Source organism: Streptomyces adustus, assembly GCF_009377175.1.
Lineage (GTDB): Bacteria > Actinomycetota > Actinomycetes > Streptomycetales > Streptomycetaceae > Streptomyces > Streptomyces adustus.
The window spans coordinates 1-57,076 of the sequence record NZ_VJZD01000019.1 but is presented as its reverse complement, the minus strand read 5'-3'; the positions used below and the strand labels follow the sequence as shown (position 1 = coordinate 57,076).

51 protein-coding genes and 2 pseudogenes (1 of these 53 cut by a window edge) are annotated in these 57,076 nt (G+C 69.4%); 33 read left to right on the top strand and 20 right to left on the bottom strand.

Translation table 11 applies throughout. The annotated features are described in order from the left end of the window. On the top strand, positions 1–60 hold the end of the coding sequence (locus tag FNH09_RS07305; protein ID WP_152885935.1) for a nuclear transport factor 2 family protein. Its footprint begins 345 nt before the window's first position; only the last 60 of its 405 coding nucleotides appear in the window; the start codon falls outside the window, past its left edge; it ends in the stop codon at positions 58–60. Position 61: 1 nt separating this feature from the next. Continuing rightward, positions 62–1,087 (top strand): alcohol dehydrogenase catalytic domain-containing protein, encoded by a 1,026-nt coding sequence (locus FNH09_RS07300; RefSeq protein ID WP_152885934.1) that lies wholly within the window; start codon positions 62–64, stop codon positions 1,085–1,087. A 152-nt stretch (positions 1,088–1,239) separates the two neighbouring features. Here the strand turns inward: FNH09_RS07300 and FNH09_RS07295 are convergent, their stop codons facing one another. The 4 genes from FNH09_RS07295 to FNH09_RS07280 form a co-directional block, all read right to left on the bottom strand. Further along, on the bottom strand, positions 1,240–2,442 hold the full coding sequence (locus FNH09_RS07295; protein ID WP_152885933.1) for a cytochrome P450: 1,203 nt from the start codon (positions 2,440–2,442) through the stop codon (positions 1,240–1,242). A 39-nt stretch (positions 2,443–2,481) separates the two neighbouring features. Next, positions 2,482–3,876 carry an NAD(P)/FAD-dependent oxidoreductase gene (locus tag FNH09_RS07290; RefSeq protein ID WP_152885932.1) on the bottom strand — a complete coding sequence of 465 codons (1,395 nt, stop codon included), beginning with the start codon at positions 3,874–3,876 and terminating at the stop codon, positions 2,482–2,484. Continuing rightward, the gene (locus FNH09_RS07285; protein WP_152885931.1) at positions 3,866–4,093 is read right to left on the bottom strand and encodes a ferredoxin; all 228 of its coding nucleotides are present in this window, start codon (positions 4,091–4,093) and stop codon (positions 3,866–3,868) included. Before FNH09_RS07285 ends, FNH09_RS07290 begins: the two co-directional genes overlap by 11 nt. 261 nt (positions 4,094–4,354) lie before the next feature. Continuing rightward, complete coding sequence (locus FNH09_RS07280; RefSeq protein ID WP_162468223.1) at positions 4,355–5,236, bottom strand: alpha/beta fold hydrolase; 882 nt, start codon at positions 5,234–5,236, stop codon at positions 4,355–4,357. Between the two features lie 163 nt (positions 5,237–5,399). On the opposite strand from FNH09_RS07280, the gene FNH09_RS07275 reads away from it, so the two are divergent. Beyond that, positions 5,400–7,424, top strand: a complete 2,025-nt coding sequence (locus FNH09_RS07275; RefSeq protein WP_162468222.1) for a BTAD domain-containing putative transcriptional regulator — start codon at positions 5,400–5,402, stop codon at positions 7,422–7,424. A 338-nt stretch (positions 7,425–7,762) separates the two neighbouring features. Further along, positions 7,763–8,872 (top strand): NAD(P)/FAD-dependent oxidoreductase, encoded by a 1,110-nt coding sequence (locus FNH09_RS07270; protein WP_338017502.1) that lies wholly within the window; start codon positions 7,763–7,765, stop codon positions 8,870–8,872. Between the two features lie 340 nt (positions 8,873–9,212). Here FNH09_RS07270 and FNH09_RS07265 read toward each other — a convergent pair whose 3' ends face one another. The 3 genes from FNH09_RS07265 to FNH09_RS07255 all read right to left on the bottom strand — a co-directional run bounded on the left by FNH09_RS07265 (position 9,213) and on the right by FNH09_RS07255 (position 11,680). After that, positions 9,213–9,962, bottom strand: coding sequence for a maleylpyruvate isomerase family mycothiol-dependent enzyme (locus FNH09_RS07265; protein ID WP_338017501.1), 750 nt, complete (start codon positions 9,960–9,962; stop codon positions 9,213–9,215). Positions 9,963–10,080: 118 nt separating this feature from the next. Further along, entirely contained in the window at positions 10,081–10,380 is a 300-nt protein-coding gene (locus FNH09_RS07260) for a hypothetical protein (RefSeq protein ID WP_152885929.1), read from the bottom strand. 256 nt (positions 10,381–10,636) lie between these two features. After that, positions 10,637–11,680, bottom strand: a complete 1,044-nt coding sequence (locus FNH09_RS07255; RefSeq protein ID WP_162468230.1) for an alpha/beta fold hydrolase — start codon at positions 11,678–11,680, stop codon at positions 10,637–10,639. Positions 11,681–12,306: 626 nt separating this feature from the next. Here FNH09_RS07255 and FNH09_RS07250 point away from each other — a divergent pair. Then, positions 12,307–13,320, top strand: coding sequence for a PP2C family protein-serine/threonine phosphatase (locus FNH09_RS07250; RefSeq protein WP_338017500.1), 1,014 nt, complete (start codon positions 12,307–12,309; stop codon positions 13,318–13,320). Positions 13,321–13,508: 188 nt separating this feature from the next. On the opposite strand, the gene FNH09_RS07245 is transcribed toward FNH09_RS07250, so the two are convergent. Then, positions 13,509–14,288: an SDR family NAD(P)-dependent oxidoreductase gene (locus FNH09_RS07245; RefSeq protein ID WP_152885927.1), complete on the bottom strand. Its 780-nt coding sequence runs from the start codon at positions 14,286–14,288 to the stop codon at positions 13,509–13,511. A 2-nt stretch (positions 14,289–14,290) separates the two neighbouring features. Between FNH09_RS07245 and FNH09_RS46635 the strand changes: the two genes are divergently transcribed. The 3 genes from FNH09_RS46635 to FNH09_RS07230 all read left to right on the top strand — a co-directional run bounded on the left by FNH09_RS46635 (position 14,291) and on the right by FNH09_RS07230 (position 18,156). Next, positions 14,291–14,428: a hypothetical protein gene (locus FNH09_RS46635; protein WP_156110806.1), complete on the top strand. Its 138-nt coding sequence runs from the start codon at positions 14,291–14,293 to the stop codon at positions 14,426–14,428. 280 nt (positions 14,429–14,708) lie between these two features. Next, complete coding sequence (locus FNH09_RS07240; protein ID WP_152885926.1) at positions 14,709–15,539, top strand: helix-turn-helix transcriptional regulator; 831 nt, start codon at positions 14,709–14,711, stop codon at positions 15,537–15,539. Positions 15,540–15,750: 211 nt separating this feature from the next. Continuing rightward, the gene (locus FNH09_RS07230) at positions 15,751–18,156 is read left to right on the top strand and encodes an ADP-ribosyltransferase domain-containing protein (protein ID WP_238426508.1); all 2,406 of its coding nucleotides are present in this window, start codon (positions 15,751–15,753) and stop codon (positions 18,154–18,156) included. 180 nt (positions 18,157–18,336) lie between these two features. Here the strand turns inward: FNH09_RS07230 and FNH09_RS07225 are convergent, their stop codons facing one another. From FNH09_RS07225 to FNH09_RS07215, 3 genes are all read right to left on the bottom strand, one after another. Continuing rightward, the gene (locus tag FNH09_RS07225) at positions 18,337–18,831 is read right to left on the bottom strand and encodes a cupin domain-containing protein (RefSeq protein WP_152885925.1); all 495 of its coding nucleotides are present in this window, start codon (positions 18,829–18,831) and stop codon (positions 18,337–18,339) included. A gap of 227 nt (positions 18,832–19,058) precedes the next feature. Next, positions 19,059–19,532, bottom strand: coding sequence for a carboxymuconolactone decarboxylase family protein (locus FNH09_RS07220; RefSeq protein ID WP_162468228.1), 474 nt, complete (start codon positions 19,530–19,532; stop codon positions 19,059–19,061). 379 nt (positions 19,533–19,911) lie between these two features. Then, on the bottom strand, positions 19,912–20,811 hold the full coding sequence (locus tag FNH09_RS07215) for an RNA polymerase sigma-70 factor (RefSeq protein WP_152885923.1): 900 nt from the start codon (positions 20,809–20,811) through the stop codon (positions 19,912–19,914). Positions 20,812–21,088: 277 nt separating this feature from the next. Between FNH09_RS07215 and FNH09_RS07210 the strand changes: the two genes are divergently transcribed. The 12 genes and pseudogenes from FNH09_RS07210 to FNH09_RS47005 all read left to right on the top strand — a co-directional run bounded on the left by FNH09_RS07210 (position 21,089) and on the right by FNH09_RS47005 (position 35,788). Then, entirely contained in the window at positions 21,089–22,819 is a 1,731-nt protein-coding gene (locus FNH09_RS07210; protein WP_338017499.1) for an L-aspartate oxidase, read from the top strand. Positions 22,820–22,853: 34 nt separating this feature from the next. Beyond that, a pseudogene (locus FNH09_RS07205) lies at positions 22,854–23,093 on the top strand (NmrA family transcriptional regulator); the annotation flags it as partial. A 198-nt stretch (positions 23,094–23,291) separates the two neighbouring features. Next, complete coding sequence (locus FNH09_RS07200; RefSeq protein WP_152885922.1) at positions 23,292–23,762, top strand: carboxymuconolactone decarboxylase family protein; 471 nt, start codon at positions 23,292–23,294, stop codon at positions 23,760–23,762. Between the two features lie 395 nt (positions 23,763–24,157). After that, positions 24,158–24,796, top strand: a complete 639-nt coding sequence (locus tag FNH09_RS07195; RefSeq protein WP_152885921.1) for a sigma-70 family RNA polymerase sigma factor family protein — start codon at positions 24,158–24,160, stop codon at positions 24,794–24,796. 559 nt (positions 24,797–25,355) lie between these two features. After that, positions 25,356–25,793, top strand: a complete 438-nt coding sequence (locus tag FNH09_RS07190) for a cupin domain-containing protein (RefSeq protein ID WP_152885920.1) — start codon at positions 25,356–25,358, stop codon at positions 25,791–25,793. Positions 25,794–26,486: 693 nt separating this feature from the next. Then, entirely contained in the window at positions 26,487–28,286 is a 1,800-nt protein-coding gene (locus FNH09_RS07185) for an adenylyl cyclase (RefSeq protein WP_152885919.1), read from the top strand. Between the two features lie 336 nt (positions 28,287–28,622). After that, positions 28,623–29,174 carry a YciI family protein gene (locus FNH09_RS07180; RefSeq protein WP_152885918.1) on the top strand — a complete coding sequence of 184 codons (552 nt, stop codon included), beginning with the start codon at positions 28,623–28,625 and terminating at the stop codon, positions 29,172–29,174. After that, positions 29,171–29,620 carry a hypothetical protein gene (locus tag FNH09_RS07175; protein ID WP_238426507.1) on the top strand — a complete coding sequence of 150 codons (450 nt, stop codon included), beginning with the start codon at positions 29,171–29,173 and terminating at the stop codon, positions 29,618–29,620. The genes FNH09_RS07180 and FNH09_RS07175 overlap by 4 nt, the downstream gene beginning before the upstream one ends. Before the next feature lie 295 nt (positions 29,621–29,915). Further along, a complete protein-coding gene (locus tag FNH09_RS07170) occupies positions 29,916–33,902 on the top strand; it encodes a CHAT domain-containing tetratricopeptide repeat protein (protein WP_152885917.1) in 3,987 nt (1,328 codons plus the stop codon). 24 nt (positions 33,903–33,926) lie between these two features. Continuing rightward, positions 33,927–34,322: a hypothetical protein gene (locus tag FNH09_RS07165; RefSeq protein WP_152885916.1), complete on the top strand. Its 396-nt coding sequence runs from the start codon at positions 33,927–33,929 to the stop codon at positions 34,320–34,322. Continuing rightward, positions 34,319–35,212, top strand: coding sequence for a hypothetical protein (locus FNH09_RS07160; protein WP_152885915.1), 894 nt, complete (start codon positions 34,319–34,321; stop codon positions 35,210–35,212). Before FNH09_RS07165 ends, FNH09_RS07160 begins: the two co-directional genes overlap by 4 nt. A gap of 249 nt (positions 35,213–35,461) precedes the next feature. Then, positions 35,462–35,788, top strand: coding sequence for a hypothetical protein (locus FNH09_RS47005; protein WP_156110805.1), 327 nt, complete (start codon positions 35,462–35,464; stop codon positions 35,786–35,788). Between the two features lie 182 nt (positions 35,789–35,970). Here the strand turns inward: FNH09_RS47005 and FNH09_RS48245 are convergent, their stop codons facing one another. The 3 genes from FNH09_RS48245 to FNH09_RS07145 form a co-directional block, all read right to left on the bottom strand. After that, a complete protein-coding gene (locus FNH09_RS48245) occupies positions 35,971–36,117 on the bottom strand; it encodes a hypothetical protein (protein WP_156110804.1) in 147 nt (48 codons plus the stop codon). 526 nt (positions 36,118–36,643) lie between these two features. Beyond that, positions 36,644–37,183, bottom strand: a complete 540-nt coding sequence (locus tag FNH09_RS07150; RefSeq protein ID WP_152885913.1) for a hypothetical protein — start codon at positions 37,181–37,183, stop codon at positions 36,644–36,646. A 436-nt stretch (positions 37,184–37,619) separates the two neighbouring features. Next, positions 37,620–38,609: a zinc-dependent alcohol dehydrogenase family protein gene (locus tag FNH09_RS07145; RefSeq protein WP_152885912.1), complete on the bottom strand. Its 990-nt coding sequence runs from the start codon at positions 38,607–38,609 to the stop codon at positions 37,620–37,622. 87 nt (positions 38,610–38,696) lie between these two features. Between FNH09_RS07145 and FNH09_RS07140 the strand changes: the two genes are divergently transcribed. Then, on the top strand, positions 38,697–39,071 hold the full coding sequence (locus FNH09_RS07140) for a winged helix-turn-helix transcriptional regulator (RefSeq protein WP_152885911.1): 375 nt from the start codon (positions 38,697–38,699) through the stop codon (positions 39,069–39,071). Positions 39,072–39,190: 119 nt separating this feature from the next. On the opposite strand, the gene FNH09_RS07135 is transcribed toward FNH09_RS07140, so the two are convergent. From FNH09_RS07135 to FNH09_RS07115, 4 genes are all read right to left on the bottom strand, one after another. Next, entirely contained in the window at positions 39,191–42,415 is a 3,225-nt protein-coding gene (locus FNH09_RS07135) for a TIM-barrel domain-containing protein (RefSeq protein WP_238426513.1), read from the bottom strand. Between the two features lie 347 nt (positions 42,416–42,762). After that, complete coding sequence (locus FNH09_RS48240) at positions 42,763–43,455, bottom strand: hypothetical protein (protein ID WP_338017498.1); 693 nt, start codon at positions 43,453–43,455, stop codon at positions 42,763–42,765. 123 nt (positions 43,456–43,578) lie between these two features. Further along, a complete protein-coding gene (locus FNH09_RS07120; RefSeq protein WP_162468219.1) occupies positions 43,579–44,388 on the bottom strand; it encodes a DUF2785 domain-containing protein in 810 nt (269 codons plus the stop codon). 92 nt (positions 44,389–44,480) lie between these two features. Next, positions 44,481–45,146 carry a TetR/AcrR family transcriptional regulator C-terminal domain-containing protein gene (locus tag FNH09_RS07115; RefSeq protein WP_152885909.1) on the bottom strand — a complete coding sequence of 222 codons (666 nt, stop codon included), beginning with the start codon at positions 45,144–45,146 and terminating at the stop codon, positions 44,481–44,483. 129 nt (positions 45,147–45,275) lie between these two features. Here FNH09_RS07115 and FNH09_RS07110 point away from each other — a divergent pair, with 129 nt between their 5' ends. The 4 genes from FNH09_RS07110 to FNH09_RS07095 all read left to right on the top strand — a co-directional run bounded on the left by FNH09_RS07110 (position 45,276) and on the right by FNH09_RS07095 (position 48,942). Beyond that, entirely contained in the window at positions 45,276–46,316 is a 1,041-nt protein-coding gene (locus FNH09_RS07110) for a threonine/serine dehydratase (RefSeq protein ID WP_152885908.1), read from the top strand. 291 nt (positions 46,317–46,607) lie between these two features. Further along, the gene (locus tag FNH09_RS07105) at positions 46,608–48,017 is read left to right on the top strand and encodes a nucleobase:cation symporter-2 family protein (protein WP_338017497.1); all 1,410 of its coding nucleotides are present in this window, start codon (positions 46,608–46,610) and stop codon (positions 48,015–48,017) included. A gap of 78 nt (positions 48,018–48,095) precedes the next feature. Continuing rightward, positions 48,096–48,488, top strand: a complete 393-nt coding sequence (locus tag FNH09_RS07100) for an Lrp/AsnC ligand binding domain-containing protein (protein WP_162468218.1) — start codon at positions 48,096–48,098, stop codon at positions 48,486–48,488. Between the two features lie 58 nt (positions 48,489–48,546). Then, positions 48,547–48,942 (top strand): hypothetical protein, encoded by a 396-nt coding sequence (locus FNH09_RS07095; protein WP_162468217.1) that lies wholly within the window; start codon positions 48,547–48,549, stop codon positions 48,940–48,942. Positions 48,943–49,026: 84 nt separating this feature from the next. Here the strand turns inward: FNH09_RS07095 and FNH09_RS07090 are convergent, their stop codons facing one another. Beyond that, the gene (locus FNH09_RS07090; RefSeq protein ID WP_152885906.1) at positions 49,027–49,986 is read right to left on the bottom strand and encodes a 5'-nucleotidase; all 960 of its coding nucleotides are present in this window, start codon (positions 49,984–49,986) and stop codon (positions 49,027–49,029) included. 226 nt (positions 49,987–50,212) lie between these two features. Between FNH09_RS07090 and FNH09_RS07085 the strand changes: the two genes are divergently transcribed. From FNH09_RS07085 to FNH09_RS07060, 6 genes are all read left to right on the top strand, one after another. Continuing rightward, complete coding sequence (locus FNH09_RS07085) at positions 50,213–51,022, top strand: ABC transporter ATP-binding protein (RefSeq protein WP_152885905.1); 810 nt, start codon at positions 50,213–50,215, stop codon at positions 51,020–51,022. Then, positions 51,019–51,780, top strand: a complete 762-nt coding sequence (locus tag FNH09_RS07080; protein ID WP_152885904.1) for an ABC transporter permease — start codon at positions 51,019–51,021, stop codon at positions 51,778–51,780. Before FNH09_RS07085 ends, FNH09_RS07080 begins: the two co-directional genes overlap by 4 nt. 15 nt (positions 51,781–51,795) lie before the next feature. Then, on the top strand, positions 51,796–52,587 hold the full coding sequence (locus FNH09_RS07075) for a helix-turn-helix domain-containing protein (protein WP_152885903.1): 792 nt from the start codon (positions 51,796–51,798) through the stop codon (positions 52,585–52,587). A gap of 103 nt (positions 52,588–52,690) precedes the next feature. Beyond that, complete coding sequence (locus FNH09_RS07070) at positions 52,691–53,335, top strand: hypothetical protein (RefSeq protein ID WP_152885902.1); 645 nt, start codon at positions 52,691–52,693, stop codon at positions 53,333–53,335. Positions 53,336–53,395: 60 nt separating this feature from the next. Continuing rightward, the gene (locus tag FNH09_RS07065) at positions 53,396–54,067 is read left to right on the top strand and encodes a hypothetical protein (protein WP_152885901.1); all 672 of its coding nucleotides are present in this window, start codon (positions 53,396–53,398) and stop codon (positions 54,065–54,067) included. A 72-nt stretch (positions 54,068–54,139) separates the two neighbouring features. Continuing rightward, positions 54,140–54,799, top strand: coding sequence for a methyltransferase domain-containing protein (locus FNH09_RS07060; protein ID WP_162468216.1), 660 nt, complete (start codon positions 54,140–54,142; stop codon positions 54,797–54,799). 56 nt (positions 54,800–54,855) lie between these two features. Here FNH09_RS07060 and FNH09_RS07055 read toward each other — a convergent pair whose 3' ends face one another. Next, a complete protein-coding gene (locus FNH09_RS07055) occupies positions 54,856–55,461 on the bottom strand; it encodes a CGNR zinc finger domain-containing protein (protein ID WP_152885900.1) in 606 nt (201 codons plus the stop codon). Between the two features lie 220 nt (positions 55,462–55,681). Between FNH09_RS07055 and FNH09_RS07050 the strand changes: the two genes are divergently transcribed. Together FNH09_RS07050 and FNH09_RS07045 are read left to right on the top strand one after the other, a co-directional pair. Then, entirely contained in the window at positions 55,682–56,851 is a 1,170-nt protein-coding gene (locus tag FNH09_RS07050) for an MFS transporter (protein ID WP_152885899.1), read from the top strand. A gap of 11 nt (positions 56,852–56,862) precedes the next feature. After that, a pseudogene (locus tag FNH09_RS07045) lies at positions 56,863–57,076 on the top strand (hypothetical protein); the annotation flags it as partial.

Genomic DNA, 57,076 nt, shown 5'->3' with positions numbered 1-57,076 from the left:
CGCGAACAGTCCCTGAGCCATCTGCCGATGTACGGCGACCACTTCCCCGAGGAGCGCTGAGATGAGTGCGTATCGAGTCGCGCAGGTCACCACCCCGAACGGCACGTTCGAAATCGCCGAGCGAGAGACGTCGCAGCTGGGACCCCGCCAGGTCAGGATCGCCGTGGAGGCGTGCGGCGTCTGCCACAGCGATGCGATCTTCGTGAGCAACGGGCTGCCGGGCCTGTCGTTCCCCGAGGTGCCCGGGCACGAGATCGCCGGCCGCATCGAGGAACTGGGCGCAGCCGCTCAGGACCAGGGATGGCAGGTCGGCGACCGGGTCGCGGTCGGCTGGTTCGGCGGGAGCTGCGGGCACTGCAAGCCCTGCCGTGAGGGTGATTTCATCGTGTGCCGGAGCCTTCAGGTCCCGGGATGGACGTACGACGGGGGATTCGCCGAGAAGGTCGTCGCGCCCGTGGACGCGCTCGCCCGGATCCCCGACGCGCTGTCGGCGGTCGACGCGGGGCCGATGGCCTGCGCGGGCGTGACGGTCTTCAACGGGCTCCGGCGCAGCGCCGCGCGGCCGGGAGATCTGGTCGCGGTGCTCGGCCTCGGTGGCCTGGGACACCTGGGCGTGCAGTACGCGGCCGCGATGGGCTTCGAGACCGTGGGAATCGCGCGCGGCGCCGAGAAGGCCGACTTCGCCAAGCAGCTCGGCGCCCACCACTACATCGACAGCACCTCCGGCACTCCGACCGCCGAGGCGCTTCAGTCCCTCGGCGGCGCCAGGGTCGTCCTGGCCACCGCGGGCAACTCCGAGGCGATCACCTCCGCCGTGTCCGGCCTGGCCCCCCGGGGTGAGCTCGTGGTCATCGGAGCCGACACCGAGCCGCTCGGGGTCACCCCGGCCCAGCTCCTGCTGAGCGGCTACGTCGTCCGGGGCCACCCGTCCGGCACCTCACAGGACGTGGAGGACACCATGGCCTTCAGCGCCCTGCACAACATCCGCCCGATGACCGAGACCGTGCCGCTGGACCGCGCGGACGAGGCTTACCGGAAGATGCTCGCCGGCAAGGCCCGCTTCCGGATGGTCCTCACCGTCGGCTGACGCCCGGACCGACTCCTCACGGCCGCGGCCTTCCCGATCGGGCGGTGGAGCACGCCCGATCGGGACATGAGGGGCTGAAATCGAAGACGATGGCACCTTCAAGCAGCCGCGTCAGCCAAGCAGCCGCGTGAGCCGTGCCACGTCGGCCGTGCTCAGGCTGTCAGGCCCTCGATGGCCACGGGAAGGTGGCGCGGGCCGCGCAGCACGGCGTTGGCACGGTACGGCGGCGGGTCCTCCAGCAGCCGGGAGAACGTGACGCGGCGGAAGAGTTCGGGCACCGCCACATGGAGTTCCATGCGGGCGAGAGGGGCGCCGAAGCAGTAGTGGATGCCGGTGTAGAAGCCGAGGTGCTCGTTGTCCTCGCGGTCGGGATCGAACCGGTCGGGGTCCTCGAAGCGCCGGGGATCGCGGTTGGCCGCGGCCAGCATGAGCCAGACCGGAGAGCCCTCGGGGATCGTGGTGTCGGCGACGTCGATGTCGGCCAGTGCGGTGGTCCACGGCACGAACTGGACCGGAGGCTCGTACCGCAGCACTTCCTCGATGAGCGGGACGGCCAGGCTCGGGTCCTTCTGGAACCGTTCGAGGACGTCGGGGTGGCGCAGCAGGGTGAGGGTCGTGTTGGTGATGGCGTTGACGGTGGTCTCGTGGCCGGCGACCAGGAGCAGCACCGCGGTGGCTTCCAGGTCTGCCGGTGTCATCTCGGGGGCGAGCGCGCTGAGTATCCCCGGCCCGGGCCGGCGGCGCTTGGTCTCGATCAGATCGGCCAGGTAGGCACCCATGTCCTGGCGGGCCCGCTGCGCCTTTCCCTGGCCGTCCTCCCCGGCCTGGGGATCGAGTGACGACGCCAGGGCGTCGGCCCAGCCGTGGAAGCGTGGTTCGTCCTCGCGCGGCACGCCGAGGACCTTGCAGATGGCGGTGACGGGAAGGGGGTACGCGAAGTCCTCCACGATGTCGACCTGGTCCTTGCCCTCGAAGGCGTCGAGCAGCTCGGTGACGACCTCGGCCAGCCCTCCGCGCAGGCCGTCGAGGAACCTGGGGCTGTGCGGCGGGCCGAACGGCCGGTTGATCGTGTCGCGCAGCCGGTCGTGGACGGGCGGGTCGGTGAAGATGAAGCTGGGCGGCAGGCCGGACTCCACCGGTTGCCCGACACGGGTGTAGCCGGGTGGGCGGTTGCTCGTGTCGTTGCTCAGCCGCGGGTCGTTGGCCAGGCTCCGCACCTCGTAGTAGGTGCTGACCAGATAGGTGCCGTCGTCCTCCCGCCTGACCGGTTGCTCGCGCAGTTCAGCGAAGAGCGGATAGGGATCGGCCCGATTGGCGTAGTCGGTGATCTGCGCGGCGATGGTGCCGGACGTCATGGTGACTCCTGGGGGCTCCGGGCGGTGCAGGGCCGGTGGTCAGGCATGCGACGGTACGAAGGTGACACGCCGCTCGCTCGGTGAGTGGCCCGTGAGCGTGACGGTGGGCCCGTGGGTGGGCAGATGCGGGTCGGGGAAGGCCGGGTCGATCGGGTGCAGTGTCTCGGTCCGGCGGTCGACCGCGCGGTACTCCGGCGGGAAGGGCGCGCCTGACGCGATCTGCTGTCCGTAGAAACCCAGCCACTTGGCTCGGTCGAAGGACGCTGCGGCGATGACGCGGCCGCGGTACCCGTACACCGCGACGAACCGCGCCTCGTCGAGGGCTCCTTGAGCGACGACCAGTTGGTCGCCCAGCGGGGGAACACCCACCGACTTGATGTTGACACCGAACTGGGTGGACCAGAACATCGGCAGCCACAGGTGCGGACGGCGGTCCGGGCCCGCGCAGATCATGTTGTGGGCGGCGATCTCGGCCTGTTCGACCGCGTTGCCCCAGTGCTCCAGTGCCAGGAACTGGTAGTCGAACAACGGGTGAGGGCTGCGGGCGACGTCACCGGCGGCGTAGATGTCGTCGGTGACGATGCCGTTGACGTCGAACACGCGGCATCCTGCGTCGCACGCGATGCCCCGGGGTCCTGCGGCCACCCCCGAGCCGGCGAGCCATTCGGTGTTCCGCATGGCCCCGAGGGAGACGACCGCCACTTCCACCTCGATCGCCGAACCGTCGGACAGATGGGCACGCTTGAGTCGTCCCATGTCGTCGCCCTCGAGGGCGGTGACGCTGATTCCGCAGCGCAGGTCGACTCCGTGCTTGCGTTGCAGTCGGTCCGCGACCGCGCCGATCACTCCGCCGAGCGCGCCCACCAGCGGTGCGGGCCCACGTTCGGCGACCGTGACCTCAAGCCCCAACTCCCGGCAGGCGGAGGCGACTTCCGAGCCCGTGAAACCGGCGCCGATCACCAGCACCCGGGACACTCCCCCGGTCAGCTTGCGGTGCAGGCGCGCGGAGTCGTCGCGGGTACGCAGCACGAACACCCCGTCCAGTGCGGCCTCTTCCGGGTGGAACCAGGGCCGCGCTCTGGTGCCGGTGGTGATCAGCAGGCGGTCGTAGGGGACGGTGTCGCCGTTCGTCAGGCGCACTTGCCTGGTGTCCCGGTCCAGGCTCTCGGCGGCGACGCCCAGACGCCATTCGGCGTCGATGTCGCGTCGCCGCGGAAGCGCGGTGTCCTCGGGTCGTGCCCGTCCGAGCAGCGCCTGCTTGGACAGCGGCGGCCGGTCGTAGGGTTCGTACGGCTCGTCGCCGATCATGGTCAGTGATCCGGCGAAGCCCTGCTCGCGCAAGGTCTCCGCCGCGCGCAGACCGGCCAGCGAGGCACCGACCACGACGATGCGGCCCTGGCGCCGCAGGACCTCGACGTCCGTGTCAGCGGACATGGGGCTCCACCCGCTTCGTCGCTTCGTCGGAGTAGTCGACGAGGATGGCCTGGACCGGGCAGGCTGCGGCGGCCTTCTCCACGCGGTCACGCTGTGCTTCGTCGAAGCGAGGGGAGAACAGCAGTGCCTCTTCGCCGTGGAGGGCGAAGACGTCCGGGGCGAGGAAGACGCACTGGGCGAACCCCTGGCACCGGTTGAGATCGACGACAAGCCTCATTGGAACCCGCTCCCTGCACGGGCCGCGGTGGCCGAGCCCCGCAGCCGTCTGCGCTCGGTCCATGTGGTCGCCATGTGGTCGGTAGGCAGGCCTCGTTATCAGCTTCGAACTTCCGCCCGGGTCTCGCAAGGCGAGGACGACGCCGCGAAACCGGGCCGCACGCGACGTCCGCCTTCCTGTTGCGGCCCAGCAGTACCGCAGCAGCCTCGTCCCTCCCGAGTTCCCGGTGTCGGGAGGGAGACGCACATCGGCGGGGCTCGATCAACGCACGGCGAGTGCCCGGATCTCCTCGGCGATCAGCCCGGGATCCTCCTCGGCCATGAAGTGGCCGCAGGACACCGTGCGGTGCTCCAGGTCGTCGGTCCAGGCGCTCCACAGGCCCTGGGCGTGGTAGCCGAGCGCGGCGCCCCAGTCCTGCTGGAGGACGGTCACCGGCATGGCCAGCCGGTTGCCCGCCTCCTTGTCGAAGGTGTCATGGTCCACGTCGATGCCGGCCGACGCACGGTAGTCCGCGACGATGGAGGGCACGGCCGCCGCGGACGCGGCGAGGTAGTGGGCACGGACGTCGGCGGGGATCGCGTCCGGGTTCTTGGTCCAGGCGTCGAGGAAGTGGGCGAAGAAGGGGTCGGCGGCCGCCTGGATCATCTCCTCGGGCAGGCCGGGGGCCTGGGCCATCAGGTAGAGGTGGAAGCCGACCGCGGCGGAGACGCCGTGCAGGGCGTCCCACATGTCGAGGGTGGGCAGGACGTCGAGGAAGAGGGCGCGGGAGACGGTGTCCGGGTGGTCCATCGCGGCGCGGAAGGCGACCAGGGCGCCGCGGTCGTGGCCGGCGAGGGTGAAGCGGTCGTGGCCCAGTTCGGCGGCGAGGCGTACGACGTCCCGGGCCATGGTCCGCTTGGAGTAGACGTCGGGGCCGGATTCGGCGGGCTTGTCGCTGGCGCCGTAGCCGCGCAGGTCCGGGCAGAGGACGGTGTGGTCGGTGGCGAGGTCGGCGGCGACGTGCCGCCAGATCAGGTGGGTCTGCGGAAAGCCGTGCAGCAGCACGACCGGGGCGCCCGCGCCGCCGACGGCTGCGTTCAGGGTGACGCCGTCGTCGACGCGCACGCGGTGCTCGGTGAATCCGGGGATGCTCGGGATGGTCACGGGGACTCCTGTCGTACGTGGCAGAGTGGACGCCTCGGGCCTCCGACCTCGGTGGTCCGGGGCGTCCGGGGGCGTCACCCAGGTTGGGGGCCCCGGATCAGCGATCGATGAGTGGACGCGCGGCACCCGCCGGGGACGGCGTGGCCCGCGGAAGGAACATGCGGTGGGTGTGGAGTTCGGACTGCTGGGAGTGGTGGCCGCCTGGGACGCCGACGGCACCCCGATTTCCCTCGGTGCGCCCCGCCACCGCGAAGTGCTCGGACGGCTGCTGGTCGCCCGGGGCCGGGTGGTGCCGGTCGGCCGGCTCGTGGCCGACCTGTGGCCGGACGAGCCTCCGGCCGGTTCGGTGGGCGCGGTCCGCACCTTTGTGGCGGCGCTGCGCCGCGCCCTGGAACCCGGTCGCCCTCCCCGTCGGCCGTCCCGCCTGCTGGTCACGGACGGCCCCGGCTACGCCTTGCGGGCCGGCCGCGAGACGGTGGACGCCTGGCGGTTCGAAGACCTCCTGGCGCGGGCCGTCGCAGCGCCGCCCCACGCGGCTGTCGCCCTGTGGGACGAGGCGCTCGCCTGCTGGCGGGGGCCGGTGCTGGCCGATTTCCCCGCCGTCGCGTGGGCCGCCGCCGATCGGACCAGGTTGGAGGCGTTGCGTCTGGACGCGGTCGAGCGGCGTGCCGACGCCCTGGTGGCGACCGGCGCCGCCCGTGACGCGGTCGCCGATCTGCGGGCTCATGTCACCGTCCATCCCGGCCGGGAGGACGGGTGGGTGCTGCTCGCCACCGCGCTCGACCGTGCCGGGCGGCGCGGCGAGGCCCTGGAGGCGCTGGATCAGGCCCGCGACGCCCTTGCCGACCTCGGCGGTGGCGGCGCCCTGGCGCGGACCCGGGCGCGCATTCTCAGCGGCAGGGCGGACTTCGCGGCCGAACCGGCCGGGACGGCCGACAGCCTCTGGGGCCGGGCGACGGCGTCGTGGGACCGCTCGGTGCCCGCCCGGTCCAGGGCGCGGCTGCACGCCACCGCCGGCCTGCTGCGCGACCTCGCGGTGACCGGCCCCGACGGTCTGGAGGAGGCGCACCGGCACCGGCGGGACCTGGTCGGCGCGGCAGAGGCGACCGGTGACACGGAGCTGGCCGCCCGGATCATCGGCTCCTACGACGTCCCCGCGGTGTGGACACGTGCCGACGATCCCGACGGCGCCGCAGAGCTGTCACGTGCCGCCGCCCGGGCCGCCGCCCGGCTCGGCCCCGGCGGCCCGGCCGCGCTGCGCGCCCGGCTGCTGTCCGTCGTGGCGGTCGAGTCCCGGGGCGATGCCGCCGCCGACGCCCCGCTCCCCCGCGCGGCCCATGACCCCGACACCGAGCCATGGCGGGGGCGCGCCGAACGCGCCGCCGAGGAGGCCGTCCGGCTCGCCCGGCGCCTGGGCGACCCCGCCCTCCTGGCGTTCGCCCTGAACGGCGCCTTCATGCAGTCGTTCGCCGACTGCGGGTCGGCCTCCCGCCGGGACGCCCTCGGCGGTGAACTGACCGGACTGGCCGTCGAGCACCAACTGCCCGGACACGAAGTCCTGGGCCGCATCATCCGCGTCCAGGCGCTCGCCGGTCTCGGCGACTTCCCGGAGGCGGACACCCAGGCCGAGGAGATCGACCGGGTCGCGCGCCGCAGCGAACGGCCCCTCGCCCACGTGTTCACCGCCTGGTACCGGGCCCTGCGCACCTGCGAAGCCGACGGCTGGCCCGCCGCCCGCCCCCTCTACGCACAGCTCCTGCGGGAGAGCACCGACTGCGCGATGCCCGGTCTCACCCAGGGCGCCGCCGCCCTCGTCGCGCTGATTCCGGTCATGCGCGGTGACGCCCTGCCCGAACCCGACGACTTCGCCCACCTCGACCCCGGCCCCTACCGGCCCTGGCTCGACCCCCTGCTGCTGGCCGCCTCCGGCGCCACCGAGCAGGCCCGCCAGGCACTGACGGACGTTCCCCGGCCCCCGCACGACCTCCTCCAGGAGGCCCTGTGGTGTGTACTCGCCCGCGCGGCCGCGTCCGTGGGTCATCTGCCCATCCTGAGCCGTGCCCGGGCGGAACTCGCCACCGCCGAGGCCGAGTACGCCGGGGCGGGCAGCGGCCTGGTCTCCTTCGGACCGATCGCCCGCCATCTGGCCGCCATCGACGCGGCACTCGGCGTGCGCGGCCGCTCCTGAACCGGGTCGGCCGACGGCAGCGCGTAAGAGCAGCCCGGCCGCCGACCCACACCGTGAACGGGCGGCACGCCGCCGTATCGCTCCCCCGCCATCGCGTCGCCCGGCGCCGTTCGTGGTCGGATGCCCGACCTCAGCGGAGGGCGCCGAGTACGGGGTCGGCCCGGCAACGGCTGCGTGCCGGAGCACCGCCGCAGGGACGGAGTTGCGCGACAGCGAGTTCGAGGACGTCTGCTTGGCCCGGGGTCGTGGGCAGGACGATGGTGCGAGCCATCGCCCGGCCGTACGCGAGCCGGTCGGCATCATGATCTGGGAAGGAGGCGTTCGTGAGGAGCGGATCCGTGAAGCGGCCCGGCCGTGTTGCTGTCATCGGAGTGGGCGTCGTCGGAGCGAGTGTGGGCTGGAACCTGGCCCGGCATGGCGCCGAGGTGGTCTTCATCGACGCAGGCCAGCCAGGCGAAGGCGTCACGAACTGGTCTTTTTCGTGGGTGAACGCCAGCAACAAGACCGCGCGCAGGTCCTACTTCGACCTGAACGTGGCGGGCATGGCAGCCCACTGTGAACTTGCCAGGACCATCGGCCCGGACTCGTGGTGGTATCCCAGCGGCCACCTGCGCTGGGCAGACGATCCCGCAGCGGAAGCGAAGGTCCTGGAAACAGCCCAGCTCGTAGCCGACTGGAACTACCGGGTCGAGATGTGCACGGGAGCCGAGGTCCGCAGCCGCCTCGAACCTGCCCTCTCGGTGTCCGACGACGTTCCCGTCGTGTTCTACCCCGACGAAGCCTGGGTGCACGGACGCCATCTCGTCAGCCGTCTGGTCGGCCAGGCCGTCGCATCCGGCGCCGAGCTCCGGTCCGACATCGCAGTCTGTGGCGTCGGCACCGGTGCCGACGGGAGTATCCGGACGGTTGCTCTGTCCGATGGGAGCCTTGTCGACGTCGATGCCGTCGTGAATGCAGCAGGTCCTGGTGCCTCCCACGTCGCCGGCCTCGTCGCACGACGCTTGCCGATGCGTCGGGAACCTGGCGTGGTCACCCGGCTCGACTGTGCTCAAGTCCCCGTTCACCGGCCCATGCACGCGCCGCACATCGAGATCCGTCCGGACGGGGATGCTTCGGTGGTCCTCCACAGCCGCGAGACCGACGCACTCATCGACACCGGCGAACATCCGGACCACCTCGGACGGCTGCTCCACGAATCGGCACGGCACGTCGTGCCCGAGCTCGGCAACTCCCGCATCGCGCAGACACGAATCGTCGACCGGCCCATCCCTGCCGACGGATTCCCCTCGGTGGGAGCGGTGCCGTCCGTGCCGGGCTACTACGAGGCGGTTTCCCACAGTGGCATCACGCTCGGGCCGGTCATCGGCCGACTGCTGGCTTCGGAGATCCTCAGCGGGACGAGAGATGAACTCCTTGCAGACTTCCGTCCGGAGCGGTTCCCCTCGTGACAGCTCGGGCAAGCACTGCCGCATTCCCGACCAGGCGGCTGCATCACGCGCGGTCCCGGGCACCGTCGGCGTGACGAGGAGTGCCGCGTTCGGGTTGCCGACCGGACGGCACCTGGAGACCGACGGCGCGATGCGGGGCCCAGACGGGACCCGGCTGCTGCACCGTTCGCTCAACCGAGTTCGCGTCGCGCGGGCGATTCCCGCGCAGGGGCAGCCCGTACAGCCGCAAGAGCGCCGAGGAGAGCACGGTCTGCGCCGCCTGGACGCCGATCGTCGACCGCCTCAAGTGTGAGCTCGACCGGCGAAGGCGCCGCGGTGTGCCGGCTCCGGCCGGTCGGGCTCAGGCCCAGCCCGGCGTCGGCGGGAGCGGCCACCTGGGCGGAGTCGGTAGCGGCACGTCCGATCGGAGCCCGGTGTCCGGGCCGCGTCCGGCGAGCCAGGCGAGGATGGCGTGGCCCGGGCCGGTGACGGTGGCGCCGGACGGGGCCAGGGTCCAGGCGCGATCGAGGTCGGTGGCCTGGACGCGGGCAACCGGGAAGTCGCGTGCGGTGAGCGTGGCGATGGTGTCGTCGAGCGCCCATGTGACGTAGCCGGAAGGCCAGTCGGCTGTGGTGTAGCCCAAGTCCAGGTCGACGTGGTGCGTCTCGAGTTCACGCCGGCAGCGCTGGAGCGTGAACCAGGCGGGGTGCCGCCACCCTGCGAGCGCGGTGACCAGGATGAACCAGCATTCGGCCGGCACGGCTTGTGTCTCGTCGAGCAGTCGGTCGAGGCTGGCGCGCAGGTCGGCGACGAGTTCACCGGCGGAGCGCTCGGCGCCCTCGCGCAGCGCACGGTCCAGGGCGGCGGCGTCTGCCCGTGGGCCGGACTCCGTGCCGCTGCGGGCCAGTGTCAGCAGCCACCGGTAGGCGTCGGCGCTGCGGGCGAGGTGGGTGATGACGTGGCCGCGGCTCCAGCCGGGCAGCCCCGACGGCTCGCGAGCCTGAAGGTCGGTCAACGAGCCGAGACCGACGCAGACGCGCGCGACCGAGGCTCGGGTCTCGTCGAGAAGGAGATCCATGTCCGCGAGAGCAATGCCGGTGGTCTCAGTCACGGCCGCTACCCTAAGGCCGTCTCACGAATCGGCCACTCAGCAGTCGCGATGCCCTCGGTGACAGCCCGGCCGCAGGCGTCGCCGGAGCGCGCTCGGACCTCCGAGTGGGGTCGGGCGGTCAGCCTCCCGCGACCAGTCGCCCGTCGATCCTGCCTTCGTCGTCCGCGCTGGCCAGCAGGTCCACGATCACCGAGTGGTCCGTGTCGTTCCTCCAGATGACGGCATGGCCGAATGACGGCAGTACGCCGATGACAGTGCCGAGCACCTGCTGGGTAGAGCGGTCGACGGCCTGGAAGTCGCCCCGAGTCACGGTCCCTGAGTCGCTGACCGAGACGGTCACCCTCTCGCCCGGAAGCGCCACGACCCTGTCGCAGAACTTGAAGGAGCCGGGCCGCATGGCGGCAAGCGGCCTCCTCAACGGCCAACCTCACTGCGGTCGCGACGTCTGCACCAACATCCTGGGGCTGTGAGGGCTCATCTACAGGCTTCGTGTCCCGGCGTCCGCCCGGCGCGTATCTGGCGCGCCGGACGGACACGTCTGTCGCCCGAAGAACACCCGATCACCCGCCGCCGAGGTCGGAGGATGCGGGTCTCCTGGCGTCTGCGGATATCAGACAGTCGCTGGTGTTCGGCCCCTGGAGCTCCGACCGTTCACGGCCGGGGGCTCGGCTGTCCTACGGAGCCGGGCTGAGGGTGCCGTTGGTGTCCATGTCGAAGATGCCCTGGGACTTGCCGTCGACCTTCAGTTGCTTGAGCCAGTGCTTCGAGAGGTTGTGGACGTTCTTGTGCTGCATCTCCCACACCACCGAATGCCCGGCGCAGGCCAGCTTGACCATCAGCTTGTGGTCGCCCGCGATGGCGTTGTAAAGCTCGGTGACCGAGAAGTTGAGTTCCGGATCTTCACTGGACGTGATGACCTGCTTGTCGTGCTCCCCGTACACGATGAGGACCGGCACGCTGCCGCCGAGCACGCCGCCCTGGGCTGCGGTGGTCTTGTTCCAGCCCCATCGGACGAAGTTTCTGATGCGGTTGAGCCCTTCGCCTTCCGGCCCCCACGTGCTGCCGACCGGATCGCTCTGCATGATCGCGTCCCACACCACGTCCCGCATCGCGAGTTCGCGCTGGCCCGCGCAGAGCGCCTCGTTGCCCCACCCGTTCCAGGTTCCCGACTTCGTGCTCACGAACATCGGGAAGCCGGGCCGCGGCAGCGGGGCGGGGGCACTCGACGTGCCGTCGGGCGGGAAGATCGGCGCCAGCAGGAACAGGCTCGACACCTTGTCGGGGTTCTTGACCGCGTACGGCCCCATCGTGAACGCGGCCGCCGACCAGCCGATGAAGGCGACCTTCTTCACCCCGCGCTCGCGAATGATCCACTCCACGACGGTGTTCAGTTCGTCCCGGTCGCTGTTCGAGTTGGTCAGCTGGAACGGGTAGTACGGGGGGCCTGGCGTGAAACCCGGCGGCCTCGGCTTCAGAAGGTTCTGCTGGGCGGGGTTGACGTTGCGAGGTTTCTCCATCTCCGGGCGCGGCGACAGCCCCGAGCCCTGGAGGTCCATCATGAAGACGTCGTAGCCGGCCTTCGCCAGCGCATCGGCCCAGTTGTACGTCTTGTACTCGAGGTCAAAGCCGGGAAGCACCGGAACGCTCCGGCCGTGGAGCATCAGGACGGCCGTACGCTCGTCGAGGTGGCCGAGCGGGGTGCCGTCGCGCTCGCGCACGAAGAGGTCGACCTGCTTGCCCTCGTTCGCGGGGACGGTGGACTTGTGGGATATCGCGTGATCGTGCACGTCGACGGGCATGAGGATCCGTTCTGTGAGGTCGGCCGGGCGTCGTTGCCCTGCCCGATCCACGCTCGACGCGCGGGACCGTCCGCGCCACAACAGGGGGCCAGCCGTGTGACATGCACATTCTTCGTGTCGGCGGCGACCTGTTTCCATGGTTGTGGTCCGTCCCCGGTACGACACGTGGCCACAACTGAGCAACAGCGGCAAGAAGCCGTCGCCCTGACGGTGCAGAAGACCGACGGGGACAGGCCTCCGACCGGCCACACTCACAGACACTGAAGTGAGCGAGGCCCTGGACCGGGCGCAGAAGGCACTTCCGGCTCGCTACGGGAGGCGCACAAGGTCGCCGGGAGCATGCCCCAGAGGGTGCGCCATTCGGGGCACCTCGTGACGAGTGAGGCCGAGATGGGTGCGGCGGCGGCTCGGTGCAGTGGACCTTAACCTGATTGATAGGGGGATTCGGTCGGCGTCTGGAGTGGCGGGTGGCGAGGCCAGGGGTATGGCTGTGGCTGGGAAAGCGAAGGCGCCTGCTGCCGGCCACCCTGCTCTTCCTGGCTGCGGTGATCGACCTCGTCACCCCGGCGGATGTCAGCGCTGCGGCCCTCTACGCGGCCGCGATCCTGATGGCCGCGCCTCTGCTCTCCCTGCGCGGAACGATCATCACCGGGGTGTGCGCACTCCTCATCGACCTGGTCATGTTCGTACACTTCGGCTACCACAGAAGTCCGCCCGAGGGCAGCGAGCTGGCCATGGTCGTGACAGTGTCGGTGATCGCGATCTTCCTCAATCGCCTCCTGTATCACCTTCAGGTCCAGCTGAGCTCCGCGCGCGACATCGCCGTAGCCGTCCAGAGCGCCGTGCTGCCCGATCCACCGAAGGCGAGCGGTTCGCTACGGTTCGCCGCGCGCTACGAGGCCGCGCAGAGGGACGCACAGATCGGCGGGGACCTCTACGCCGTCGTGGACACCCCGTTCGGCGTGCGCTGCATGATCGGCGACGTGCGGGGCAAGGGACTGGGCGCGGTCAGGGCGGTCGCGGCCGGCCTCGGTACGTTCCGCGAAGCAGCCCTGCAAGAGCCCAGCCTGACCGACCTGGTGAAGCGGCTGGAGCGGTCTGCCGCTCTGGAGACCCAGCAGCCGGGCAGCGAGACCGAACTCGAGGGGTTCATCACGGGTGTGGTGGCGGAGTTTCCCCGAAACGAAGGGCAAGTCCGACTGATCAATCGAGGCCACCCGGCACCCGTGCTGTTCCTGCCCGACGCTGTGCGCTACCTCGAGCCGAGTCAGCCGGCACTCGCCCTGGGCATGGGCGCCCTGGCGTCCGGTCCGTTGTCAGTCGATACGTTGGCTTTCCCGGAAGGCGCGACTCTGCTGCTCTACACGGACGGACTGACGGAAGCCCGTGACGAGAAGGGCGTCTTCTACGACCCCGTCGACAGATTCGCCCCATCCCGGTACACCTGTCCGGACACCCTCCTCGACGCCCTGGTGGCCGATGTGCACCGACACACCGGCGGACGGCGAACCGACGACATGGCGCTGCTGGCCATCACCCGTACGCCCGACAACACCTGACCGTCCGCCCGTTGCGTGGCTCAACGTGACCGTGGGTTGCTCTGCGCCCTCGAACTGCAAGGGTGACGGCGCCACCCGTCGCCGGTCGGCTCGAACGCCGACTCCGCCCCGGCCCGCAGAGCGACCGGCAGCCGCGGCGCGGGTGGCCGAGCGTGACGAGCAGGCCAGGGCCGCGCGATGAGGCTGGTTCACTTGGATCGGTAGCGGGAGGCAAGGTCGGGGCTCTGTCCGCCGAAGGCGGCGAGGTCGGCCTGGAAGACGGCGTCGAGGAGGCTGACGTCCTCGACGCCGGGGGCGCAGACGACCTCGCCGAGCTCGAGGCCGCGCAGGCTGGCGGTGACGACGTCCTCGGCGGACATGCGAGGCAGGGCACTCAGGTCGAGGCCCTGACGCGTGTGGAATTCGGTGGCGACGACGCCGGGACACAGCACCTGGACCTGGACGCCGGTGTCCTCCAGCTCGGCGCTCAGGGTCTGGGACATGGCGACGAGGTGCGCCAGGGAGCCGGCGTAGACGGCGCGGCAGGGCTTGACGGACTTGTCGGCGGGGCCGCTGAACGCGATCATCCCGGCCACGTTGATGATCTTTCCGTGGGCGCGTTCCTGCATACCGCCGACAGCGGCGCGGGTGAGCAAGGTGGGGGCGACGACCTTGACGTGGACGAGTTCGCGGGCCTTGTCGGCGGGCAGCTCGCTGAGCGGCATGTAGTGGGCGACACCGGCGTTGTTGACGAGCGTGGTCAGTGGCTCGTCGGCGCAGATCTCGGCCACGGTGTCGACGCCGAGGTCGGTGGACAGGTCGGCGGCGACGGTGCGGACCTTCACGCCGGGATGGGTGGCAGCAAACTCATCGAGGCGGTCCTTGTTGCGGCCGACGATGATCAGGTCGTGGCCGTCCGCGGCGAACCGTTCGGCGAATGCCTTGCCGATGCCGGAGGTGGCGCCGGTGACCAGGGCGAGCTTGTTCATGAGTGGTGTTCCTTTCGGGGGTCGGTATGTGCGGAGCGGTGCTGCTCGGCGACGGCCTCGGGCCGGTCGTCGGCGAGGTGGTGCCCGCCGGAACCGGGTCGAGGGTGTCCTTCTCGTGGATCAAGGTGCTCTGGGCGTGAGGGCGTCGCCATGGGTGTGTACGCACAGGCAGACGTTGTCGCAGACAGTGGCCACCTCACCGGCCGTGCCGTGGTGCCGCTGGTGGAGCACCGGGCCGAGGCCGTTCAGGCAGGCGGGGGCGCCGGGCCCGGGTGTTCGGGGGAACCCTGCCGTTCCTTCGTTGGTGGTTCTGTCATGCCACCACGGTCGGCAGGAAACGGATGATTAGGAAGTAGAACCGTTTTCATGGGAACGGCAGTACCAGGACAGATAAACGCCTCTCTTGCCACAATCGAGGGCATGGCGACCACAGAACTCGGCGTGGCCCTGCGCCACTGGCGCGATCGCGTCTCGCCCCAGGCCGTCGGCCTGTCGACGGGCGGACGCAGGCGCGCCGCCGGGCTGCGCCGTGAGGAGCTGTCCCAGCTGGCCGGCGTCTCCGCCGACTACATCGTCCGGCTGGAACAGGGACGCGCCACCAAGCCCTCGCCTCAGATCGTCGAGGCCCTGGCCCGCGCCCTGCGACTCACCCAGGGCGAACGAGCCCATCTCTTCCGGCTGGCCGGCCTCGCCCCACCGGGGCCCGGCACGGTGCCGCGGCACATCACCCCCGGTGTCCACCGTGTGCTGGACCGTCTGACCGGCACGCCCGTCGCCGTCTTCGACGCCGCGTGGAACCAGTTGCTCGCCAACCCGCTCTACACGGCGCTCATGGGGGAATGTCACGGCGATGACCTCAACGGGGTCCGGCGCAACTTCCTCGACCGTGACAGCCGGGTACGCCACACTCCCGAATCCATGGGCGCGCTGCGGGCAGCGCTCGTGGCCGACCTGCGCCGCACCTCCGGCCGCTACCCCCACGATGCGAACCTACAGTCCCTCATCGCCGAACTGCGCCGCCGCAGCGACCACTTCGGCGACCTGTGGGAATCAGGCGCCGTCGGCGAGCACGAAGCCGGCCGCAAGACCATCGACCATCCCCAGGTCGGCGCACTGACCCTGGACTGCGACGTCCTCAGCGCCGTCGGCAGCGACCTGCGCATCATGGTCTACACAGCCCAGCCCGGGACCGAAGACGCCGACCGTCTGGCGCTCCTTTCCGTGATCGGGACGCAACTGCTCACCGGCTGACTGCCCGAGGCCGGAGGTAGCCGTCACCCCCCCAGGAGGGCGGGCAGATCCGTGGGATCACCAGCCCCGGCTCGTCGGCGCAGATCACCGTCACGTTGCGGGCGCACTGGAGCCTGACGGCAGGTCACCGGCCCCTTGTCGGAGCCGCGTTGTCAGTGGCGGGAGATACGTTCGAGGTCTTGGAACCGCTGTTGCACGACAGGAGTGGACGATGACCGAGAGCAATGTGCTGCCCACGCTCAGGGTGGTGCTGACCGACGTCAACGAGCGTGTGGTGGAGGCGTGGCGCGCCGCGTTCGCCGACACCCCCGGTATCGAGATCCGCAAGGGCTCGATCCTCGACGAGGACGTCGACGCCTGGGTCACCCCCACGAACTCCCGGGGCCGGATGGACGGCGGGGTCGACGCCGTCATCAAGCGATACCTGGGGTCCGGCATCCAGGTACGTGTCCAGCGGGCTATCCGTGACCGGTTCGCCGGACCTATGCCGGTGGGCAGCGCGGTCTGCGTCCCGTCCGGCGCGACCGTCCCCCGGTACCTGATATCGACGCCGACCATGGTGCGCTCCTCGGAGAACGTGAGCGCCACGATGAACGTGGCGCTGGCGTGCGCGGCCGCTTTCCAGGCCGTACACCGGCAGAACCGGAAGAAGCCGGGCAGCATCCGGTCCGTGGCGCTGGTCGGGTTGGGGGCACAGACCGGCCAGGTGCCGGCCCGGGTGTGCGCCAATCTGATGTGGACCGGCTACACGCTCTTTCACGATCACTGGTTCGAGGACGACGACGAGCTGCGCGCCACGATCATCTCTCAGCTGCACGGGATCGAGAACGCGCCCATCGATCAGCGGGTGCGTATCGTGCCGCCGACGGCCGTCACGCCCGCCACCCCCGCGCCGACGCCGGAGCCGGAGACTGTCACTGCCGCTGCCTCCTCTCCTTCTGCCACGGCGAGCGAAAGCGGCTCCGCTGTGACCGGACCGACGACCGACGTCCCGGCTGCGGGCCAGCCGTCGCAGCCCCAGCCCGATGTGAACGACCCCCTCGCCCTGACCGAACTCTTCGACGGCGGCGGGGAGGCCTGGCTCCCGCTGCTGAAGCCGGTCATCGAGGCGCAGCCGGACGCCGCGCGGTTCATCGGCAAGGGCCGCAGCCACGAGGTGGTCCCGGTCCGCGAGCTGACGTTCCAGGCGCTCAAGCCGAACCCGCCGCACAAGTGGAAGGTCGTGGTCTTCGGCCAGAACCCGTATCCGCGGCCGGAGAGCGCCACCGGCATAGCCATGTTCGACAACACCTTCAGCGACTGGAAGGACAGCCAGTTCGGCCGGGTCGTCAGCATCAGGTGCCTCATCAAGGCGGCGGCGATGTGGAAGTACGGCATCGCCAAGAAGACCCCGATCGCCGACGTGCGGAAGCTGCTGAAGGAGCGGGACACGGTCCAGCCTCCGGAGTGGTTCCAGGCGATGCTGACGCAGGGCGTGCTGCTGCTGAACGCGTCGCTGACCGCGAGCGGCGACGGGGCGATGGGCGCCGACCAGCACACGGCGTTCTGGCGGCCGGTCGCCGAGCGGATCGTCGAGGAGATCCTCAAGGCCAAGCAGGACGCGGCCGAGGAGGACCGCGGGGTCGTGTTCGCGTGGTGGGGGGCGCACGCCCGCAGCCTGAAGCGGGTCGTCCTGCGGCTCCAGCAGAAGTACCCGGACGTCGAGGTCCGCCACCTCGACCACGCGAACCCGGCGGCGCAGGGCGACATCTTCTGCGAGGGCGACCACTTCACCCAGGTCAACGACGCCCTGGCCTCGCTGGGCGCCGATGGCATCGACTGGCTGCCGAGCAAGGGGTGGAACGAGACGGCGGCCGGCGCGGGCGGTGCGGACGGCGGTGTTGCGGCGCGCATGGGCGCTTTCATCGAGTCGACCATGAACCTGCACCAGCTGTACCTGGAGCGCCTCACCAGCGTCAAGGACGAGGGTCTGGTCCTGCCCGCGATCACCGGTGTTTTCGACACTCCGCTGATGGACTTCCAGAACGCCGTCGCCCCGGCCTCCGCGGTACTGTCCGGGCTCGCCGGGCACATCCGGCGCTCGCACGACTTCGGCAAGCGGCGTGCAGACCAGGCGGTCGGCGGCGGCCTGTCCGCCGATGCGATCGCCGCGCTTTACCTCTACACCTGTGAGTCGGCCTTCTACCGCGAGATCAACAGCGTCCTGCGCTCCCCCGACCGCACCAGCGTCACGCCCTACCTGCCGTACCTGCGGCTGCTGTTCTCGGCGGTCTCGGAGCTTCCGGCCTACACGCAGCCGCTGTGGCGCGGAGTGTCGCTGGACCTTCGGGCGCAGTACCCGGTAGGCCGGACGGTGACCTGGTGGGGCGTCTCCTCGTGTACCTCCGAGTTGCAGGTGGCCAGGGCGTTCCTGGGCAGTCGAGGCAAGCGGACCCTCTTCGAGGTGACACCGGCCCGCGCGGTCGGGATCAAGAGCTTCTCCGCCTTCACGGGCGAGGAGGAATACATCCTCACGCCGGGCACCCAACTCAAGGTGACGGAGGTGAGGAACGAGTCCCGCGGGCTGTGCACGGTCCGACTGAGCGAGGTCACGGACGCGGCTCCCGTGGTGTCCTGAACCGCTCGGCGAGCGTTGGTGTCCACCGCACTCCCGCCGAGCTCAAAACCACTCTGGCGGTCCGGCCATCACACCGATGGTGCCCCTCGAAGCGGAACAAGCCCACGAACCGACTTGCATAAGACCTCTGACACGCCCGAGGACCCCGCGACCTTGCGCGGGGCCCTTTCGCCGCGGTCCCTATTCGACGAAATACGAGTCGTGCTTGTCGAAGAACGCGGCGCGTTCCTCCTCCGAGGCATCCGCCAGGTGTGACACCTGCTCGAAGTACTCCTCGCGCGGGGCACCAGGGGTGAACAGCAGGAGCATGTCGGCCGGAGCGTCGGAGTCGTTACGGAAGGCGTGCAGGCCGCCCTGCGGCACGTGCAGGAAGTCGCCCTTGCGTGCGTCGACCCACTGCGCGCCGTCGAACAGACGCACTGTGCCGTCCAGGATGTAGAACGACTCCGAGATCCGCCGGTGGAAATGCGTCTTCGGGCCGCCCGCTCTCGGCTTCATCTCCACTCGGTACAGCCCGAATTCACCCCGCGTTGTCGCGGTGGTCGCCAGGTAGTGGGTGGCGTTGTCTCCGGTGCCGCTCTCACCCAGGTTCGGCGGCGTGGCCGCCGGGCGGAAGATCGCGCTGACCTCGCCGTCTTCAGCCCAGTACTTCTGCTCCGGGTACGGGTAGGACATCTGGTTTCCCTTTCTGTGGGCCAGGTCTTCGCTTCCGCTGTGGATCACGGCGTTGGTCGCCGGCTCGCTGACGACGGCGCCAGGGTGTCCTCGATGTCGGCGGGCAGTTGCCATAGGCGGGCCGCGCCGCGTGCCACGGCACGTAGGACCGACCGGCTCTGCGGGCATGTCCAGGCTGGCGTCGGCCCGCGGGGAGGGGGTGCCCCCTCCCGGCGGGCCGACCCGGTCTAGCCGAACATTCCGGGCTCGTAGCCACCGGCCGGCTGCTGGTTGATGACGTTGATGCGGTTGTAGGCGTTGATGATCGCGATGAGAGAGATCAGTGATACCAGCTGTTCCTCGTCGTAGTACTTGGTGACGTTCGCCCAGACGTCGTCAGGGACGCCGCCGGCGGCGTCGGCGATCCGGGTGCCCTGCTCGGTGAGTTCGAGGGCGGCACGTTCGGCGTCGGTGAAGACCGTCGCTTCCCGCCATGTCGCGATCAGGTTGAGGCGCTGCGCGCTCTCGCCCGCGGCGGCGGCGTCCTTGGTGTGCATGTCGGTGCAGAACCCGCAGCCGTTGATCTGGCTCGCGCGGGTCTTCACCAGTTCCTGCGTCAGGTGCGGTACCCCGGCGTCGGATGCCGCCTTGGCGGCGGAGTTGATGTGCTTGAGGATCTTGCCGGCGAGGGGGTGGGTGAAGTAGTTCAGACGGGGTTCCACTGCGGTCTCCATGCTTGGCTCGGTCGTACTGGACGCTTGCGTATGTCTGACCGGGCACCCGCGGCGGATGTGACAGAAGCGAGAGAGACTGCATCGGAACACCCGGCGTTCGGGTACGCGATGGAAAGTCAGCGTGGATGGCTGGAGCGGCGGTTGTGTGGTTCTCCGGCCGCTGGAAGTCCGGGGCCGGTGACGCTCCGGCAGTGAAGTGGCGCACTCTTCCGGGCGGGGATCGGTCCGCTTGTGGGGGTGGCCGCGCCGCCACGGTCGGGGACATGACTGACTGCACCGGCCGGAGGGCGGCCGACCGGTGTCTCGGTCGGCGCCCTGAGGAAATGGGCCGGATCGGATGCCGAGGTGATGGTGTTCACCAGGAGGGTCAAGCGGCCGTCAGCGACGCGACGTAGGGTGCGAGCTTGGCCGGGTTCATCACCCACATGATCCGCTCGATGCCCTGCGAGGAGACGTCGAGGCACAGCAGGGCGACCTCTTCCCCACCGGATTCGACCAGCACGGCCGGTTGCCCGTTGGCCTCCACCCAGCGGACATCCGCCTGCGGCCAGAAGCGGGGCGCGAAGGCCGCGAGGTAGCGGGAGACGTGCGTGCGGCCGACGACCGGGATCTTGGACGCGCCGCGGATGCCGCCACCGTCCGCGTAGCTGACGACGTCGGCCGTCAGGACGTCCTCCAGAACCGCCATGTCACCCGTGCGCGCCGCGGAGAGGAAGACCTCCAGCAGACGTCGGTGCGCGGTCGGACTGACGCTCTCCTTGCGCTCGGCGGCAAGATGCCGCCGAGCCCGGCTCACCAACTGACGGCCGTTGGCGTCGCTGGTCTCCAGGATGTCGGCGATGCGCGAGTAGGGGTAGTCGAAAGCCTCGCGCAGCACATAGGCGGCACGCTCGACCGGGTTCAGCTTCTCCAGAAGCAGCAGCACCGCCATTTCGACGGCCTCGGCGCGCTCGGCACCCAGCTGGGGGTCGTGGCTGGTGTCCACGGGCTCGGGAAGCCAGGGCCCGACGTAGGACTCGCGGCGCACCCGCGCGGACTGCGCGACATTGATCGCCAGGCGGGTGGCGACCGCAGTCAGGAACGCGGCGGGCTCACGGACCGTCGTGCGATCGGTGTTCTGCCAGCGCAGCCAGGCATCCTGCACGACGTCCTCGGCCTCCGTACTGCTGCCGAGTACGCGATAGGCGATGCCGAAGAGTTGCGGACGTGCCGCGAGGAAATCCCGAGTCGCTCGGTCGTCAGTGTCGGATGGGGCGCCAGCGCACATCGGAATCGTCCCTTCTGGCCTGTCCGTCAGCCATGCTACGCACATCCGGGCAGGTACGAGTCGACGGCTGGGCCCGTGTGAACCCGTACCGGCACAACGTGGCACTCGTCGTGCCCATCCCTCCTCACCTGCCGTTTCGCGGATCCCGCTCACCTGAGCGCGCGTGCACCAGGCTGCGAAGCCACCCACGTGCCGGACTCGTCGTCGCGTACCGCTGTCACAATCCGGCGCCCGCTCCGGTCGTGTCTGGTGACCCACCCAAGTGATCGGAGCAGTCGTGGTTGCCACCGAACAACGTCTTTCCACCGTGGTGCTGGTGATCGGTACCGGCGGTTCAGGCCTGCGTGCCGCGATCGAACTGGCAGAAGCCGGCGTCGACGTGATCGCCGTGGGCAAGCGCCCCAAGGAGGACACCCACACGTCGCTCGCCGCCGGCGGGATCAACGCCGCGCTGGCCACGATGGACGCCGGGGACAGTTGGCAGCAGCACGCGGCCGACACCCTCAAGGAGAGCTATCTGCTCGGTGACCCCCGCACCGCGGAGATCGTCACCCGGGGCGCCGCACTCGGCATCGACGACCTGGAGCGCTATGGGATGGCTTTCGCCCGGGAAGCGGACGGCCGCATCTCCCAGCGTTTCTTCGGCGCCCACAAGTTCCGCCGCACCGCCTTCGCCGGCGACTACACCGGCCTGGAGATCCAGCGGACGCTCGTCCGGCGCGCGAGCCAGCTGGCCATACCCGTGCTCGACAGCGTCTACATCACCCGCCTCCTGACCGATGACGGCGCCGTTTTCGGCGCCTATGGCTTCGACCTGGCCAACGGCACGCGCTACCTCGTCCACGCCGACGCCGTCATCCTCGCCGCCGGCGGCCACACACGGATCTGGCGACGCACCTCGTCCCGCCGGGACGAGAACACGGGCGACTCCTTCCGGCTGGCCGTGGAGGCCGGAGCCCGGCTGCGTGACCCCGAGCTCGTCCAGTTCCACCCGTCGGGAATCATCGAGCCCGAGAACGCCGCGGGCACGCTGGTCAGCGAGGCCGCCCGCGGCGAAGGCGGCGTCCTGCGCAACGTCCTGGGCGAGAGGTACATGAGCCGCTACGACCCGGCGCGCATGGAACTGTCCACCCGGGACCGGGTCGCCCTGGCCTCCTACACGGAGATCAAGGAGGGCCGCGGCACGGCGAACGGCGGAGTGTGGCTGGACGTGTCGCACCTCCCCCGGCAGACGATCATGCAGCGGCTCCCCCGGGTGTATCAGACCCTGCTCGACCTTCAGATGCTGGACATCACCCGGGAACCGATCGAGGTCGCTCCCACGGCGCACTACTCCATGGGTGGAGTATGGGTGCGACCGGAGGACCACAGCACGGACGTACGCGGCCTGTACGCCATCGGGGAGGCGGCCAGCGGCCTGCACGGCGCCAACCGGCTGGGCGGCAACAGCCTCATCGAGCTGCTGGTCTACGGCCGCATCACAGGACAGGCGGCAGCCGCCTACTCCGAGTCGCTGACCGCGCAGCCGCGCTCGTCCGCCGCGGTCGCCGAGGCTCGAGCGGAGGTCGACGACCTGCTCGCCGCGGACGGGCCCGAGAACGTGCGCGCCCTGCAACGCGCCATCCGCAACATCATGACCGAATACGCCGGTGTCGTTCGCGACGAGGAGGGTCTGCGCACCGGGCTGGCGGCACTGGAGACGATCGAGAAACGGATGGGCGATGTCGGAGTGCACCCCGACATCGCCGGTTTCCAGGACCTCGCGCACGCCTTCGACCTGAAGTCGGCCGCCCTGGCCGCCAGAGCCACCTTGGAAGCGGCCCTGGAACGCCGGGAGACCCGCGGGTGCCACAACCGCAGCGACCACCCGGACATGGACCCCGAGCTGCGGGTCAACCTCGTGTGGTCCCCCCGGACCGGCATCACGAGGGAAAGCATCTCCGAGATCCCGGACGAGATCGCCTCCCTGATGGAAGACGTGTCGACCGACGGAAAGCTCGTCGAATAACCCGTGCGCATCCCTGACCAGGCAGCAAACAGCGCAACGTACAGCCGTCGGCGCACCGGTCAACGGTGTGGTGGAGGTGGCAGGCCCGGACACGTTCCCACTGGACGAAGTGATCCGTAAGGGCCTGGCCGCGAAGAACGACCCCCGTGAGGTGGTGACGGACGTGCACTCCCGCTACTTCGGTGCGGAGTTGCAGGAGGACACCCTGCTGCCCGGCCCGGACGCCCACATCGCGGAGACCCGTTTCGCCGACTGGCTCGCTCGGCAGCGGTGACCGTCGAGTGACGGCCCTCACCCGCACCTGGGCCTGCCGTCCGCACCGCGGACGGCAGGCCCCTTCCTCATGGCGCAGCAAGCGCACAGAAAGGAAGACCCTCCCGGCAGCCGCAAGGACGGTGGCCTCGTGTCACAAACCGTCAGGGTGCTCGGTCAATAGGCCGTAACCCCGTTCACCGTGTGAGGAGATTCCATCATGGACGCACGCATCGACTACTTCGGCAACGGCCTCGCGGGAAAGGTCATGAGGCATCTGAACTCGGCCGCCAAGGTGATCGATCCGGCCCTGCCGACCGCCACCCAGGAACTGGTCAAGATCCGCGCCAGCCAGATCAACGGCTGCGGCTTCTGCACCGACATGCACACCAAGGAGGCCGTGGCAGCCGGAGAGACGCAGCAGCGCCTGAACCTGGTGGCCGCATGGCGCGAGGCCACCGTCTTCACCGATGCCGAGCGCGCCGCGCTGGAGCTGGCGGAGCAGGGCACGCGCATCGCGGACGGCTCGACCGGTGTGACGGACGAGGCGTGGGCCAGCGCCGCCAAGTTCTACGACGCGGACGAACTGGCCGCACTGATCTCGCTGATCGCACTGATCAACGCCTACAACCGCATCAACGTCATCAACCGCCAGCCGGCCGGTGACTACCAGGTCGGCATGTTCGGCTGAGCCTGCGCGCACAGGCGCGCGGCGGAGCCTGTCGGCCTTGTGCCGTCCCAGGTCTGTCGCCAGAGGGTCGACCACCCTCGGCACCTGTCCGTGCCACAGCAGTCACAGACTGCTGTGGCACGGACGGGTCGTCTCCGGCGTAACCGCCTCGCCGTTCCTCCCCTGCGGTGAGCGTGCCCGGCGGAGGTGTCACCAGCATGGTGAGTGAGGTATCACCAGCACGGTGAGTGAGGTGTCACACGATCGCCGCCTGTACGGTCAGCTTGTCAGGAGCGCCGATGCGGAAGTGGCGGCTCCTCGGACCCGAAAGAAGGCACCACCCAAGACCGGCTCATCGGTGACCGAGCGATCGCGGTCTCGGTCACCGGACCTCTCGTTACGAGGGAGGAATCGGGATGGATCAGGCCGATAACGACAACTCCTTCGAGGAGGCGATGAGCCAGGTCCTCCTCGACGCGCTGGAAGCCCTGTCCCCGGGCGAGCGGACAGCCTTCGCCCTCAACGACATGTTCGGTAGGGCACCCCAAGCGGTCGCCGACGTCGTGGGCCAGCCCGAACGGGAGTGCGCCGAACTCACCGAGCGTGCCCGGCACAGCCTGAGCGTCCGACGAGCCCGGACGACAACGGCCCGCCAGCACGACCTCGTGGTCCGCGCGTTCGGTGAAGCGTGCGCCGACGAGGACAGCGGCCGGCTGGCGTCCCTGCTGGCGGCCGACGTCACCGCCCTCTTCGACGGCGGCGGGAAGGTGCGAAGCCCGACCCGACCGGTCGACGGCCGTGTGCAGGTCGCCCGCAGTCTGCTCACCCTGCTCGCCGGGCACCCGCACACGACGATGGTCCCTCACTCCGTCAACGGGCGGACAGGGCTCGTCGTGCGCTACGAGAACCATGTCGCAGCCGTGATCAGCCTCGACATCGCGGGCCCTCACGTGGTCCACATCTGGGTCGTCCTCAACCCCGACAAACTCCGTCTCTGGAACCGGACCGAATTCGCGCCCGGCACGCCGAGACCCCAGGACCACGCCTCCGGCTAGTGCCGCACCAGGCAATATCCGCCCTGTCCGCGAGGGCACATGGGCGCCGGTCGTCGGCGCGGCGGTCCGCCGGTCGAGAAGGGCAGGTCGGTTCCTGTCGGCGCTGCTCCACCGAGGTCGGCGCTTCCGGGCGAAAGCGGTCATCCCGTCGATGGGTTCCACGGTGTCCGGGATACCTTCCGTCTCCGCCATGACCTGGAAGGAGGCACGGAAAGAGGTGGGCGATGCCACCAGCGTCTCGGCGGCCAGGACGCGGGCGCCTTCCAGTACGGTCCCGACCGGGACGACCCGGTTCACGAACCGCGGGTGGGCAGTGTCGGCAACTCGCGTCGGAAATCAACGTCGATGAATGCCCCGGACGATAGATTCCGACACACGCGCATCGGCTACGCGTGAGTCTCCACCGTCGACCACAACCCCGCTCTCCGAGATCGACACCCTGCCGCGGGCGCCGGCCTCGCCTCCGCCAGCTGAACAGGACCGCGGCCACGAAGCCCTGAAGCGCTGCCTTGCGGCCGGTGTCCGAGCTGGGACTTCGGGGCCTACGGAGGTGTGAAACATGTCAGCGAAGAACCCTGAGCACGAAAGCACCCACGAGATTTCCCTGCCGCCCGAAGTGAAGTTGCTCCAGGAGGTCACTCCGCCCTTCTTTCCCGAAGGCGGTTCGGCGATGACGATCCTCGTCGATTGGCCGCCCGGTCACCCCGGTCTCCCTCCGCATCGCCACTCGGGCCCGGCGTTCGGCTATGTGATGGGCGGCGCTGTCCGGTTCGAGCTCGAGGGTGAGCCGGAGCGGGTGGTCGAGGCCGGCGGGACGTTCTGGGAGCCAGGCGGCGACGTGATCCACTACCAGGACGGCAACGCTCTGTCGGACGCACCGACCAGGTTCGTGGTGACCATGGTGTGCGCGCCGGGTCAGCCGATGCTCAGGCTGGTCGACGAGGAGGAGCTGAAGGAACGGGCGCACCTGCGCGCCCCTCGTCCTTCCGAGGGCTGACCTGCGAGGTCGACAAGAGTACGGAGCCCGGAGCACCGATCCAGGTGCTGCTCGGCCAGAGTGGTGGGCGCATCCTGATCCGGGGCCCGACCCGGCTGGGCGCCCACCACCTCATCTACAGTCCCCATACCCCGATCCCCCACGACGTCCTGCGCCCTCCTGCACGGTATTCACATGCCCGGCACACCAGGAGGCGATGGAACGGATCCGCGCCTGCCCCGCGACGGGAGGCTGCTCGACCCAGCCTCCCGCAGATCCCGCATCCGGAGGACCGTCCATTGCCCGTCGACGGTGGGAACCAGGACCCGGTCCTAGCCGTGTAGCTCCGCCTTGGAGCGGGCCACCTTCCAGCCTGTGCGCGACGGGTGCGCGCAGAAGCTCGCCGAACGCGCACGTCCGCTCGACAGCGCCGCAACACCGGCGCGCCCCCAGGCCCAGGTCCCGGACCCCGGCCGCGATGCGCCCGCCGCGCAGTCCGTCGGTTGCGTCAGCGCGGACGCGAGAGCACTCCTGCCGCCCTCAGGGGCTCACACGGGCACGCACAACCCCTGATGAGCGCTCAAATCCCTTTTGCCGCAGGCGCATTGACCATCCCCAGACACGGTGATTCACTTCGTGGCTGAGAGCGCTCTCAGAGATCGGGGGCCGGTTGACGGTCCCGTCCATTCACCCTATGCAGGGAGAGCCGTGTCCATGATTCCCTCTCGTCGTGGTGTGCTGCGCGGGGCGGCCGCTGCGTCGGTGCCGCTCATCAGCGGTATCAGCTCGGGACAGGCGTTCGCGTCGGCCGCCGACTCGCACCGGCCCGGCCACAGCTCCACCGCGCTCGGCCCGAACGTCCTGGTCTTCGATCCGTCCATGAGCGACGCGTCGATTCAGGCCAAGGTCGACGCCGTGTTCGCCGTCCAGGAGTCCAACCAGTTCGGCGACGAGCGCTTCGCTCTGGCCTTCCTGCCGGGCACCTACACCGTCGACATCAACGTCGGCTTCTACACCCACGTCCTGGGCCTGGGCGCGAGCCCGTCCGACGTGGTGATCAACGGTCATGTCACCGTCGACGCGCAGTGGTTCGACGGCAACGGCACCCAGAACTTCTGGCGCGCCGCGGAGAACCTGACCATCGTGCCGCCGGACGGACTGGAGCGCTGGGCGGTCGCCCAGGCCGCGCCGATGCGCCGCGTCCACATCAAGGGCGACATGACCCTGTGGCCGAGCCCGCCCGGCAACCGGTGGTCCAGCGGCGGCTTCCTCGCCGACAGCGTGGTGGACGGACAGGTCGAGTCCGGCTCCCAGCAGCAGTGGCTCTCGCGCAACGACACCTTCGGCAGCTGGAACGGCGCCAACTGGAACATGGTGTTCGTCGGCACCCAAGGCTCCCCGGCGCAGTCCTTCCCCACCCCGCCGCACACCACCGTCGACCGCACCCCGGTGATCCGGGAGAAGCCCTTCCTCACCGTGGACCGCCACGGCTCCTACCAGGTGTTCGTACCCGCGCTGCGCACCGACAGCACCGGCACGACCTGGGCGAAGGGACCGGCCAAGGGACACAACATCCCGCTGTCGCACTTCCATGTGGCCAGGCCGGGCGATTCCGCCGCACAGATCAACCGGGCCTTGTCGGCCGGCAAGCACCTCCTGTTCACCCCGGGCATCTACGACATCTCCGCACCGCTGCGCGTGAACAGGCCCGGCACCGTGGTCCTCGGTCTCGGCCTGACCACCCTGCGCTCCACGCACGGCAACACCGTGATCGAGGTCGCCGACGTCCCCGGCGTCACCCTCGCCGGCCTGCTCTTCGAGGCGGCCTCCCATCACACCCCGGTCATGCTTCGCGTCGGCCACGGATGCAGCAGGCGTCGGCACAGAACCGACCCGACCGTGCTGTTCGACATCGTCGCCCGGATCGGCGGCGCGCTGCCCGGCGGCGCCGGCGTCAGCGTCCAGATCGACAGCAACGACGTGGTCCTCGACCACCTCTGGCTCTGGCGCGCCGACCACGGCCTCGACAACACCGTGGGCTGGACGGTCAACCCCGCCGACACCGGCATCGTGGTCAACGGCGACCACGTCACCGCGTACGGGCTGTTCGTCGAGCACTACCAGAAGTACGAGGTGCTCTGGCAGGGCGAGCACGGCCGCACCTACTTCTTCCAGAACGAGCACCCCTACGACGTGCCCACCCAGACCGCCTGGCGCCACGGCTCCACCCTCGGCTACGCCGCCTACAAGGTCGGCGACCGCGTACGCGACCACCACGCCTGGGGCCTGGGCAGCTACTGCTTCTTCAACCTCAACGCGGACATCTACACCGACTGCGCCTACGAGGTCCCCGACACGCCCGGCGTCGTCTTCACCGACCTCATGACGGTCTGCCTCAACGGAGCCGGTGGCGGGGGCATCCTGCACGCCATCGACAAGGCCGGCGACCCGGTCCAGAACGGCTTCGCCACGTACTACATGAAGTCCTACTCGAACGGCGTCACCGGCGTCTGACACCCGTGCACGCGACGGCGGCCGGTCCCGGTCGGGCGACCCGTCGGTCGTGAGCGGGTGAGTGATGAGAGTCGGCGTGGGTGGCACAGCGGCCGGGGAAGGCCGCCATGCCACCCAAACCGGCTGCCGCCGGGAGCCAGGCCGGCCGCGCGCAGCCCGACGGACACGAGTACCGCCGCGACGGCGGAGGACGCGCGTCGGCAGCGCTGGAAACGCTCCCGCCTCGACCTTCTGCCGCACGACGCCGACACCTGTGCTTGCGGATGAGGCTGCCGACCACTCCTCACAGCAAAAACCCACTCGCCCCGGTGACGTCCTTGAAGAGACCCTATGGACATGGAGTTCCTCTGCTACCACCGCGACCGGTCCGGCTCCCTGCCGCTGCGCGACGAACTGCTGGAAGAGCACTGGTCGTACATGGACCGGTACGCGAAGGAGATGATCGCACGGGGTCCGACCCTCGCCGACGACGGAGACACCCCCACCGGAAGCGTGCACATCGTCGACCTGCCGGACCCCGCCGCCGCCCGTACCTTCGCGTTCGACGAGCCGAACTACCAGGCCGGCGCCTACCGGGACGTGCTGCTGCGACGGTGGCGCAACCTGCTGGGCCGCACCATGTGGGACTTCCCCGGCGGCCGCAGTGGCGGCAACCGGTATCTGGTGCTCGGCCTCGGCGCGGGGCAGGCCGCCGACCTCGCGGTGCCGACCGACCGGGACGACCTGATCGCCTACGGGCCGCTGCTGTCCGACGACGGCAGCACCTGGCTCGGCACAGCGGTGCTGCTCCGGGCGCCGGACCCGCAGACGGCACGCGCCGTCCTGACCCCGGACCGGTACGCCGAAATCGAGGTGCACAACTGGCAGTTCGGCGGACGGCCCGCATGACCGAGGACGCCCAGGCCGGCGGGATGCACGTTGAAGGTGCAGGGGTGAGCGTGACGTGGGCGGCGACTGCACCTGAGTCGGGACGTTTTCCCGCAGTCGAGAGACGTTCAGACATCACGGAACTGGCCCATCACTTTCACGAACTGCGCTCCCGCGGCCGGGGATATCTCGAAGTCGGGCTGCCGGAAAGCGAGTTCCCGCTGCTGACGCTGGGCTTTCAAGGTGATCGAGCAGTTCTTCATCTGTTCGATGACGCTGAAGGGGTGTACCTGCTCGGCGGTGACGGCATCGCCTCGGCGGGCGATGTGGTCGACATCCCGATCATGGATGACCTGGCTGCGTTCAGTGGAGACTTCGTCCTGGCTGTCGATCGTGCATGGGCTGTCCTGCACACCTTCATCCGGACCGGGGCTCCTGGCGAGCTGGGCGAGTGGCGCAAGTCGTGACCACAGCGCGATCAGTGATCCGCAGGCCGTCGTCGCCCGGCACCCGCTCGTCGCAGTCGTCGACCGCCGCCCCGTGCCGAACCCTGAACGGTCGCCTTCGGTCTGCCGGGCCTCCCCCGTGGTTCGGCAGGAACCATTGGCTACGTAAACGGTCGGAACATCAGATTCCATGGTTCTCACGCCGATACCCTGACGTTCAACTCAGGGGGGACGCGTGGCCGTACGGGAAGAGTTGCTCGCTGTCATCTCTCGGCGAATCGAAGAGGGGCCCCATGGGCCCTCCGGGTACCTTGACATGAGTGCCGTCATCGAAGCGATGCAGCTCGCGCAGATCCTGCGGGACGAGGACGGAACCGCTGATGAGTGGCAACGCCTCGGTTTCTTCCATTGGTTGCGGTACGAGCATCCCGACGGTGGTGGCTATCAGCACGACCTGTCGAATGCTGTCTGGGCGTACACGCCCTGCTTCCTGGCGGGGACGGAAGACCTGCCCGAGCCTTTGCTGCCCTCGATCGCCGACCACGCCGTGGGCAGTGCTTCCGCTCTCACGCAGTTCGTCATGGCTTCCGAGGATCCCTCCGCGTTCTCCGAAGTCGTACAACTGTGGGACCGCATCCTGGAGGCGACACCGGCCGATCATCCCGGCAAAGCCGTGCGGCTCAACAGTCTGGGCGGAATGCTGCAGATGAGAGCGGAGCGTGCCGGGCCCGGCGACCCTCGATCGGAAGCGGACCTCGAGCGGGCCGTCGGACTGTTCCGCGAAGCACTCTCGGTGCTCACACCTGATGACCACCAGAGGGCGTTCATCCTCAACAATCTGGGAGCGGTCTTCCAGACCCGCTTCGAGCAGACCGGGTCGGCTGCGGATCTCGATCTGGCCGTCAAGGAACTGCGTGCAGCCTCGGCGGCACCGAGGGCGGCCGACTCCTCCCCGCTGACAAGCTTGCTGAATCTGACAGACGCGCTGCAGATGCGTTCGGAACTCTCCGACGACCCTGGCGACCTGGATGACATCATCCGGTACGGGCGAATGGCGCTCGACCTGCTCGAACCCGATGCCGACGACCGCGGTCCCCGGTTGGCGAATCTGGGTGTTTCGCTTTACAGGCGCTATGTCCGCTCAGGTGCGGGCAGCGACCTCGGCGCGGCAGCCGAGGCGCTGCGCTCAGCGTCCGCGGGCCACAACGGGGAGCGATTCAACGACCGGCTCAGCGCTGTGCTGTGTGCGGTCTTCGAAGCGACCGGCGAGCCATCGGACCTGGAAGCATCGATCGATGCGCTGCGCGCAGCCTCCCGCCACGCTCAGGCCCAGGCCGACTCCGCGCCGGCACGCGGCCACAGAGCCGAGCTTCTGCGTCTGCTCGGGGAGGGCCTGGCAACCCGATTCGGGCTGAGCGGAGCACGTGCCGACCTCGATGCTGCTGTTCACGCCTTCGTCGAGGCTCTCCCGCTCGCAGGGGCTCCCGCGTCGAGCGAAATTGCCCGTGGCGCGTCCTTCGGGCTGGCCACAACACTCGCGACCCGCTACGAGCGGTACGGCTCGCTCGACGACCTCAACACTGCCGTACAGCTGCTCGACGACGGCCTCGAAAACCTTCCAGCCGACCATCCGCGGCGCTACATGTATCTGTCCAATCTCGGCGGGATGCTGGAATCCCGGTTCGACCGCCTGGGCGGGACGGCAGATCTCGACCGCGGCATCGACCTCCACCGCCAAGCCGTGGCCCTCGTGCCTCTGGATGCTGCGGACCGACCGAACGCCCTGAACAACCTGGGCACCGCGCTCAGGGTGCGTTTCCGGCGCCATGGAGGCCCCGAAGACCTCGACGACGCCATCACCCACCTGCGCCAGGCGAAGGCAACGGGAACCAGGCTGGTCAAGGGCCACGCCTTGCACAACCTCGGTGCGGCACATGCCGCACGGTTCAACCGCACCGGCGACGTCGCGGACATCGACGCCGCGATCGAGTTCATGCGTGAGGCGATCCCGTTGCTGGACGCCACCCACAGGCCGACATCGCTCAGCAGTCTGGGCCAGAGTCTCCTCGATCGGTTCCAGCATCTGGGTGCTCTGGACGACCTCGACGCCGCGATCGCGGCCTCCGCCGAGGCCGTCGACTCCACCCCCACGGACCACCAAGACCGGCCACGCACGCTGAGCCATCTGGGAACTCTGTTCGAAGCTCGGTTCGACCGGCTACAGAGCCTGTCCGACGCGGATGCCGCGATCGACTACGCGCGTCAGGCCGTCCGGGACACACCGCACGACCACTTCGAACGCGCAGGCTATCTGTTGTGTCTCGGCAACGTCCTGGTGAAGCGGTATCTGCTGTCCGACGAGGACTCCGATGCTGCCGATGCGGCGGAGGCGGCGCGCGAAGCCGTCGAGCTCACCCCCGAGGACAGCGCAGAGTACCCAAAGGTGCTGAACCTTCTGTGCGGCGCGCTGACCCAGCACTTCGAGGCCTCCCGCAAGAAGGCCGACCTCGACGAGGCGATCGACGCCGCCCGCGCCGCGCTGCGGTCTCTTCCGTCCGGTCACTACGGTCTCACCAGCTACCTCAACACCCTCGCCGTCGCCCTGTGCACCCGTTTCGAGTACTTCGGGGACCTCAGGGACGCGGAAGAAGCGATGACGGTCTACGAACGATCTGTCGCCGACCCCCTGGCCGCCCCGTCCCTACGTATCGAAGTGGCCCGCACCGGAGCCCGCAGGCTCGCTCCGCACTCCCCCGGGCGCGCAGCCGACCTGATGGCAGCCGCTGTGCGGCTGCTCCCTGAAGTCGCCCCGCGCCGACTCGAACGCCTTCAACAGCAAGAACGTATGGGGACCTTCGGCTTCCTCGCCTCCGAGGCGGCGGCCCTGTTGCTAGCCGACACCTCGCGGCCGGCGGACCAACGCGCCACGCAAGCTCTGGAAACCCTTGAAGCAGGCAGAGGTGTTCTCCTCAGCCAGACGCTGGAAACACGCAGCGACCTCACAGACCTGGGCGAGGAGCACCCCGAGCTCGCCGCGCGGTTCGAGGAACTGCGCGCCCGGGTCGACACCGTGGACGACCCCGCAGGTGAACGAGTGCGGCTGACCACGGAGTTCAGCGCGTTGCTACGCCGCATCCGCGAACTCCCCGGTCTGGCTTCCTTCGGACTTCCGCCCTCTGCCGAACAGTTGCTGCGTGAGGCCGCGCCCGGCCCGGTGGTCACAATCAACGCCGGCGTCCAGCGCGGTGATGCCCTGCTGCTCACATCGCACGGCATCCGAGCGATCGAACTGCCGGGACTGACCCTTGAGGCACTCTTCAACCAGACAACGGTCTTTCATACGGCCTTGGAAGACTCACTGCGACAGGACGCCTCCCTCACAGAGCATGCCGACGCCGCAACGCGACTCGACGCAGTGCTCGCCTGGCTCTGGGATGTCGTCGCCGAACCGGTCCTGGAGGCGCTCGGCCTCGCCTCCACGAGCGACGACACCCCGTTGCCGCGTCTTTGGTGGGTCTCCAGCGGACTGCTCAGCCTGCTCCCCCTGCACGCGGCGGGCCACCACGGCCCGCAGCAGGATGGACGCACCGTCATGGACCGGGTCGTCTCCTCCTACACCCCCACCATCCGCGCCCTCGGCCACACGCGCACACGTCCCAAGGCGGCCGATACCGCACGACGTTCACTGATCGTGGCCATGCCCACCACGCCCCACCTGCCGGAGAGAGACCTACCCCAGGCAGGGATCGAAGCCTCCAAAGTGGCACGTCGGCTTCCCTCGACGACGGTCCTCGCCGCAACCGGCGGCACAGACCGTCTCCCCACTGCCGCGAACGTCCTCACCGAGCTGGCGGAGTGCGCGTTCGCTCACTTCGTCTGCCACGGACAAAGCAACCCCCAAGACCCTTCGCAGAGCCGACTCCTGTTGCACGACCATGCCGAACGGCCGTTCACCGTGGCCAGTCTCACAGCGACGACGCTGCACAACGCCCAACTCGCCTACCTCTCGGCCTGCGAGACGGCCGTCGGTCACGGCCTGACGCTCCTCGACGAGTCGATCCACCTTGCCGGGGCATTCCAACTGGCGGGCTTCCCCCACGTGATCGGCACCCTCTGGTCGATCTCCGACGACTACTCCGCCGTCATCGCCGAATCCTTCTACACACACCTGACCGCTACGGACAACCCCACGCCCCAAGCCGACGAGGCGGCCCGCGCACTGCACACAGTGATCCGCCACGCCCGCGACGAACACCCCCACTTGGCGTCCCGCTGGGCGGCATACCTGCACACCGGCGCCTGACCACCCGGAGAGGACTCCAAGCCCGTGGACGTCGCAGACATCGTCATCACCATAAAGATCGCAAGCTTCTGCCGTGAGCTCGCCCATAACACCCTGGCCACCCTGGCTCGAGACGAAGGACAGTCCGCTCTCTACGCCCGAGCACGCGCAGCGCTCGGAGCCGGCAACGTCGGCCAGGCGCTGGAAGCCGATCTCGACGCTCTGCACGCCATCGCGCTGAGGCGCACCGGACACGGCCTCTACCCGTCTTCGCTGCGCGGCTTCTCCCTGCTGCCGGGCACATCCGCCTCACACGGGGCGCAACAGTGGAGCTGTCCGCAGGGTCTTTGCGCAGGCCGAGGCAGAGTGGTTCCCGGCAGACCCGTCCCGACCTGTTCCCTGACCGGACGTCCCCTGACGGCCAAGCCTCTCGGCTCATGAACGGGTTCCTCACAGAGGTCGCCAAAAAGCTCGCCGAACGATGGGCCACGCTCCTGGCGCTCCCCGGCCTGTTGTACCTGGCGGCCATGACCGCCGCGTACGTTCTCGGCCAAGCGCACGCCCTTGACACGCGACGGCTCGACCACCAGATCAGTCGCTGGGCCGCGGACCAGAATCTGAAATCGGTCGGCGCCACCGTGCTTCTCGTCGTCCTCGTGCTCGTCGGCTCGGTCGCGGTGGGCCTGGTCTCGGTGGTCGCCGGGCGTACGATTTCCCTGCTCTGGACCCTGCCGGGGAAGCGCTGGCCCGTCCGCCGGCTCGCGTCCTGGCGCCGCAATCGATCTCAGCAGGCCAAGCGCGACGCCGACCACCCCCTGGCCACGCCCGAGCAGATCCGCTCGGCCATCGCCCGGGCCGACCGCATCTGCCTGGTCGAAGCGGACCGCCCCACCTGGGTGGGCGACCGGCTCCGCGCCTGCCGCGTCCGCGTGGAGCGCGCCTACGGACTCGATCTCGATGCGATGTGGCCAAGGCTCTGGCTCATCCTCCCCGACACCACCCGCGCGGAGATCACGACCGCCCGCGACGCCTTCTCGGCGTCAGCACGTCTGATGGCCTGGGCACTGCTCTATTTGCCGCTGGCCCTCTGGTGGTGGCCCGCCGCCCCCATCGCCCTGGTCATCGCCGCGTCGGCACAGGTCAAGACCCGCGAATCGACCAACGTCCTCGCCGACCTGTTGGAGAGTACGGTCGACCTGCACGCCAGGGAACTCGCCACCCGACTCGGCCAGCCCGACCCGGGCGCCCCGTTCACACCCGCAGAGGGCCGCACCCTCACCACCCTCGCTCGCAAATCACGCTGGGACCCCGACTCCCCCCTCGCGGAATGACGAACGTGCGGGCGAGGACCCGTCCGCCCGGGTGCCACGGGGACGCCCTCGTCCTCTCCTGACCCTGGACGGCGTCACCCGCTCACGCACGCTTCGCCTGCGTCGCGATGGAGAGCCGTCGTACCGCGAACGGCACGAGTGTGGCATTCGCGGCGGCTCCGGGAAGAACACTCGCGCAGGTCCACTCCCGGCGTGACCACGTCCCTTACACTTTCGCCGTCACATAGCGTGAGGACTGATGTGAGAAGAGTGACCGAAGTGCTGCGTAGCCCGCGGCGCCCCCTCGTACTCGGCTCGGTGCTGACCATCGCGCTCGTCGCACAGTCAGCCCTGATTGTCGCCCAGCAAATGCAGATCGACGACCTGCGGATGCAGCCCGTCGACGTCCAGGAGAGCATCGCGCCTGGCCCTTCAGGGCCGTCCGGCCCGCCCGGTCCCACTGGCCCTGCCGGCGCCATCGGCCCGCCGGGCAAGGACGGCAAGGACGGGAGGGACGGCAAGGACGGCGCGAACGGGAAGGACGGGAAGGACGGCACGAACGGGAAGGACGCCGTCGCTCCCCCGGCTTCAAGTTAGGTCCTCGGCCGCGATGACCGACTCCTGGGGCGTGCACGGGAGGATGCACCGCCCTTGCACGAGCCCAGGCAGGCGCAGTCGGAGTTGCGGCCGGCGCCCGGACAAAGCTGCCAGTGCCACAGTGCTCCGGACCGCGCCGATGGCGCCGGGCAGGATCGTCGGCCAACGCCCGTTACTTCTTTTCATGACGTGACGTGAGGAATGCAGTGAGAAGCATCAAAGAGGCGTGGCGCAGCCCGCGACGCCGCCTTGTACTCGGCGCGGCGCTGGCCATCACACTCGTCGCGCAGGAGGCCGTGCTCGTCGTCCACCAGCAGCAGCTCGACCAACTCCAGGCGCGGCGTATGGCCCTCCAGGCGAACAGTCTCCGTCAGGGTCCGCCCGGGCCGCCTGGACCCTCCGGACCCTCTGGTCAGCCTGGCCCCACCGGCCCCACAGGCATCCATGGGCGGGATGGCAAAGTCGGCGATCACGGCAGACGAGGGCACCCCGGCAGGCGAGGGAGGCCTGGCAGGAACGGGGAGGTTATCTACATCAGATGACGTCGGCGCGATGTTCGAGCGTCGACTGGTGAACCGGGCAGATGGAACGCCACGGTTTGCGGCTGAGGTCAAAGCCTGAGGCGCCCCGCACAGTTGGACCGATCGGCCCAGGGCACGGGCACACGAGCTATAGGGCGGAGCCCCCCGGGCGGTCGGCGGGCGAAGGAAGTGGCCGCCCGGGGGGCTGAGTGCCTCCTGGTGTCCGGCTCGCCGGGTGCACACAGGGTGCGGTTGTCACAGTATGGTCCGTACTGGGACCCCGGCCCGATTCCGGGGGGCCGGGGGTCCACAGTCTGCGTTCAGCAACCGGCGACTAGTAGTCCCCGCGGTCGCCGCCGTCGTGCCAGTCCCTCACCACCCGGAAGCTGGCCACGACGCCGTGCTTGATGTGGATGGTGTGGGTGCGGCCCGGGTGCACGCCGTCGGCGGAGCTGCGCGGGCCGACAGTGGCGATGGGAGCGCCGTTGTCGCACACCGCACCCCGGAAGACCTCGACGGTCCGACGGGTGTCGTTGCGGACGTTCAGGCTGCGCGCCCCCAGTCCGCTGACGACGGTGATGCAGTCGCCGGGGTGGGCCGAGTAGGACCGCTCGTTGATCTCGATGCGGCCCTCGTAGTAGCGGTGACCACCGCCGCCGCGACCCTCGTTGCCCTTGCCCTCGTTGCCCTTGCCGCCATTGTCGTCGTTGCCGCCGTTGCCACCGTCGGGCAGGGCGGCCACAGCCGGAGCGGCATGGGGGGCCTGAGGGGCGACAGCCGGAGTGGAGGCGGCCGATGCGTAGGTGATACCCGTCGCGGCAAGAGCCGCAGCGGCTGAGACAGCGGCGGTGACCGCCGTGGAACGAAGCTTCATGACGCAATCTCCTGTTTCAGGAATGCCGGCCCGTCAGCCGGCTCGCAAAATGAAACTTACCCACAGCAGTCATATCGGTCATATCGAAATACCGGCGAAGGGCTCCAATCGGGGCATTTGTGGCCCTGATTCCGACACTGACGTGCAGTCATGTGCCCTTCGCATAAAGCAGATTGACTTACGATTAGCCCCTTCGATGGATCTCCTCACGCCTACTCACCACTCGATACCAGCGTGTCGCTCTGGATGCGGTGAGGCAATCGTGCTAGGAGGGAACGGGCTGAGCCCAAAACCGCTGGTCTCTCAGTCGGGCGGAAGGCCGCGCAGCAGCCGTGAGCAGACCCGGCGGGGACACCCCGGTCCTGGACAGCGCCACCACACCGGAGGTCTTCGTCGTGATCAGGCACCCCAAGGGTGTCGACAACGGTCGTGCTCACTACGCCTGGACCGTGACGACGATCTTCTTTCCGGCATGGAGCCCCTTCTCGAGGTGGCGGTGCGCCTCGACGATGTCGTCGAGGGCGAAGACCCTGTCGATGGCGGGCCGCAGTGCGCCGAGGCGTACACCGGCGTTCAGGAAGGCCGCCATGCGCCTGACCACGACGGCGTCGAGGGTGTGCTCGAAGCTCCGGTAGCTGAAGATCGTGAGCGGTGTGCCTGTCGGGAAGGGCGCGGGCCGAGGATCCAGGAAGCCCGCGGCGACCAGGGTTCCGCCGGGTCGGGCCGCCTTCAGAAGATCCTGCTGGCCGGGGCCCATCACCACATCTAGGACGATGTCCGCGCCGGTCCCACCGGTGTGGTGGCGGACGGCTTCGACGACGTCCGTCCGGTCGGTGGCGACGACCGCGGCGGCACCGGCGGCGAGCAGCTCATCCCTCCTCGCAGTGTGCCGGGTGAGAGCAATGGGCACGGCGCCGATCTGATTGGCGATCTGTATCGCCGCCCGGCCCACGCCGCCGGAGGCGGCCGTGATGAGGACCTGGTCACCGGGCCGCATCCCCGCCTTCTCGACGAGGGCGCCGTAGGCGGTGGAGTACGCGACCCAGATCGCCGCCGCCTCCGTGATTCCGAGCTCGGCCGGTCGCGCGACGACCTGGCTCGCGGGGAGCGTGGTGTATTCGGCGTAGCTGCCCCTGGCGCTCGCGTCCGGAATGGCGGTGAGGATGACCGGATCGCCGATGTCCAGCCCGGTGACCTCGGGGCCCAGCGCGTCGACGACGCCGGTTCCTTCGACGCCGAGGCGAGCGTGTGGCAGGCCGACGGCTGCGGGCAAGGCGCCGGAACGCATCATCTGGTCGAGCGGGTTGACGGCGAACGCCTCGATCCTGACCCGTACCTCGCCGACGGCGGGCTCGACGACCGGCTCCTCGACGACATGCATGACATCCGGTCCGCCGAACTCGTCGAACACGACGACTCTTGGCATGGTGACTCCTTCGCATGTGGTGCTGGTTTCGTTGCTCACGAAGGACGTTACGGAGCCTTGGGGTACCTCCTGGTACCTTCGAATGTCATGCAGAACATGGCTGGACCAGCCTTCCTCGCCGACTGCCCCACGCGCCTGGCGGTCGACATCATCGCCGACAAGTGGGCCGTGCTCGTGCTCTTCGGGCTCAGCCAGCAGCCGCGCAGGCATGGTGAGCTCGTCGAACTCATCGGCGGCATCTCGCGCAAGGTCCTCACCCAGACGCTGCGCCGGTTGCAGCAGTACGGCCTGGTCGCACGCCATGCCGAAGCACCGCGGCGGGTCGAGTACAGCCTCACCGACCTCGGCCGGACCCTCGTCGAGCCCATCGAGGTCCTGACGACCTGGGCGAGGGACTACGGCGGGGCCATCCTGGACTTCCAGGAGGCGGCGCAAGCCGCTACGCCTCGCGCCACGGACTGATCTCGGCAACTCGGCCCAGGACTCTGGACCCGGGTCACGCGGTGGCCGTGCCGCTCCGAGTGGCCCGCCCAGCCCGGCTTTAGGCCGGACCGGGCGGGCGAGATCCGCTTGTCAGGAACCTAGTAGGTCACGGTGATCGGGGTGTGCGTGGTGCGTTGAGGCAGGGTGAGAGTCAGGACGCGTGTGGTGGCGTCCCAGTGGTACCGGCTCGGGGCGAGTCGTCCCTCGTGTGTGGTGACCTTGGCCGGCAGGTGGGTGACTCCGAGGATGGACAGCGTCCACTGCCGGTTCCTCACCTGGCCGCGGAAGGAGCCTTTCGCCGCGCCGATGGAGACGGTGTGGTGTCCCCGGTTCTCGGCGTATCGGATGGTTGTGGTGGCGTTGTGGCCGTGGTGGCGTGAGGCGGCGGTGGACCCATCGTCCTCGTAGAGGGTGTAGGTGCCCGACGCGCCTGCGGCGATGGTCAGCGTCAATGCGGTCGGCGGAGCCTCGTCGTTGCTGGTGGTGTCATGGGTGCGGGTCGGAAGGATCCCGCCGGCTTTCATGAACACGGGCATGGAGTTCAGGTCGGTCGTGATCTCCTGTGTGGTGCCGCCCTGGTACGTCTTTCCCGTGAAGTAGTCGGTCCACTGGCCGGGCGGGAACCACACCGAGGTGGTCGCGGTCGTCCCTGCTGTCGTGACAGGGGCGACCAGGATGTCGGAGCCGTAGAAGTACTCGCTGCTCGCGGTGGCGTACGCCTGCGCCTCGTCGGGGTATTCCAGGTAGGTGGGACGAACGATCGGGGTGCCGGTCCGGTTCGCCTCCTCAGCCAGCGAGTAGGTGTAAGGGACCAGATTTTCACGGAGGTTGAGGAACTTGTCCGCCGATTGGCGCGCTTGCGGGCCGTACTGCCAGGGCAGCCGGTCGCTGTGGTTGCTGTGCAGACGCTCGATCGGCTGGAAGGTTCCGAACTGGACCCAGCGGGCGTACAGGTCGTCCGGCAGTTTGTGCGTGGTGTGTGTGCCGCCGGCGTCGGTGTAGGTCTCCGAACCCTTGAGGCCCGTCGTGTCGTTGTGACCGCCGATGTCGTGGGTGATGGCGGCCAGTCCGGTGGCGGCGGACTCACCTGGGGTGTATCCGACTTCCAGCTTCAGGGTGCCCCAGGTCGAGGAGGTGTCGCCGGTGAAGTGGACGGTGCTGCGCTTGTCGGCCCACGGTCCGGTCGGCAGGCCTTGCTGACCGCTGTAGCCACCCGCCTGGAGTGAGCCATAGGCGCGGGACAGGACGAAGCCTCGGCCGGAGCCCTGGCCGGTGAGAGCGGCGTACTGCTGGTTGATCCACGCGTCCGGCGTGACACCTGGCGACGATGCCTGCGACTGGTCGCAGCACCAGTCGAGCCACCAGAAGTCGTTGCCCTGTTCGTCCATGGTGCGGTGCAGGTCCAGGTAGGCCTTGAGCTGATCGGGGTCGCCGAAGTCGAAGGTGTAGCAGTTGCCCTGGACCGAAGCGGCCGACGCACAACCTCCCTTCGTCAGCTTGCCCTTGGCCGTTGCCTGTGCCTGCGCGAACTGGGGGTCGGAGGCAAGGATGCTGGGGTGCACGTTGAGTGTGTTGTGCAGCCCCTCTTTGGCGGACCAGTCGAAAAAGCCTTTGGGGTCGGGGAACTTGGCGGTGTCGATCTCCCATCCGCTCCAGTCGTTCACGGCCTTGAAGTCGGTGTCGGTCACCAGCACGTCCAGGGGTACGCCCTCGGATCTGAAGGCCGGCAGGATCGTGTTCTCGTAGTCGGCTGCCGTGCGGTCGATGTACTCCGAGTACCAGACGCCGTAGGCCCATTGCGGCAGCAGCGCGGACGGGCCGGTCAGCGTCGCCAGGTCGCTCAGGCCCTGTTTGTAGTCGTGTCCCAAGCCGAAGACATAGCCGTCCTGGTAGGGGCTGCCGCCGTGCGAGGGCCGGGGCGTGACCTTCTGCGTCGCTGTGTCGTACAGCGCCGACACGGTGTCGTCCAGCAGGTACCAGCCGTCCTTGTTCAGGAGGCCGGGCGTGGTGACGGGAGCGGGGCCGTTGCCGGTCACACCGTCCAGGCCGCGACGGTAGCCGCCGAGTGCGAGATGCGGCTGCGGCGCAGGGGTGTCGGCCGGGGCCAGGGAGATGGTGTCCAGGTTGACGTGGCAGCTCGTCGTATCAGGACAGTTGATGCTGAGGTCGTCCTGGCCCGCGTTCAGCGTGACGCGTGCCGTTGCGGTCTCCCAGTCGTTCCAGTCCTCTGTGGCCGGGAGCGACAGGGGGACGTTCGTGCCGCCCGACGCGATGGACGCGGTACGGGTTTCGTGCCGGCCGTCTCCGCCAGTACCGTTGGCGTAGCGGATCCGCAGCGTGTAGGTGCCCTTTTCGGGGACCCCGACCAAGTGGGCGGTCACGCTGGCGCCTTGGTTCATCTCGGCGACGAAGCCGTTTCCGGCGAAGCCCTGGTGGTCATTGGCGCTTACGGCGCTACCGGAGGTCCGCCCCGCTTCCGCCTCGCAACTCGTGCCGAGCAGGCAGCTGGTGATGGCGGTGGTGGAGACCGACGGATACGGGTCGTTGGAGCGGACCAGGGCGACACTGTCGACGTTGACGTTTCCGGAGTCGGCGGCGGTCCGGGTGAGCGCCAGAGTGTGGTGACCGGCGCCGAGTGCAACCTGTGTGGTGGCCAGCTTCCAGGAGTCCCAGTTCGCCGTGGTCGGCAGGGTCACCTTCTGCGGCGCGGCACCGTCCACGGTGAGGGAGAGCGTCCTTGTCTCGGTTTTTCCGTCGCCGCCGGAAGAGTTGGCGTAGCGCACATCGAAGTCGTACGTCCCGGCGCTGCTGACATCGATGTCAGCCTTTGCCGAGCTGCCGGTTCCCGCGAAGCCGGCTGCGAAGCCCGCGCCGGTGTGGCCACTGTGGTCCGCCGCAACGGCCACGCCGTCGAGTTGAAGCTTCTCGGCCTCGCACAGTGCGCCGAGCGAGCATGTCAGTCGCTGCCAGGGGGTGGCGGTGACCGGGTTGTCGCCTGCGGTCTCACGCACGGAGAGATTGTCCGTATCGAACGGTCCGGATCCGACCTTGTAGCGTAATTCGGTGGCGCTGGTCTTGATGGTGAGCCAGCCGTCGGATATTCGGGTCGAGTAGGCGGTCTCGGCGAAACCGGTGCGGCCTATCGCGTTGAAGGTGGGATCGTCGGTGAACTTCCCGTCGCCCGCGTATTCGGTGCGGATCAGTGTCGGCGACAGGACCTGGAAGCGGGCGTCACCGGATGCGATGGTCGGAATGCGCCGGCCGGCGGCATCCCGGGAAGTCAGGGGACTGGCCGAGGCCGCGCCGCCGCCGGCAAGCGCCATGGCGGTGACAAGTGACAGCGCTACGGCCGTGCTCACCTGCCGCCGCATGGATCTGAAACGTCGCATCTTCACCGCACTTGGCATGTCAACTCCGTTTACTTGGTGATGAGGCGTCGCATCCCAACCCCGGCTCGCTGCGCCGCTTTTGGACGTCGGCAGCGCGCGGGCACGGCGGTACACATGGCTGGGCCCGGATGAAGGCCCCTCGGCCGCCGGGTGCCGGGTGCCGCGTGCCGCTTCCGCACGCTTCCTTCCTCTGCTGCGCCTGGGCACAGCACCGTAAGCCTTCGAACGTGAGACAACGAGCAGCGTCCGGTCGTCACGCACCGGTTGAGAGGCGTTGCCCGTCAGTGTGGCGTCATGTTCGATTCGCGGTCAATGAGGGCGTCAAAGTGAACGAAACTCAACAGTGAAGTGCAAGCCGACGAGAGGTCTGGACAGCGCTGAGGTCCGGTCAGGGTTTCCACGTCCGCGGGAAGGACGCGATCCGGTCGCTGGTGCCGCGTGGGTTGTTCATCTCGTGGGCCAGTGCGGTGAGCTGTTCGCGGTGGGGTTGCGCCGGGCTGCGGGTCTGCGTACGGGGCGTCGAGCTGCTGCTCCAGGTCGTCGAGGAAGCTGCCGTGCGCGTCGATGAGCTTCTGGGCGGCTGTCATGCCGGCGGCACGGGCGCCCGTGGTGTCCTCGATGACGAGGCGTTCCACGTATTTGTCGTAGTCCGGCCGACGGGCGCGGGCGGCGGCCCTGCCGGCCTCCAGCACGGCCTCCTCCAACCTGACCTGCGTCTGCTTCTTCGCGGATGCCGTGCGACGTCGTGCCGGCGCACCTCGTACCCGGCCCGAATCCAGTCGATCGAAGTGCCCGCGCGTCACACCGTCGAACAGCTCGGCCGGCCGGACGAATCGCTCGCCGGCCTCGGCGCGCGCGTTGTCCAGCAGGTACCCGCTGCCGGGAGCAGACTCTTCACCGTGCGCAGTGGTCCCGCCTGTCGGATCCGGTCGGCCGTCGACCTGCGGCGGGCGGGGTAAGGGGGTCGTGACCACATGGTCGACCTTCCCGGGCCACCAGCACCACGACGACAGGGACGCTGAATCGCGAGAACTTGTCGCCCCCGGGCGGCAGCATGCTGAGAGCACGAGTGGTCCGGAGCCCGTTTGCGGTCCCTGTCACGCGAGCCACTGATAGGGCAGGCGAAGGATGGCGGCCACTTCTTCGGCAACCACGGCAGCGTGGAAAGGAACGCCTCCCTCGGCCAGGCCGCGACTCAGATGCAGGTGCAGCGACTGCAGTGTCGCAATCGTGTTGAACGCCCACGGCGGCACCGGTCCGGGACCGCCGGCCTCCAGCGCCTTGGCAACCACGCTCAGCCACCCCGTGGCCTGCTCGGCCGACAGACCGGGAGCGAGCAGGATGCGGCCGATCGCACGGGCCAGACGGGCATCCTCCAGCTGGACGTACCGGTAGTCGGCCACAGCCGTCATCCGGCGGGCACACAGTTCCAGCAGCTCCGCGCGGCGACCCGGCAACGCCTGCGCGAACGCTGCGGCCGCGTCGGCGCCATGGGCGACGGCGTGCAGCCAGCCCAGCGAGTCGTCCCAGCCACGGGTGTCACGCTCGATCGGATACCAGGCGGTGAAGGGGGCATACCAACGCTCGGCGGCGGCCTTCGGCACGGCGCCGGGCGCGGCCGCTGCGCGCGCCAGCACGCATCGCAGGACAAGCGGTGCGAACGTCCTCGCCTGGATCTCGGGATGCGTGAAGCGACCCACTGCCGTGTCCCCGAGGTGCTCCAAGACCTCATCGAGCCGGCCTTCGCCTATCCAGCGCGCGGCGGCGGTGTACGCCTGGTCATCGCGGACCTTGGGATCAGGGGAGACCAGCATGGCCGACAGCTCATCACCGACCCGGGATGCCGGAACGCCCTCAGGGAAGGGGAAGCCCTCGGCGGCGATCGACGACCAGGTGAAATGATCCATAGGCATCACGACACCCTAATCACGGCTCTCCCTTCGGAAAAGAGCTACTCGTGATCCGGTGTACCGCCTTGTTCCGGCGCTCAATTGCACGGTCACCGCCCGCTCCCTTCGGCGCCGGTCCGTGCCGGGGCGGCGGCGTGGATCAGCTGGCGAAGGGCGCCGTAGTAGACCTCGTGGTCGACCATGGCCGGCAGGATCGCCGACAGGTGGCCTGTCAGCTCCGGGAACTCCTCGGGATCGAGCGCGGCCAGTGCTTGGCGGGTGGCGGTCTGGGTGGTCCTCGGGTCCCGGTGATCGACGAAGCTCGCGCTGCCGAGCGTGAGCAGGTACAGCCGCCGGTAGGTGACCATCGCCGCCTCGGGCGTCATGCCGGCCTTGCGGAAGTCGGCGAGCTGCGGCTCCACCAGCCGTTTGAGGAGCTGCGGGCCCAGCCAGGGCCGCGCGCCGCGCAGAGCGACCAGGCCCGGATGAGCCGTCAGCAGCTCGTACAGCGCGCTGAACCGCCGCTCGGTGGCGCCGGCCCAGTCGGCGCCCGCGGGGATCTGCGGCAGACGTGCGGCGAGATGGTCGGTGACCAGGTCCAGCAGGCCGGCCAGGTCGGTGCAGCGGCGCTGGAGAGCGGCGACGGAGATGTCCAGCGCGGCGGCCAGGGTGCGGAAACTGAGGGCGGAATGCCCGTCCTGATCCACGATCCGCAGGGCGGTCTCGGCGATGCGCCGAGGGGTGGCGAGGTCCAGGGAAGCGGATTGCCTAGGCATACGAGTCAGCGTACGGTACACCGTATCGCCACGCCAGGCCCACCCTCCTCCACGGGGGCGACACGCCCCGAACCGCATCGCTCGTTTCGGCCCGGCCCTCGCCTGGTCCTGACTCTCTGGAGCAACAAGATGCAGATCCTCACCTACGGCGACATCAAGGCCGCCGCCGACCGGATCGCCGGACGCGTCCGCCCCGTCACCGTCACCCCGGTAGACCCGGGTGCCATCCGCACCGCCGACCGCGACTCCCCCGACGACCGGGCCGAGGAACCCTGCCAGGTGTGGCTGGCCCTGGAGTTCATGCAGCACACCGGCAGTTTCAAGGCTCGCGGCGCCCAGAACTTCATCCAGGCCCACCGCGAAGCGGGCACCCTCCCCGAGGTCGGAGTCACCATCGCCTCCGGCGGCAACGCCGGACTGGCGTGCGCCTGGGCCGCGCAGCAGCAGGGAGTGCGGGCCACCGTCTTCCTGCCGGCCAACGCCCCGGCCGTGAAGGTGGCCAAGCTCCGTGGCTACGGCGCCGACGTACGTCTCATCGGCTCCGAGTACGCCGAAGCCCTCGCAGCCTGCGAGGAGTTCACGAACACCACGGGCGCCCTGGCGAGCCACGCCTACGACCACCCGCTCATCGCGGCCGGGGCCGGCACTCTGCTGGAGGAGATCCGCCACCGCATCCCCGACCTGGACACCGTGGTGGTCGCGGTCGGTGGTGGTGGGCTGTTCGCCGGAGTGGCCACCGCAGCCCAGCACCACGGCATCCGCACCGTCGCGGTCGAACCCGAGAACTGCCGCGCCCTCAACGCCGCCCTACAGTCCGGCGCCGTCGTCGATGTCGCCGTGGAGTCGGTCGCCGCCGACTCCCTCGGCGCACGCCGTACCTCCGCCATGGCACTGCATGCCGCCCGGCAGGACGGGGTGCAGTCCGTGCTCGTGGCGGACTCCGAGATCGTCCGCGCCCGACAGGCGCTGTGGGATCACCGCAAGGTGGCGGTCGAACACGGTGCCGCCACCGCCCTCGCCGCTCTCACCTCCCCGGACGGGCACACGCCCGACGGGCCCACCGCATCGGACCGCGGCTACCGCCCTGGCAAGGGCGAGAAGGTCTGCGTGGTCCTCTGCGGCGCCAACACCGATCCGAGCGACCTCGCGACCAGGTCCGAATCGCACTGAGCGAGCGGGGCCGAAGTGCACTGAGCGAGCGGGGCCGAGGAACGCGGCCGCGGCGACGGAGATAGGCGAGACGTCCGCGGCGCGTCATGGGTGACCGCGAATGCCCGACCACAGCAAAAGCAACAGCGCTGTTCGGCCACGGAAACGCGAGTGAAACGCCGTCAACAAAAAGTTGAACCGCTGTTCCGGTCGGTGCCCCAAGGCCCCGTCCCCTCCTTCGCGCCCACCTCGCTCGCAGACTGCCGCTCTCCCCATCCTCGTCAAGCTCCGCTTCGTCTCCGGAGGTTCGCTGTGTCCCAGCCCCCTGACGCATCCGCGTCCGAACCCGCCGCCGCGCCCGCCCGGCACCCGGTCGACGAGGTCCTGCCGCCCGCGCGGCTCGGCCTGCTCGGTCTCCAGCACGTGCTGGTGATGTACACCGGCTGCGTCACCGTCCCGCTGGTCTTCGGAGCGGCGGCCAAGCTCGACACCTCCACCATCGGCCTGCTCATCAACGCCGATCTGCTGGTGGCCGGTCTGGTGACGCTCCTTCAGGCGCTCGGCATCGGCAAGGTGCTGGGCGTGCGGCTGCCGGTGGTCGCCGGTGCCACCTTCACCGCCGTCACTCCGATGATCCTGATCGCGGGCGAGTACGGCATGCAGGCGGTCTACGGCTCGATGATCGCCGCCGGCGTCTTCGGACTGCTGGTCGCCGTCCCCTTCGCCCGAGCGGTGCGGTTCTTCCCGCCCCTGGTCAGCGGCTCCGTCATCACCGTCATCGGGCTGTCCCTGATCGGGGTGGCAGCCGGGCTGATCGCCGGGCAGGACGCCACGGCCAAGGACTACGCCGCTCCCAGCCATCTCGCGCTGGCCGGCGGGATCGTGCTGCTCATCGTCGTGGTCAACCGCTGCACCAGCGGCTTCTTCTCCCAGCTCGGTGTCCTGCTCGGTCTGATCGTCGGCACGCTCGTCGCCGTGCCCATGGGCCTGACGGACTTCTCCTCCGTGGGAGGGGCCGACTGGTTCGGTCTGGCGTCCCCATTCCACTTCGGCGCTCCGCACTTCCCCGTCGCGGCGGTCATCTCGATGTGCGTGGTCATGCTGGTGACGTTCACCGAGTCGACCGCCGACATGCTCGCCGTCGGTGAGATGACCGGACGCCCGCTCTCCCGGAAGGACCTGGCCCGCGGCCTGGCCGCCGACGGCGTCTCGGGCATCTTCGGCGGCATCATGAACGGCTTCCTGGACACCGTCTTCGCCCAGAACGTCGGCCTGGTCGGCATGACCAAGGTCCGCAGCCGCTACGTCGCCGCCGTCGCGGGCGGCATCCTGGTCGCCCTCGCCCTCGTCCCGAAGCTGGGCGAGATCGTGGCCTCCCTGCCCGGGCCGGTCATCGGCGGCGCCGGACTGGTCATGTTCGCCACCGTCACCTCGGTCGGCATCAACACCCTGCGCAAGGTGGAGTTCGAGGGCACCGGCAACCTGCTGGTCGTCGCCGTCGCCATAGGCGTCGGCATGCTCCCGGTCGTCGCGCCGTCCTTCTACCACGCCTTCCCCACCTGGGTGCAGATCATCGGCGGCAGCGCCATCACCAGCGCGACCGTCGCCGCGTTCCTGCTGAACCTGCTGTTCAACCACACTCCGGGCGGGAGGAAGGCCGAGCCGGAACCCGAGTCCGGTCCTGCCGAGAAGGTTGTCGCCGACACCGCTCCCGCCGCCTGAGCCCGGCGCCGCGGCAGTGGACATCGGCACAGGCTCCGGGAGCGTGCTCCTTCCCGGTGCCTGGGTTCGGGCGGGCTGGTGCTGCGCTGCGACCTCGCCCCGCCGCTGTCCGGCGTGCCGGTCTCGGTCACCTTCTTCGCCTCGGTGGCCTCCGGGCACCTGGACGCCACCGCCCACGAGGTGGCGCGCTTCCCCGAGATCCGGCTGTGCGTGACGGTGGCGGGCCCGCAGAACCTGCTCGCGATCGCCTGGGTCGCCTCTCTGGCCGACGTCCAGCGGCTGGAGGTCCGCCTGGCCCGCGCGCTGCCTCATCTGCGCGTCGCCGACCGTTCGATCGCGCTGCGGATCACCAAGCACATGGGCCGCATCCTCGACGCGGACGGCCGGGCCCGGGACTTCGTACCGGTCGACCTGTGGAGTGCGGCCGGTACATCCGGGACCGTTGCCCACGCGGACGACGACATAGTGTGAACGACACTAGCTCTCACCTCCCTGATGACTTGATCTCTCGGCCTGCGAGAGTGTTCCCGTGATCCTGGATCCCGAGAACACTCTGTTCGTCCGAGGTGCCACGCCCGTGCTCCTGCTGGCCGACGCGCCCGTCCACGCCGCCCTGCCGCCGCTGACCGCGTCGGACGGGTCGGTGCCCTTGTGCGAAGGCTGGAGCATCGTCCCTCGACTCACCCTGTGCGTCGTGGACGGACCCGGTGACCACGGACTCGTCGTCCCCGCTCTGGCCGCGCCGGTGGTCGGGGGCGCCGACGGTGGCACGGCACCGGACGCCATGGGTGACTGGTGCTCGGACGCCGAGCAGGCCGGCGGAGCGGTCGTCCTGTCCCTGGACCGACTGCCCGAGACCCTCGACTGGTCTGCCTTGCTGTCGTCGGGCACCGCCCGCGGCGGCTTCATGCCGGCGCTGACCTGACGGCATGATCCTCGGACCCGCGCAGGGGTCCGGCCGGCCTGGTCATGATGTCCGGCGCAAGCCGGACTCAGTCCGGGGCAGACCTCATGGCCGCTCCTGCTCAGGCGCAGAGCGGTCCGGTTCGTTGATCTTCCCGAACGGGACGTGCACGCTGGGCGTGCTGCGGGCGGTACCCGTCACATGGCCGACCTGGTCGTCGAAGAAGATATGGGGCTTGAGGACCTCCATGATGGTGCTCTTGTCTATGCCGCCGAGGAAGAAGGCGTCGTTGACGGTCACACCCCAGTTCTTCAGGCTGCGCACCGGGCGTTCGTGGGCGGGTGCGTCGCGGGCGGTGACGAGGGAGACATGGACGCGCATCTTGTAGTCGGCGTCCGCCGCCCTCTGTTCCTCCTCGCGCCGCTGGAGCCGGTTGACGCCCACGAGGAAGTCCCGCAGGGGACCCGGGTCGTGCGGGGTGGCGGCGTTCGTCGTCTCATGGAACCGGAAGTCCTCGATACCGCCGGACTGGTAGACCTGTTCCGAGGCGTCGTCGGCGAGGACCCCGTCGAAGTCGAAGGCGATCCGCAGATCCTGGTCATCCCCCTCGTCAGCCACTCCTGGGCCGAGCACGCGGCCGGCGGGCAGTCCGAGCGCGACGGCCTCGCGGACGTCGTCCTCGTTCGCGGACAGGAACAGGGACATGTTCAGGGCGGGCATGAAGTGATAGGGCGAGCGGCCCTGCATGAAGATGGCCCGGCTGATCGGCAGGCCGTAGGTCTGTATGGACCGCATGACCCGCAGCCCGGTGTCCGGATCATTGCGGGACAGGATGATGGCCTCGACCAGAGGGTCGTCGGGTGAGAGGTCGTTCAGGGACAGCAGCCTGCGGATGAAGGGGAAGGCGACCCCCTTGTCCAGCGTGTCGTCCAGGTGCGCCTCCTGGTAGGCGCGGTAGGCGTCCTCTCCCTGCTCACGGAAGATGGCATCCGCCTCCGCCAGGTCGAACAGCGCGCTGGAGGCGATGCCGACGACCAGACGGTTCTTCAGCTCGTAGACGGCCATGGCGTCCCTCCTGACACTGATGCGCGCACACGTCCCGATCGTTCCATCGAGCCGGGTCGCCGGTGTCGGATTCCTCTTTGGGTGGATATATGTCCTGCTGGCGTACGACGAACCGGATGCCGTGGCCGGAGCAGGCTTGACCTTGACGCTGGGTCAACCCTCCATCCTTCCGGCAGGAGCCTCCTCGCGACCGCCTGGAACGGCTCCGCGGAGGAGGCAGATGACCATGACAGCCCAATCGGTCGCCGGTCCGGCGATTCGCGTACGGGGCCTGGAGAAGTCGTACGGGAAACTCGACGTGCTGCGGGGTGTGGACCTCGACGTGGCGCCGGGCAGCATCTTCGCCCTGCTCGGCTCCAACGGGGCGGGCAAGACCACGACCGTGCGGATCCTTGCCACGCTCCTGACAGGCGACGCAGGGACGGCGAGCGTCAATGGCTTCGACGTCGCCACGCAACCGGCGAACGTGCGGGAGTCCATCAGTCTCACCGGGCAGTTCGCGGCTGTCGACGAGATCCTCAGTGGGCGGGAGAATCTCGTCCTCGTCGCCAGGCTGCGTCACCTCAAGGACCCGGGCGCGATCGCGGACGATCTGCTCAGGCGCTTTTCGCTGAGCGAGGCGGGCGCGCGGCGCGTGTCCACGTACTCGGGTGGGATGCGCCGCCGGCTGGACATCGCCATGAGCCTCATAGGGAATTCACCGGTGATCTTCCTGGACGAGCCGACGGCCGGACTCGACCCCGAGGCGCGCATCGAGGTGTGGGATGCGGTCAGGGAGCTCGCCGGCCAGGGAACGACGGTGCTGCTGACCACGCAGTATCTGGAGGAGGCCGAGCAGTTGGCCGACCGGATCGCGATCCTCCACCAGGGTCGGATCATCGTGAACGGCACCCTCTCCGAACTCAAGCAGCTCTTCCCGCCCGCCAAGGTCGAGTACGTCGAGAAGCAGCCGACGCTGGAGGAGATCTTCCTCGCGGTCATCGGGCGCGCCGACAAGGGCGACGCCACCGGCACGAAGACTGGGGGACAGAAATGACCGCGCACTTCTTCAGCGACACCGCCGCGCTCACGGGGCGGACCCTGCGCCATGTCACCCGCAGCATGGACACCATCATCACGACCGTCATCACGCCGGTCGCCATGATGCTGATGTTCGTCTACGTGTTCGGCGGCGCCATTGATACCGGCTCAGTTCCGTACGTGGTCTACATGCTGCCCGGCATCCTGCTCATGACGATCGCGTCCGGCATCTCCTACACCGCGTACCGGCTGTTCACCGATGTGAAGAGCGGGATCTTCGAGCGATTCCAGTCCATGCCGATCGCGCGCTCGGGTGTGCTGTGGGCCCATGTCATCACCTCGCTGGTCGCCAACCTGATCGCGCTCGTGCTCGTCGTGGGCGTCGCCGTGCTCATGGGCTTCCGCTCAGGGGCGGGAGTGTCCGCGTGGCTCGCGGTCGCCGGCATCCTGCTCCTGTTCACCCTGGCGCTGACCTGGCTCGCCGTGATCCCGGGGCTCTCCGCGTCGTCGGTCGAGGGAGCGGGCGCGTTCGCCTACCCGCTCATCTTCCTGCCGTTCGTAAGCTCGGCGTTCGTACCCACCGGGACGATGCCCGGCCCGGTGCGCTGGTTCGCCGAGCATCAGCCGGTGACCTCGATCGTCGACACGATCCGCGCGCTGTTCACGGGGCATCCGGTCGGCGACGACATCTGGACCGCGCTCGCGTGGTGTGTGGGCATCCTCGTCGTGGCGTACGGCTTCGCGATGACCGCCTATCGCCGGAAGATCGCCTGAGGCAGGCTGGGACCCATGCTCACCATCAGCCAGCTGGCGGCGTACGCCGGGGTGACGGTACGGGCGGTACGCCACTACCACAAGATAGGGCTGCTCCCCGAGCCCGGGCGCGACCGCTCCGGGTACCGGACATACGATGCCGCAGCCGTCGTACGACTCATCCGGATCCGCACCCTGGCCGACGCGGGCGTGCCGCTGGCCAGGGTCCAGGAACTCCTCGACGCCGGTCCGGCGGAGTTCGCCGACGGCGTCCAGGAGATCGACAAGCATCTGCGCGCGGAGATCCGGCGGTTGCAGGACACCCGCAGCCGACTGGCGCGGCTCGCCACCGGAGAACACCTGGCGCTGCCGCAGAGCGTCGTGGACTACCTCGACCGGCTGCGCGGTCTCGGCGTCGGGGAGCGGTACATCGAACTGGAGCGGGATGCCTGGATCATGATCGCCGCGCAGGTGCCGCACCTGATCGACTCCGTGATCGCCAAGAAGCACGAGGAACTGGACGACCCCGACATGGTGAGGCTCTACGGCTTCTTCACCGGGGAGCTCGACTGGCCGGCCGACGATCCGCGCATCGTCGAGGTCGCCGACGTCCTGGAACGCCTGATGATCCGCGCCGTGGAGGCCGGCGCGGCAGGTGGCGACGGCTTCGACGATCAGTTCGTCGCCCTGATGGACTCGACCATGCTCGAGTCCGCACCGGGCGCCGAACTGGTGTTGGCGATTCTGAAGGAGCGTGGCTGGCGGGGCTGGACCCGCATCGAGCGCGTGCCCGCCGACAGGCTCGGCACCGAACTGCCGCCGCCCTGAGCAGCCGCCTCCCAACCGAGCCTGGAAGGTACGAGTTGAGCAAAAGACGCCGGGAGGGAGCCCGGTTCGGGAGGCGGGAAGGGTGGCGGCGATGATGTCCGCCATGATGCCGATCACCCGCCTCGACCTCACCGGTTTCTCCGAACGCGAGCCTGGCGTATGGACCGACGAGCAGGGCCTGGTGCTTTCCCTGCACCACTTCGACCTCGTACCCGACCTGCCGGCCCCGCTCGACCAGCCGGAGCGACTGCGCCGCGGACTCACGGAGCTCACCGCCGAGGCCGGTGCGGGGCTGATCGAGGTCGTGGTCGGCGAGATCGACTCGGTCCCGGCCGTCCGGCAGTTCGCCAAGGTGCGGTTGCCCAACCGGCCGGGACAGGTCTTCCTCGGGTCCTGGACCGTACCCAGGGACCGGTCCAGCGCCGTACTCAAGATCCAGGCGGCCGAAAGCGGGATGACCGGCCTGCGCGAAGCCGTGGTCCTCGACCGGATCGGTCCCGCCGACTACTTCGAGCCGCATCCGTACGCGCCGGACCTCGAGGTCCCGATGCCGTACCACGTCGCCGACCACGAGGAGTGGGACGAGCAGTTCCCGACCCACCCGCTGTCCCTGGTCCGCACCGCCCTCCGCCGGATCGCCCCGACCGTCGTCCTGGACGACGGCTTCAAGACCCTCCCGCCGTTCGACGCCCCGCGGCCCGAACCGGAGGCGCCCGCCCGTCGCCGCTGGTTCCGCCGGGGCCGCTGAGCACCCATCAGGTGCCACGCCCGGCCTACACTGGCGCCGAGTTCAGGAAGGGACATCCGCATGTTGCTGCAGCGGCAAGTGATCGCCCGCGTGAAGGTGATCGGCAGCAACCGGGTGTTCGGCCCGGCCGAGCTCGACCGGTGCGAGTTCCAGAATTCGGTGCTCGCCCAGTTCGACGACCCGGACCTCGGCCTGGTCGTCCGGGACGTCACTGCCAGGCGTTGCCGGGTGAGCGGCCTCGGGGCACAAGGGGTGCGGTTCGAGGACATACGGATCGACGGCTTGGCCATCACGACGCAACTGAACCTGAACGGCTGCGTGTTCAAACACGTGACGCTGAGAGGGAACATCGGCCCGCTCATGGCGACTCCGCCGAATTTCTCACTGCCCCAGGACGTGCGGGACCGATTCACGGCCGGGATCGTCGCCTACTACGCCGATGTCGACTGGGCTCTGGACATCTCGGAGGCTGCGTTCGCCGGCGCCGACTTCTACCACGTCCCTGGCCACCTCGTCCGACGTGACGAGGAGACCCAGTTCCTGCTGCATCGCGAGCGGGTCGAGCAGTTCGGCAGCCTGGAGCGGCTGCCCCCGGTCGCACGGTTCGCAGCGCGACGGTTCGAGTCGACTCCGTTCGACACGACGGTGGCCGTCGCTCCCAGACGATCCAAGCACTTCGCGTCCTACCTGGCCGATCTCGAGGTGCTTCGCACGGAAGGCCTTGCCGACTGAAAGAGCCTGCTCGCCCGGCTCGATGCGGAAGCCGGCACTGGCCCTGTCAGTGTTCCCGTCTAGATTCGCCGCGTGACTGAGCCTTCCTACCTTGCGGCGGTGCGGGAGTCGTACGACACCGTGGCCCACGACTACGCCGCCCTCGTCAAGTCCCCGTCCGAGCTGGACCCGCTGTCACGCTCGATACTGACCGCGTTCGCCGAACTCGTACGGGCATCCGACCGAGGGCCGGTCGCGGACGTGGGCTGCGGACCCGGCAAAGTGACGGCACATCTGGCCGAACTCGGCGTCGCTCCATTCGGCGTCGATGTGTCGCCGAAGATGATCGAACTGGCTCGAGGCGCCTATCCGGACCTGCGCTTCTCCGTGGGCTCCATGACCGCGCTGGAGGTCGAGGGCGACACGCTCGGCGGCATCCTGGCCTACTACTCCACCCACCACACGCCTCCGGAGCTGCTGCCGGTCGTGTTCTCCGAGTTCCATCGCACCTTGGCGCCGGGCGGACATCTTCTCGTTGTCGGCCACGTGAGCGCCGGTGAGCACCGCCGTCCGGCACAGGCCTACGGCGGCCACTCCGTGTCCTTCGAGTCCTATCGCCTGCCCACAGACCAGCTCGCACAACTGCTGAACCAGGCCGGGTTCACCATCAACGCTCAACTGGTCCAGGAGCCCGGTGAAGACATGAGGTGGAAGATCGCCAGCTTCCTCGCCCACAAGCCGACTGCACCATGATCAGTCGGGAGGGGCCGAGATCGCCCAACCTGCCGCGCCATTGGCGTGACGGGCCGTCAGGACCCCATCGCGGGCGCGTGCTTGGTGCGCCAGGTCTGCTTCTTGGACCGGTTGCCGCAGGTGTCCATCGAGCACCAGCGGCGGTTGCCCGGACGGGACGTGTCGAGGAACCAGGCGGCGCAGTGCGGTCCGGAGCAGGCCCGCAGCCGGTTCAGCGCGGGCGAGGTCGCCAGCAGGAGCGCGTCGCGCGCGATGTCCGCGAGGACCGCGCCCACGGGGTCCCCGGCGGTCCAGGTCATGGTGCCGTCCGCGGCGAGGCCCGGAACCGGGGGTGCCGCGGCGGCGGTCCGGTTCAGCAGCTCCCGCTCCCCGGGCGGGCAGCCGACCGGGCCGGCGGGTGAGCGGGCCGCGGTCAGGAGTGCGTGCACCGCTTCGCGTACCGCCCGCGCCTCGCGGAGTACCTCCGATGTCGGAGCCGAGATCGCCACGCCGTCGGGGTAGGGCCCCAGTTGGACGACCCAGGCGGCCAGCGCATCGGCGCTGTCCAGTTCCTCGGTGGCGCCGTCCATGCCGCGCAGCCGGAGAGTGCGCATGAAGTCCAGGCAGATCCGGCCTGCACCGCTGCGGAAGCGGGGGGCCGTGGGCGCGGGCGTCTCGAGCATGGCAACCACCCTACTGCGGAACCGGTTTTACTGGTACTTTCAGCGAACCAGTTAAACCGGTTCTCGATGAGGGTCGAGGCTCCACTCCTCCTCCCTGTCGCCGCTCTGTCCTCTTCCTCGCCAGAGGTGTGCCGTGTCCGCTGAGCCTCCCTCTCCCGCATCTCCGACCCCGAGCCGGCGGTTGACGCTCTTGCTCTCCGTCGCGTGCGGCGTTGCGGTGATGAACATCTACTTCCCGCAGGCGATCAGTCCGCTCATCGCCGATGGCCTGCACGTCTCCCCGAAGTCGGCGGCTCTCGTGGTCACTTGCGCCCAGCTCGGCTACGCGGCCGGTATCTTCCTGCTGGTCCCGCTCGGTGACCGACTGCGCCACCGCGTCCTGGTCACCACCCTGCTGCTGGCGACCTGCGCCGGACTGGTGCTCGCGGGCACCGCCGGCACCCTGCCCGTCCTCGCCGTCGCCGGCGCGCTGGTCGGTCTGACCACCGTGGTCCCGCAGATCCTCATCCCCATGGCGGCCGCCCTGACCGCACCGGAGCACCGTGGCACAGTCACCGGCACCCTTCTGTCGGGCCTGATCGGCGGCATCCTGCTGGCCCGCGCCTTCTCCGGCACCCTCGGTGAGTGGCTGGGCTGGCGTGCCCCCTACCTGGTCGCTGCCGCCCTGGTGCTCGCCCTCACCGTGGCACTGGCCGCCGCGCTCCCTGCCACCACACCGAGCACCGGCCAGTCCTACCCGGCCCTGCTCGCGGCCTCCCTGCGCCTGCTGCGCACCGAGCCGCTGCTGCGGCGCTCGGCCCTCAACCAGGCGCTGGTGTTCGCCGCGTTCAGCGCCGCCTGGACCGCCCTCGCGCTGTACATCACCGGCCCGGCCTACCGCCTGGGCACCCCGGCCATCGGCGTGCTCGCACTGGTGGGCGCGGCCAGCATGTTCGCCACCCCGATCGCCGGGCGCCGTACCGACCGCGACGGCCCCGACGCCGTGAACCTGGTGTCCATGGTGGGCGCCGTCGCCGCCGGTGCCCTGCTGCTGACCGGTGACCTCGGCGGTGCCGTCGGCCTGGCCGGCCTGGGCGCGGGCATGCTGCTGCTCGACGTCGCCATGCAGTCCGGCCAGGTCGCCAACCAGACGCGCATCTTCGCGCTGCGCTCCGAAGCCCGCGCCCGACTCAACACCGCTTACATGACCTGCGCGTTCCTCGGCGGCAGCGTCGGCTCCTGGCTGGGCGTACGCGCGTACTCCACCTTCGGCTGGAACGGCGTCTGCGGCCTGGTCATGCTGCTGGCCGGCCTCGCCCTGCTCCGCCACCGAGTGGGACATCCGAAGGTGCGGCCACCACGAGCGGGGGCCGCTGGGGGCCGTGGCCGACCGCAACACGTGGCCCGCTAGCATTCCTTCGCATGATGCGACGGGGGTGGCGGCTGGGTGCCGTGGCGTTGCTGGCGGCGATCTGCGCCTCCGGTCCACAACGCCCGGAGGTCATCCGTACGGCGTCGGACCTCGGCCCGCTCCCGGCCGGCCGCTACCTCTACACACCGCAGGACTATCAACAATCGCAGCGGGCAACGGCGTTGCTGGTCCGGCAGTGCATGGCGGAGCACGGCCACCCCGGCT

Excerpts from the sequence above, each read along its gene's own strand:
- FNH09_RS07300 (WP_152885934.1), top strand. The coding sequence starts at position 62 with ATGAGTGCGTATCGAGTCGCGCAGGTCACCACCCCGAACGGCACGTTC.
- FNH09_RS07295 (WP_152885933.1), bottom strand. The coding sequence starts at position 2,442 with ATGACGTCCGGCACCATCGCCGCGCAGATCACCGACTACGCCAATCGG.
- FNH09_RS07290 (WP_152885932.1), bottom strand. The coding sequence starts at position 3,876 with ATGTCCGCTGACACGGACGTCGAGGTCCTGCGGCGCCAGGGCCGCATC.
- FNH09_RS07285 (WP_152885931.1), bottom strand. The coding sequence starts at position 4,093 with ATGAGGCTTGTCGTCGATCTCAACCGGTGCCAGGGGTTCGCCCAGTGC.
- FNH09_RS07245 (WP_152885927.1), bottom strand. The coding sequence starts at position 14,288 with ATGAACAAGCTCGCCCTGGTCACCGGCGCCACCTCCGGCATCGGCAAG.
- FNH09_RS07240 (WP_152885926.1), top strand. The coding sequence starts at position 14,709 with ATGGCGACCACAGAACTCGGCGTGGCCCTGCGCCACTGGCGCGATCGC.
- FNH09_RS07230 (WP_238426508.1), top strand. The coding sequence starts at position 15,751 with ATGACCGAGAGCAATGTGCTGCCCACGCTCAGGGTGGTGCTGACCGAC.
- FNH09_RS07225 (WP_152885925.1), bottom strand. The coding sequence starts at position 18,831 with ATGTCCTACCCGTACCCGGAGCAGAAGTACTGGGCTGAAGACGGCGAG.
- FNH09_RS07215 (WP_152885923.1), bottom strand. The coding sequence starts at position 20,811 with ATGTGCGCTGGCGCCCCATCCGACACTGACGACCGAGCGACTCGGGAT.
- FNH09_RS07200 (WP_152885922.1), top strand. The coding sequence starts at position 23,292 with ATGGACGCACGCATCGACTACTTCGGCAACGGCCTCGCGGGAAAGGTC.
- FNH09_RS07195 (WP_152885921.1), top strand. The coding sequence starts at position 24,158 with ATGGATCAGGCCGATAACGACAACTCCTTCGAGGAGGCGATGAGCCAG.
- FNH09_RS07190 (WP_152885920.1), top strand. The coding sequence starts at position 25,356 with ATGTCAGCGAAGAACCCTGAGCACGAAAGCACCCACGAGATTTCCCTG.
- FNH09_RS07185 (WP_152885919.1), top strand. The coding sequence starts at position 26,487 with ATGATTCCCTCTCGTCGTGGTGTGCTGCGCGGGGCGGCCGCTGCGTCG.
- FNH09_RS07180 (WP_152885918.1), top strand. The coding sequence starts at position 28,623 with ATGGAGTTCCTCTGCTACCACCGCGACCGGTCCGGCTCCCTGCCGCTG.
- FNH09_RS07175 (WP_238426507.1), top strand. The coding sequence starts at position 29,171 with ATGACCGAGGACGCCCAGGCCGGCGGGATGCACGTTGAAGGTGCAGGG.
- FNH09_RS07170 (WP_152885917.1), top strand. The coding sequence starts at position 29,916 with ATGAGTGCCGTCATCGAAGCGATGCAGCTCGCGCAGATCCTGCGGGAC.
- FNH09_RS07160 (WP_152885915.1), top strand. The coding sequence starts at position 34,319 with ATGAACGGGTTCCTCACAGAGGTCGCCAAAAAGCTCGCCGAACGATGG.
- FNH09_RS07150 (WP_152885913.1), bottom strand. The coding sequence starts at position 37,183 with ATGAAGCTTCGTTCCACGGCGGTCACCGCCGCTGTCTCAGCCGCTGCG.
- FNH09_RS07145 (WP_152885912.1), bottom strand. The coding sequence starts at position 38,609 with ATGCCAAGAGTCGTCGTGTTCGACGAGTTCGGCGGACCGGATGTCATG.
- FNH09_RS07140 (WP_152885911.1), top strand. The coding sequence starts at position 38,697 with ATGCAGAACATGGCTGGACCAGCCTTCCTCGCCGACTGCCCCACGCGC.
- FNH09_RS07135 (WP_238426513.1), bottom strand. The coding sequence starts at position 42,415 with ATGGCGCTTGCCGGCGGCGGCGCGGCCTCGGCCAGTCCCCTGACTTCC.
- FNH09_RS07120 (WP_162468219.1), bottom strand. The coding sequence starts at position 44,388 with ATGGATCATTTCACCTGGTCGTCGATCGCCGCCGAGGGCTTCCCCTTC.
- FNH09_RS07115 (WP_152885909.1), bottom strand. The coding sequence starts at position 45,146 with ATGCCTAGGCAATCCGCTTCCCTGGACCTCGCCACCCCTCGGCGCATC.
- FNH09_RS07110 (WP_152885908.1), top strand. The coding sequence starts at position 45,276 with ATGCAGATCCTCACCTACGGCGACATCAAGGCCGCCGCCGACCGGATC.
- FNH09_RS07090 (WP_152885906.1), bottom strand. The coding sequence starts at position 49,986 with ATGGCCGTCTACGAGCTGAAGAACCGTCTGGTCGTCGGCATCGCCTCC.
- FNH09_RS07085 (WP_152885905.1), top strand. The coding sequence starts at position 50,213 with ATGACAGCCCAATCGGTCGCCGGTCCGGCGATTCGCGTACGGGGCCTG.
- FNH09_RS07080 (WP_152885904.1), top strand. The coding sequence starts at position 51,019 with ATGACCGCGCACTTCTTCAGCGACACCGCCGCGCTCACGGGGCGGACC.
- FNH09_RS07075 (WP_152885903.1), top strand. The coding sequence starts at position 51,796 with ATGCTCACCATCAGCCAGCTGGCGGCGTACGCCGGGGTGACGGTACGG.
- FNH09_RS07070 (WP_152885902.1), top strand. The coding sequence starts at position 52,691 with ATGATGCCGATCACCCGCCTCGACCTCACCGGTTTCTCCGAACGCGAG.
- FNH09_RS07065 (WP_152885901.1), top strand. The coding sequence starts at position 53,396 with ATGTTGCTGCAGCGGCAAGTGATCGCCCGCGTGAAGGTGATCGGCAGC.
- FNH09_RS07055 (WP_152885900.1), bottom strand. The coding sequence starts at position 55,461 with ATGCTCGAGACGCCCGCGCCCACGGCCCCCCGCTTCCGCAGCGGTGCA.
- FNH09_RS07050 (WP_152885899.1), top strand. The coding sequence starts at position 55,682 with ATGAACATCTACTTCCCGCAGGCGATCAGTCCGCTCATCGCCGATGGC.